Source organism: Rhizorhabdus sp. GW822-FHT03C02 (genome assembly GCF_058801765.1).
In genome coordinates this window covers 202,158-252,798 of record NZ_JBXANN010000009.1, presented here as the reverse complement: position 1 = coordinate 252,798, position 50,641 = coordinate 202,158, and the positions used below count along the sequence as shown (strand labels likewise).

Sequence of the window (50,641 nt, the reverse complement as noted above, 5' to 3'; positions counted from 1 at the left end):
TTGGTCAGCAACCTCACTCTGGCAGAGCGGCGGTCACTATCCACTCCCCATGGGATCTTGTTGCGGGGTCCATGGCTGGTGCGGCGGGCGCTATGGCGGGATGAAAAGCGGGCTGGGGATGCTGCGCCTGATCCTCAGCGGCGGCCTGCGAGGAGATAGCCATGGACCCCGCAACAAGTGCGGGGCGACGAAGGAAGGGAGACCCCTCGGCGCTCATCGCACCGGGGCCAGCGAAGGCGGATAGCCGCTTATCGACATCTTCCCGCCGCTGGCCGATACAGGAGGCCTTGCGGGGGGTGGTTGCGTGGCGATGGGCGTATCCAGATCCGATTGGCGTTTCGGACCCAAGATCCTGGTGCCGATGACCGGCATCGCGATCGCCGCGATCCTGCTGATGATCTTCGGCCTCTACTGGACGACCAGCCGCAGCAACGCGATTTCGATCGAGCGCCAGGTCCGCACCACCCAGCGCGCCTTCGACGACAGCGTCGCCCGGCTCGCGCTCGAACAGGAAACCGTCGCGGTGTGGGACGAGACCGCGACCCGGCTGAGTCAGCCAGACCCCGACATGGGCTGGATCCACGACAATGTCGGGCTGTGGCTCAACAAGGTGTTCGGCCATGACCGCACCTATATCGTCGACGACCGCGACGCGCCGATCTACGCCAGCATCGACGGACACAGGGCGCCGGCCGCCGGGTTCGAGGCGGTCCGCGCCGATCTGCGCTACATGATCGACGAGGCGCGCGGCCGCCGCCGGACCCCGAGCAACAAGTTCGATCGCCACCCGAACTGGGCGCGGCCGGGGGCCGATGTGCTGACCACCGAGCGCGCGATCCACGACACCGAACTCGCCAGCGTCGCCGGCCGGCCGGCATCGGTCAGCGTGATGCGGATCCGCGCCTCGACCCCCGAGCTCCAGCCGCCGGGGATCGAGCCGCTGATGATCTCGATCCGCTTCCTCGACGGCAGGTTCCTGCAGGAGCTGCAGGACCGCAACCTGATCGAGGGCGCGCGCTTCTCGCGCGACGGCCGCCGCGATCCGGGCGAACGGGCGCTGCCGCTCGACAGCGAGCGCCACGACCGGATCGGCTATCTGGTGTGGCAGCCCGAACAGCCGGGCAGCCGGATCATGATGGTGCTGGCGCCGATCACCACGCTGATGATCCTGGCGATGGTGACGCTGATGGGCGGGTTGCTGTGGTGGCTGCGACGATCGACCGACGAGCTGCGCGACACGCTGGTCCAGCTGCGCGCGAGCGAGGCGCAGGCCCAGCATCTGGCCTATCACGACACCCTCACCGGCCTGCCCAACCGCGCGCTGTTCAACGAGCGGCTCGACCATGCGCTCGCCGCGATCGGGGATGGGTCGGGCGGGGATCGGCAGATCGCGCTGCTGATGCTCGATCTCGACCGCTTCAAGAACGTCAACGACACGCTCGGCCATCTGATCGGCGACGGGCTGATCCGCCAGTTCGGGGCGCGGATCGCCGCACTGCTGGACGACGGCGACATCGTCGCGCGGTTGGGCGGCGACGAGTTCGCGGTGCTGCTGACCGGGATCGCCGGCCGGGCCGAGGCCGAGCTGGCCTGCGCGCGCATCCTCAAGGCGGTGCGCAGCCCGTTCCAGATCCTCGGCAGCGCGGTGTTCGCGCGCGCCAGCATCGGCTTCGTCTGCGCGCCCGAGGCGGGCCGCGACCGCATGGAGCTGATCCGCCGCGCCGACATCGCGCTCTACCGCGCCAAGGCCGAGGGGCGCGACGGCTTCCGGATGTTCCGCGCCGACATGGACGAGCATGTCCAGTTCCAGAATGCGATCGAGGAGGATCTGCGCGCGGCGCTGGGCGGCAGCGAGCAGCTCTGCGTGCTCTACCAGCCCGAGATGAACCCCGACGGCGTCACCATCGTCGGGCTCGAGGCACTGGTGCGCTGGCAGCATCCCGAGCGCGGGCCGATCCCGCCCGACCAGTTCATCCCGATCGCCGAGGATAGCGGCCAGATCTCGCTGCTCGGCGAATGGGTGCTGCTGCAGGCGTGCCGGGTGGCGCGCCGCTGGCCGCATCTGTTCGTCGCGGTCAACCTGTCGCCGGCGCAGTTCCACGGCGCGAACATCGTCGACCGGCTCGCCGCGATCGTCCGCGCGGCGGGGGTGAGCCCGTCGCAGATCGAGCTCGAGGTCACCGAGGGGGTGCTGCTCGAACAGGACGATCTGGTCCAGGCGGTGATGAGCGGGCTGCGCGCGGCGGGGTTCCGGATCGCGCTCGACGATTTCGGCACCGGCTATTCGTCGCTGAGCTATCTGCGCCGCTTCGCGGTCGACAAGATCAAGATCGACCGATCGTTCGTCGAGCAGATCGGCCATGAGGTCGACTCCGCCTCGCTGATCGAGGCGCTGGTGCGGATCGGCGAGACGATGGGACTGACGGTCACCGCCGAAGGGGTCGAGACCGAGGCGCAGCGGCGCTATCTGGTCGAGGTCGGCTGCCACCAGATGCAGGGTTTCCTGTTCTCCGAGGCGCTCGCCGAGGCCGACCTGCCGGCGCTGCTCGGCGGGCAGGGGACGGTGCACGAGACGATCGCCGCCCTGCCCCGGCCGACCGCCACCGGGCGATGACGCCGTCAGGGAATGAAGATATCCTCGATCCGCAGCCCGAACAGCGCGGCGATGGTGAAGGCCAGCGGCAGGCTGGGATCGTAGCGGCCATTTTCGATCGCATTGACCGTCTGGCGCGACACCGACAGCGCGTCGGCGAGATTGCCCTGGCTCCAGTCGCGGGCGAGGCGCAGTTCCTTGAGCCGGTTGTTCATTCCCGGGCCGTTATCGGTAGCGGCGCTGGGCGACGACCATGCCGAAGCCCCACAAGGTGCACATGATCGGCCAGACCGAGAAGGCGCGCAGATGCGGAAGCCCCGCCCCCTCGGCGAAACCCCAGCCGAAGGTGATCAGCGCCGTGCCGAGAAAGGACAGCGCGATCGCGTCATATTGGATGCGACGCTGCATCTCGTCCATCCGCCACAGCCCGCGCAGGATCGCCCAGGCGGCCGCCACCGCACCGATCATCGGGGTGAGGTTGATCGCCAGCTTGAGCAGCCCCTCGGGCCGTATCGCACGCTCGACCGCGTTCGCGCCGACCAGCAGCACCCCATAGAGGATCATCGCGCCGCCCAATTCGATCACATATTGCCTGGGTTTGAACATCACCGCCTCCTGTAAAGCTTCTTTTACAGGAGGCGGTGACAAGTGTAAAGCATGCTTTCCAACATATGGGGAGGATGGGCCGCCGCTCGCATGGGTAAACTTGCCCTACCCCGTCATCCCGGATTTAATCCGGGATCTCACTTCTTCTTCCGCCCACCAGAGGCAAAGAGATTCCGGGTCAAGCCCGGAATGACGAAGGAGGGGAAAGTCCCAAATCAGCGCCTATGGGCGCAGGACCGGGGCGGCGACGTCAGCTTTCCTCCTTACCCCAGCATCGCCGTCACCGCGCCGGCCAGCGATCCGGTCGGCCGGCCGAGCAGCCCCGACAATGTCCGGCCATCGTCGAACAGCGCGCCGCCGGCCGCGCCGACGTCCCAGCTCGCGAGCGCCGCGGCGAGGCTGTCGGGGAGCCCGGCGGCGGCGAGGGCAGCGGCATAGTCGGCTTCGGCGAGGTTGCGATAGGGGATGTCGCGGCCGGTCTGGCGCGACAGCTCGGCGGCGAGGTCGGCGAGGGTGAAGGCGGTGTCGCCGGCCAGTTCATGGGTCCGGCCGGCATGATCCTCGCCGGTCAGCGCGATCGCCGCCGCCTCGGCATAGTCGGCGCGCGGCGCCGCCGAGATCCGCCCCTCCCCCGAACTGCCGATCAGCGTACCGGCGGCGAGCGCTCCGGCGATCGGGCCGGCATAATTCTCGCTGTACCAGCCGTTGCGCAGCAGCGTCACCGCCAGCCCCGACGCCGCCAGCGCATCCTCGGTCGCGCGATGCTCGACCGCGAGGCCGAGCGGCGAGCGATCGGCATGGAGCAGGCTGGTATAGACGATCCGCCGCACCCCTGCCGCCTTCGCCGCCGCGATCACCGCTCCGTGCTGCGCGATCCGCTGGCCGACCTCGCTCGACGAGATCAGCAGCAGCGTGTCGACCCCGTCGAGCGCCGGCGCGAGCGACGCGGGCACGGCATAGTCGAACGCACGCACCGCGACACCGAGGTCCGCCGCCTTTTCGGGTGAGCGCGCCAGCGCGACGATCCGTTCGGCGGGAACCCGGCGCGCGAGCGCTGCGATGACGAGGCGGCCGAGCTGGCCGGTGGCGCCGGTGACGGCGATGATCGGGGTGGATGCGGTCATGGTGGCGATGTCCTTCGCGGTTGATGCCGACCTCAACTAAGCGTCTTGCTTATTTTTCGTAAGTACATACATATTTGTTAGTATGGAAAAAAGCTCCGAACCCGTCGCCACCCTGTCCGAAAAGCTGGCGCGCGGCGACCTGATGGCGGCGGCCTGCCCGTCGCGCGAGATATTGAAACATGTCACCAGCCGCTGGGGGGTGCTGGTGCTGATCGCGCTCGAAGCGCGCACGCTGCGGTTCGGCGAGCTGCGCCGCGCGATCGACGGGGTCAGCGAACGGATGCTGGCGCAGACGCTGCAATGGCTCGAACAGGACGGGATGGTCGACCGGCACGCTCTGGCGATCGTGCCGCCGCATGTCGACTATAGCCTGACCCCGCTCGGCCGCGAGGCCGCCGAGAAGGTGCGGCTGCTCGCCGACTGGATCGAGACGAGCATGCCGCGGATCGCGGCGGCGTGGGAGGCGCATGGGGTCGTGGCCGAAATGGCGGACTGAACCAACCGCTGAGGTTCTGACTAGTCTTCCCGTTCGTGTCGAGCGCAGTCGAGACACGTTGCGCTAGTGGCACGTGTCTCGACTGCGCTCGACACGAACGGATCAGGAGTTTCAGCCTTGGATATGTCAGGTAGCACCGAATGTCGGCACCGGCGTTGTGGCGCGCGCCCATGCGGTCCGGAACCCGTCTCTCCACCAGCCGTAGAGCGCACATGATCGCGAGCCTCTTCCTCTCCATCGGCGACCTCGCCGACCGGCGCATCCTCGGGGTCCTCGTGCAGTCGCTGCTCGTCACCCTGCTGATCTTCGTCGCGGCGGGCATCGGCATCGGCTGGCTGCTCGACGGCAGCGACCCGTGCAGCCTGGTCGGCGCGGACGCCTGCGAACTCGGCGCCTCGACGAGCGGTCTCGGCGCGGTGGCGCTGACCCTGCTGGCGATGTGGCTGCTGTTCCCAGCGATCGCGCTCGGGGTTATCGGCGCGTTCGTCGAGCGGATCAGCACGGTGATCGAGGCGCGCCATTACCCCGTCGCCGCGGCGCGGGCACGATCGGGGGGGATTGTCGAGGGGCTGCTGCTCGGGCTGCGATCGGCGGGCCGGGTGCTGCTCTACAATCTGATCGCGCTGCCGCTCTACATCCTGCTGCTGGTCACCGGGGTCGGCACCCCGATCGCCTTCATGATCGTCAACGGCATCGCCTTCGGCGCCGACCTCGGCGAGATGGTCGCGTCGCGCCATGGCGACCGCGCGAGCCGCCGCACCTGGATGCGCGGATCACGCGGCGGCCGGATGCTGATCGGCACCGCGGTGACCGCGCTGTTCCTGGTGCCGTTCGTCAACCTGCTGGCGCCGATGCTCGGCGCGGCGATGATGACGCATTTCTACCATCGCCGTCGAGACGCGATCACGGCCGGCTGACCCGCACCGTCCAGCCGCTGCCCGATCCGATATGTCGGTCGGCGGCATAATTGCCCATGTTGAGCGCCAGCGACAGGTTGAACAGGCTGTTGATATAGACCAGCGGCTGGCCCTCGGGGACGAAGCCGAACGACTGGGCATAGGGTGCGACGACCGTGTCGACCGGCTTGCCGTCGTGGAATATCTCGACCTTGAGCCTGTCGCCGGGCTTCGCGCCGAGCTGGTCGAACAGCGTCTGCGGGATGTTGGTCCAGACATTGCCATATTGGATGTCGAGCGCGGGGATGTCGCCCTTGAGCACGTCGCCCTCGCGCACCGGCTGCTGGTGGGGCAAGCGCACCAGTTTCTCGATGGGGACGGTCGGGCCGACCTGTTCGAAGTTTATCACCCCTGCCGCCAGCCGGGCGCCGGTATAGCCGAACACGTCGCGGCCGTGGAAGGTGTTGCTCTTTTCCGAACCCGGCAGCCGGTTGACATGCTCGTCGATCCTCCGCGCCTCGACGATGGTCTCGACCTCGTCGATCAGGGTGATCAGGCCGTTGTCGGGCAGGATATAGATATGGCCGGCGCGGGTCTTCACCCCGATCGACAGCCGGCTGGTGCCGACGCCGGGATCGACCACGCCGACGAACACCGTCCCCTTCGGCCAGTAAGGCGCGACCTGATAGAGGCGATAGGCGCCGGCCCAGATGTCGCCGGCCGGAATCTCATGGGTGAGGTCGGAGATCAGCAGTTTCTGCGAGACACCGTAGGCGACCCCCTTCACCTCCGACACCGCCCCGTCGCGCAGCCCGAAATCGGTCATCAGCACCAGCGGCACCGGCTCGGCCACCGGCCGCGGCGGCTGTGCCGACACGCTGGTAGCCGGCGTGGCCGCCAGTGCCAGCAGCGCGGCGAGCATCAGGGTGGTGACCGGCTTGTTCGTCATCGGCGCGCGCTTTCTTCGAGGGAATATCGCCCGGTTCTAGCCGGCTCCGGCGCGATTGAAAGCCGGATTGGCTACGCCCTGCGATCCTGCCTATCATCGCCGCATAACGAGAGAGGATGATCATGAGCGAAGATCCGGCCGCCGGCCTCATCATAGCGTCGCGCACCATCGGCGCCCCGACCACGGTCAGCCCCGAGGCACAGGCGATCCTCGCCCGGCCGAGCCCGTTCGGCAGCAGCGGCGGCGAGCCCGATCCGGGCGACAAGGCCGGCTGGGAAGACCATATCGCCGAGCGCAACGCGATGCTCACCGCGATGATGGCATCGCGGCTCTCCCCCGACACCGCGCCCATCGTCTCCGAACATCGGCTCTCGCACGCCACCCTCTACGAGATCGCGCCGCGCCAGCCGGTGCCGGCGGACAAGGCGCTGCTCTATATCCATGGCGGCGGCTTCACGATGGGGCACGGGATCGCCGCGGCCTATGCCGGGTTCGGGCTCGCCGGGCTGACCGGGCTCCGGACCTGGTCGATCGACTATCGCATGCCGCCGCACGCCCCCTTCCCCGCCGGGCTCGACGACGCGGTCGAGGCGTACCGCTTCCTGCTCGACCGGCACGCCGCGCAGGACATCGTCGTCTATGGCCCGTCGGCCGGGGCCGGGCTCGCCGCGTCCTGCCTGCTCAAGGCGCGCGACCAGGGGCTGGCGATGCCCGCCGCCTGCGTGCTGCATTCGCCCGAGGCCGACCTGACCGAATCCGGCGACAGTTTCGAGACCAATATGGGGGTCGATCCGGTGCTGACCGGGCGGCTGACCAAGTCGATCGCGCTCTATGCCGGTGGCAATGACCTGAAGCACCCCTATCTCTCGCCCTTGTTCGGCGACTTCGCCAAGGGCTTCCCGCCGACCCTGCTGACCTCGGGCACGCGCGACCTGTTCCTGTCGAACACCGTGCTGATGCACCGCGCGCTCAAGCGCGCCGGGGTGCCGGCCGAACTGAGCATCTGGGAGGCGATGGGGCATGGCGGCTTCTACGGCGCCGCGCCCGAGGACCATGAACTGCTCGCCGAACAGGCGCAGTTCCTGCGGCGGCATCTCGGGCTGGCTTGAGCGGCCTGCCGGTCAGCGCGAGCGCGCCACGATCGTCACCGGCCCGATCAGCCCCGACGGCCTGAGCGGCGCCTTCGCCATATAGGTCGGCAGATAGACCTGGGCGACCTTGGCGGCGCCCGGCTGCTTGTCGCCGATCAGCCGGTTGACCCACAGATTGGCGACCCGCACCTCGACGCGGTTGCGCCCGCGCCGCGCCAGCGCGCCGATGTCGATCCGGTAGGGCGCCTTCCACGCGATCCCGGCGACCCGGCCATTGACCCGGACCTCGGCGACGTCGCCGACCTTGCCGAGATCGAGCCACAGCGAGGCCCCCTTCGCCGGCGCCTTCGCCAGGGTGAAGTCGCTCGCATAGCTGGCGAGACCTGAGAAATAGCGGATGCCGGGATCGGCCTGGTCGGTCAGCGAGGCGAGTTTTTCGAGCCGGGTGCCGGCGGGCGCGCCGCGGCCGGGCTGGAAGGCGACATCCCACGGTCCGGCGAGGGTGGTCAGCACGGTCTCGACCGGCCGGGCGATCGTCCGCGCCGGCGCGGTCGCCGGGGTGCGGAACAGCACGAACAGCGACTCCCCTGCCCGCAGGTCGAGCGGAACGATCGTGGCATCGCCGTCGATCCGGTAGGACGCGGGTTCGGCGGTGCCGCTGTCGGCGTACCAGAACTCGGCGGCCTTGCCGCTGACCGCGAAGCGCGCCTCGACCGCTTCGGCCCGCCCGCTGCGGTTCGCCACATAATAGAGATCGCCGTCGCCGGTGCGGCGGTGGACGAACGCGATGTCGCGGCCGTCGGCGCGCGGCGTGTCGAAATCGGGGGCGATGCCGCGCGCGGCCAGCGCGGCCTCGATGCCCTTGCCGGGGACGATCCTGCCGGCGCCCCAGAGCCGCTTGACCAACGCATCATATTCGGCGCGGTCGTCGGCGAGGCCCGGCGATCCGGTCGGGGCATCGCCGACGATCAGCGCACCGCCATCGGCCAGCGCCGCGACCTTGCGCAGCGTCGCCAGCGTCATCAGCCGGCTGGTGCCGCCGAGATAGAGCGCGCGATAGCGGGCGCCGCCGGGGCTGACGAGATCGCCCTTCTCGCCGGTCAGCGCGCCGAGCATCGCCGCGCTGACGAAGTCATAGGCGTAACGGGTCGGCACCTCGGCGGGATAGCCGGCATCGGCCTGGACCCCGATCGGCGCCTCCTCGCCATAGAAGAAAGCGACGTCGGCGACGTTGCGCCCCTGTTCGAGCATCAGGCTGTTGCGCGCGATATAGTCGATCCACGGCTTGGCCATCTCGGCCCAGGTCTCGTGCCGGTTGAGATATTGGCCGAACGCCGACAGGGTCAGCCCGGGCTGCTTGTCCTCGAGCGGCTGGTGGACGACGCTGTGCAGGAACGGCCGGTTGATGCCGTTGGCGAATTCGGCGTCGATCATCGGCTGGAGATCGCCCGGGGCATGCGCCCAGGGGTTGAGCACCGAGGTCAGCGATTCCGCCGCGACATAGGGCCGGCCATAAAAATGCGCGACCGAGGCCGCGCCGCGCATGTCGGCGACCAGCGCCGATCCGGGTTTCCGGCCGAACGCCCACATCGCCGCCATCGGCACATCGGCATGGCTGCGCATGTCGAGATCGTCGCCGAGGGTCGAGATGAAGCGATTGCCCTCGAGCGACTCGCCATAGACGGTCAGCCCCTGCGCGCGCGCCGCCTTCGCCACCGTCGCATAATGTTCGCTGGTGGTGAGATCGGCGAGGGTGCGGCGATAATCGTAGAGGAAGGCGTCCGACCGGCTGCGCGATCCGACGATCGTGCCGGTGAGCGCGGGCAGCCAGGGCAGCGGGTCATAGCCGCGCAAGCGGCGGAACTGCTCGCGCAGCGCCGGGGTCCAGTTCGACGGGCCGACCTCGGTGCTGTCGGTGACCAGGGTGGTCAGCCCGCGCCGCCCGAACAGATCGGCGCCGACCGTGTCGCGGTACATCGTGAAATAATGGTCGAGATAGCGGCCGACCGCCGCCGCATCATATTTGTCGACCTCGAGCCCGGTCGATTCCGCGGTCGCCGGCGCATTGGCCTTGCCGGTCAGCGAATAGCCGAGCCGCAGCACCCGCCAGCGCCCCGCCGGCGGGGTCCAGTCGAGATGGCCGGCGGCGTCCATCCGGCCGGTCAGATCGACGACATCGCCCGGCGCGACCCCGGCGGCATCGTCTCCGACACTCGCATCGAGCGCATAATAGTCGTTGGCGAGGATGAACCCGGCCTTCTGTTCGAACGCATTGACCCGCGCCTCGCCCGACAGGCGCAGCGCGACCAGCCGCGGCTCGGCGGTGCTGGCGCCGCCGATGCTGCCCATCGCGCTGAGATCGGCGCCCGGGGTCACCGCATAGGAGGAGGTGTCGGGGCGCGGGCCGCGGGCGAAGACGATGCGGAAATGGCGGGCGGTGACGGGGGCGAAGCTCGCCGTGGTCGGCAGCATCGTCAGCTTGATGTCGGCGACCTTGCGCCACGTCTGGCCATCGTCGCTCGCCTCGATCCGCGGCGCCAGCGGCCCGGCGAAGGAGCGCTGCGGCAGGTCGGCGATGTGGAGGGCGAGCGACCGGACCGTCTGCGGCCGGCCATAATCGAATGTCATCGTCCCGGCCTTGCCCGTCGGCAGCGCGATGCCGCCATGCGCCTGGCCCTCGGCGCGGCCGTCGAACAGCGCCGCGGCATCGATCGCGGCGCCGTTGACCGTCACCGCGGCCGGCGGCGCGAGCGGTACGGCATTGGGCTGGCGCCAGGCGAGCAGGACGGTGTCGCGGTAGAGATCGGGGCCCTGGAAGCCATGTTCGGGCGGCCGCGCGATCGCCTGATAGGGGCCGGCGACCGCGGGCGGCAGCGGCAAAATGCCGGTGAAGCGCCGGCCGCCCGCGACGACGGTCTCGCTCCACACCAGCTTCTTCATCCCGTCCTCGGGCTTCACCCAGGGGCCACCGGTCTCGCTCCAGCCCGGCGAGGCGGCGATGCCATATTCGAGGCCGAGCGCATCGGCACGCCCGACCGCGAAGCGGAAGGCATGTTTCCATTCGGGCGACATATAGACGATGCGCCGGTCGACGACCTGCGGGGTGGCGAGCGCGGCGTCGAAATTCTGGACCCCGGCGACCCCGATCCGCTTGAGCCAGGCGAGGTCGCGGGCGATCCCGTCCTCGCTGATGTTGCCGTCGACCCAATGCCACCAAACCCGCGGCCGCGCCGCCTGCGGCGGATCGCGAAAGGCGGCGGCGAGCGGATCGCCGGCCTGCGGATCGGCCCCCGGCCGCCCCTGCGCCGCGGCCGCCACCGCGACCAGCGCGCCCCCCATCGCCAACGCCGTCCGCCATGCCCTCACGCGACCATCCTCCCATTATCTGTTCACTTGTTGCACTATATGGAATTTGAACCGGTTCGCAAGGGTGGGACTGGGGGCGATATGCGCCTCACTGACGCGTCGCCCCGCACCTGTTGCGGGGTCCATGGCTGGTGCGTCAGCCACTATCCTCGGACGGAGGCGAGCCGGTCATGTTGCGTTTCGATCCTCGGCGATGGCCTGCGCGGCAATAGCCATGGATCTCGGCACAAGGCCGGGGCGACGAAAGGGAAGGAAGCTCCACCCCGTTTGACAAGCGTCCCACCATCCCCGAAACCCGGGCGATGACACCGGGTGACCACAGGCCCAATCCCCAGGCGGCGACCGTCGGGCTGCTGATCGGCCTTGCCGGCTTCGCGGTGCTCTCGTGCGGCGATGCGATCACCAAATCCACGGTCGACGAATGGCCGGCGAGCGCGATCGCGACGATGCGCTTCCTGTTCGGGGCGATCGGGCTCGGGGTCGTGCTGCGATGGCGCGAGGGGCCGGGCGCGCTCGCGATCGCCCAGCCCGGGTTGCAGGCGCTGCGCGGGCTGACGCTGGCGATCGCCAGCTTCGCGATCTTCATGGCGTTCCACGCGATGCCGCTCGCCAACGCCACCTCGATCCAGTTCGCCAACCCGGCGATCACCGCGATCCTGTCGGCGCTGCTGCTGGGCGACCGTGCGCCGCGATCGACCTGGATCGCCTCAGGGGTCGCCTTTGCCGGGGTGCTGGTGATCCTGCGCCCCGATGCCGGCGACATGGGCTGGGCGGCGGGCTGGCCACTGCTGTCGGCGTTCGGCATGGCCAGCCTGATGCTGCTCAACCGGCGTGCGGCGGCGACCGGATCGCCGCTCAAGGCGCAATATGCGGTCGCGCTGTTCGCCACCCCGATCGCCGCCGGCTTCGCGATCGCCGGCCATCTGAGCCGCTGGCCGCCGATGCATGTCGCGGTCCCCGATTGGACGGTGATCGCGCGCTGCGCGCTGATCGCCGCGATCGCGACCAGCGGCCATATGCTGATCTATCTGGCGACGCTGCGCGCGAGCGCGGCGACGGTCGCGCCGACCATGTATGTCCAGTTGCTGGTCGCGCTGCTGCTCGGCGCGCTGATCTTCGGCGACCGCCCCGATCCGGTCGCGCTGAGCGGCGCGGCGCTGATCGTCGCCAGCGGCCTCGGCCTGTTCGCGAGCCAGCGGCGTCGCACCGGCCCGACGCGGGTCGAACTATCGGCCGATCCGGAGATCCCGGCCTGACGCCAGCGGGCTCAAATGACCGTCGCCCCGGCGGAGGCCGGGGCCGCGCAAGACTCCTGCCATGAGCCTCGAGTAACGAGATAGCTCTTCATCGATTCTCCCGCTTCACCCTTTGCACCTCTGCCTTGCGCGGCCCCGGCCTCCGCCGGGGCGACGATGCGCGATACGCCCATCCCCTCATGCCGGCTCCTTCACCAGCTCGGCGATCTCGAAATCATAGCGCACCCAGCCGCGCATGACCGCGGCCTCGGCGGTCGCGGTGCGTTTCTTCTTCGCCTCGGCGAGCGACTGCTCATGGCCCCAGAAGACCTCGGTCTTGCCGTTGGCGAGCACCGCGACGATCCGCCAATAATGGGTGAAGGGGGTCGCGGTCGGGCCGATCGTCTTGACGTAGCCGTCGGCCATCGTCGCGGTCAGCCGATATTTCTTCCTCGCCATGCGATCGTCACGCCTGGTCTTCGCGAGCCGGACCATCGGCGAGCGGCCGGTCGCCGCGGGCGCGCAGATCCTTGAGCAGCACCTGTACCGCCCAGCCGCAGGCGCGCGCGATCCGAGCGCCGTCGAGCCCCCAATGGTCGCGCATCTCGAGCCAGGGGGTGGTGTGGAGCACCTGGACCATCGCGGTCGCGAGCAGCCGGTCGTCTTCGGGCAGATCCTTGACCGCATCGGCGAGCGCCGCGCCATAGGCATCGACGCGGCGCTGGCGCTGCGACAGCCGCACCTGCCGCCCCTGCGGGGTCGAGCGCAGCAGCGTCGCCAGATCGGCGACCTCGTCGAAACCCTGGTAGATCGCCGGCATCGTCGCCAGCAGATCGGCCTCGCTCGCCGGGAAGCTCACCTTCGGCCCCGCCATCTCGGTGACCCGGGCCCAGACCGCCTGCATCAGCGCCTCGCGATCGGGGAAGTAACGATAGACGGTGCGCCGGCCGATCCCGGCGCGCTCGGCGACCCGGTCATGGTTGATGTCGTCGCCGGCGGCGAGCAGCGCGAGCAGCGCGTCGACGATGCGGTTACGGACATCGTCCTTGCGGGTTTCCCGGGTCGGGGTCTCGGCGTTCATGATCGGCTGGTAGAAAGTGGCACAAACTATGTCAAATCTATATTGACACTTTTTGTGCCACATATCATTTCGGCGGCGAATGAGGAGAATCACCCGATGCTGTTCCACGTCTCGATCGCCGCCGACGATCCCCGCCATGTCGCCGGGGTGATGGCCGAGTTCATCGGCGGCGCCGCCCTGCCCTTTCCGCCGGTGTCCGACGATGGCTGGATCGCGCTGTCCGACGACGAATATCGCACCGCGATCGAGGTCTATCCGGCGGGCACGCTGCTGCGCGAGGCCCCGGGCGACGCCGACGCCTATGGCGCGCTGGGCGGCCGCGACCGGTTCAGCCCCACCCATGCCGCGGTCGGCACCACGCTCGGCTACAAGGCGGTGCTGGCGATCGCCGCGCGCGAAGGCTGGGCCGCCAAATATCGCAAGCGCGGCGGCATGTTCGGGGTGATCGAGCTGTGGATCGAGGGCCGGCAGATGATCGAGATCCTCACCCCCGAGATGCAGGCCGAATATCGCGCGACGACGACGATCGACCATTGGCGGCGGATGCTCGCGGCGGGGCCGGTCGGGGAATCCGTCACGGAGACATGAAAGCCACTGCGATTCTTTTCGCCATTCGACGTAGCAGTATTATCTAAAATAAAACTCCGCGCCGATTGCTAAACGACGTAAATAATTTCTAATATAATTTAAAACATATTTGAACTTAATCTTGCATCGAGGGTTAGGTGAGCAAGACGTTTCCCGTCAGGAACGAATTGAGCCGGAAATCGATGGACAGCAGGCGACTATATCGCCGCGATAATGTCCGCTTCTCGACCGGCGCGAACCGAACGCAGTGGCATTTCGACATGCGGCCTGCCCCTCGAACCTATCGGACATGCACATGCAACGGTCCCCGTCACGCGCCATCGGCAGCCTGCTGGCTGCGCCGATCCTCGCCCTCATGCTCCTCGGCAATGCTGCGGCGCCCAATGACCTGCCCGCCCGCACGCTTTCGGTCCAGAATGCCGAGCGCGCGAAGCTGGGGGTCGCCGGTCTCAAATGGGACGCGGCACTGGCCCGCGACGCCGCGGGCTGGGCCGAGCATCTGGCGGTGCTCGGCCATCTCGAACATTCGGTCGACGACGCCGCCGACACCGATCCCGAAGGCGAAAATCTGTGGGCGGGGACCGCGGGCCAATATTCGGTCGAGGCGATGTCGCAATATTGGGCCGACGAACGCCGCTTCTACAAGCATGGCGTCTTTCCCGACAGCAGCACCACCGGCAATCTCGAAGATGTCGGCCATTATACCCAGATGGTCTGGCGTTCGAGCACCAGGATCGGCTGTGCGCTGGTCAGCGGCAAGACCGACGACTTCTTCGTCTGCCGCTATGGCGAAGGCGGCAACGTCATGGGCGAGAAGCCGTACTGAATCCGTATTTTTTCAAGTAGCGTAACCGAGTCAGGACATAGCATGCACATTTTATGCGTCGACGACGAAGCTTTGGTCCGCATGGTCACCAGCGACATGCTGCGCGATCTCGGCCATCGGGTCAGCGAGGCCGCCAGCGGCACCCAGGCGCTCGACCGCCTTGGCCAGATGGACGACGCGATCGACCTGCTGATCACCGATATCGGCATGCCCGGGCTCGACGGCCTGCGCCTCGCCGAGATCGCACGGGTGACGCGCCCCGATCTGCGCGTCATCTATTTCTCGGGCTATGCGCTGGTCGAACCGCATGCCGATGCCAACAGCCTGCGCTTGGACAAGCCCTGCTCGCTCGGCGCGCTCGACGCGGCGGTCGCCAAGATGATGCACTGATGCGGGGGCATATCCGAACTGATCGAACCGTGGGTCGAGGGATGTCGAATGATCGAGATTGCTAACCGAGGTCAGGGCAACCGGATTTAAACTTCCGTCATGCTGAACTTGTTTCAGCATCCACCGTGCGACAAGGGGCCGTTCCCGAGTGGAGGAGTGGATGCTGAAACAAGTTCAGCATGACGAAAGTGGTGATTTCGGTCGCCCCATATCAATGTCGCGCGACGGAAACTTCATCAATATTGCCCATACCGTCCGCGCACCGACGCCAGCAGCTTCGCGCTGTCATAGCCGATCCCGTCCTTGAAGACGATCTCGACATTCTGAATGTCGGCGATCGTCTTCGACGGGTCGCCTTTGATCACCACCAGGTCGGCCTGCTTGCCCGGCGCGATCGATCCGATGCGGTCGGCGAGGCCGAGATAGGTCGCGCCGTTGAGGGTGGCGATGCGGATCGCCTGTTCAGGCGCGAAGCCCGCCTCGACCAGCAGTTCGATGCCGTGGAGATCGCCGAAGCCCGGGATCACCTGGCCGCCACCGGTCGGATCGGGGCCGGCGATCAGCAGCCCACCGGCGGCGACGAAGGCGCGCTCCATCGCCAGTTCGTTCGCCCACATCTTCGCCATCGTCGCGATCCGTTCGGGCTTGCGGGCGAGGTTGAGGGTGCGCAGGTAGAAATAATCGGTGCGCGCCTCGGGGCTCATCACCTCGAGGATGCGCGGCGGCAGCGTGCGGTAGCCGGGCGATGCGCCCTCGAACACCGGCAGGGTCGAGGTCACCGCGACCTTGCGGCGCACCAGCAGGTCGATCAGCGCCTTGGCTTGCGGGCTCGCCGGGTCCATCGCCAGCAGGGTCGGCTCGCCGCCGCTCTTCGGGCAGCGATCGGCGGCCTTGCCGGGATCGAGCTGGGTGTTGACCCAGAAACCATGTTCGAGATCGTCGATCCCGGCCTCGGCGGCCTCGGGATAGGTCACCGAGCAGAGATGGCCGGTGATCTTCAATCCGCGTTTATGCGCGGCGTCGGCGGCGGCCTTCAGCTCGGCGCGGCTGATGTTCATATAGGCCTTGAACGAGGTCACCCCCTGGTCGGCCCAGAAGTCGACCGTCCGCCGCGCATCCTCGGGTCCGTCGAGCTGGTGCATCTGGATGAAGATGCTGTCCTTGCCCTCGAGATAGGGGCCGGTCACGTCGATATGCGGACCGACCAGTTCGCCGGCGTCGATCACCCGCTTCACATTGAGGTCGGTATAGGGCTCGACGCTGCCGGTGGTGCGCATCGTCGTCACGCCATTGGCGAGATAGAGCCGCGGCGACGAGAAGGTCATCTGCGGGACCAGCGGGGTCGGGTCCTCGAAATGGCCGCTGGCATCGGCATTGGGCCGCTGGATGTAATACATATGGTCGTGCATGCCGACGATGCCCGGCATCACCGTCTGCCCGCTGAGGTCGACGACGGTGACCCCGGCCGGTAGCGGATCCCCGCCCGCCTGGACCGCGACGATCCTGGCGCCGTCGAGGATGATCGTGCGATCGGCCTGCGCCGGCGCGCCGGTGCCGTCGATCAGCCGGACATGGGCGAGCGCGATCCGGCCCGCGGGCACCCGCACGAACGGCCGGACCGCGGGCCCGGGCGCCACCGGCGGCGCGAGGATCGGCGCGGCGCCGGCCGTGCCGCCAGCAAGCGCCAGCAGCGACGCCGCCATGATGTTCCACAACCGCCGCATGCCGCTTCCTCCCCTGTGACCTGGCGAGGATCGGGCCTGCACGCGGTCAAGGCAATGGGGATATTCGTCTCGCGTCCGACCAGCTTGACTCACAACTCTACATATGTTGCTTTAAGCTATGACCGGTAGCCGACGACCATCGAAACAGATGCTCATGCTCCTCGAAGCCCTGTCCGCGCAGGCGCAAATCTGGCGTCACGGCTATGAGCTGATGAAGCAGACCGGGCTGCTGTCGGGCACGCTCTACCCGCTGCTGATGCGGATGACCGACCAGGGTCTGGTCGAGGCCGAGTGGCGCGAACCCGTGCAGCCCGGCCGCCCCGCGCGTCATGCCTATCGGCTGACCGCCGATGGCCTCGCGCTCGCGCGGGCAGTGACCGATCATGGCCCCCTGCCCGCCGCCAGGATCTCGCCGGCATGACCGCCGCCGTCGCCCGGGCGGTGATGGCGCTGGCGGTCTGCTCGCTGGGCGAGCATCGTCGCGAATGGGCGCTGGCGATGCAGGCCGAATATGCGGCGGCGGCCAAGGATGGCCGGCCGATGGCGTTCGCGATCGGTTGCCTGGTCGGGGCGTGGCGCGACATGCCGGCCGATCCGCGGGGGCGGTTCGGGTTGGCGAACCATGCGCTTGCGATCCTGCTGATCGTGCCGGTGGCGGCGCTGCTGATCGCGGCCGCGATCGGCCTCCCCGCGCCCGACCCGGCGCAGGGCCTGCGGGCGGGGGGAGCGGTGCATAATCCGCTCGTCACCGACGCCAACCGCTCGGCGATGCCGTCGCTGACCGGCCTGTTGCTGCTGCTCGGCATCGGCCATCTGCGCATGGCCTGGGCGATGCTCGAGCGCGACTGGGCGCGGATCGCCACGACCGGCGCGGCGAACGCCGCGGCGACCGCGACCTTGATCATTGTCACGACGGTGCTGTTCCTCGACGACAGCCGCGCGATCCTGCAGGCGGCGGCGCTGGCGATCGAGTTGGCGGCGGTCGCGGGACTGGCATGGTGGCATCGCCGGTTGTCGTCGCAGTTCTCCCCCTTCTGATGGTTCGGCCCCCCTTCCCAAGGCGCCGCAACGGCAAGGAGCGATCATGGATCGAATACGGCGTCCTTCCCGTCCGGTGATCGGCGCCAGCGCGCTGACCGCGCTCATCCTGCTGTCGGGATGCGAAGCCCCGCATCGTCCGCCGCCGCCGCTGCTCAGGTTCGAGGGGCTGCCGGTGCGCGGCAGCCTCGACGACGCGCTGAAGGCCGGCTTCACCCGCTGCCTCGGCGAGACGGACTCGATGCGGTGTCGGCGGCAGGGGGTGATGCTCGCCGGCCAGGGCCCGTACAGCGCCGCGGTCGACCTGGTGGGCAGCGACGGCGGCGGCGGCTTCGACCGGCTGACGCTGTGGAACGACAACGACCAATATGCGGTCCAGACCGCCGGCGACGCGCTGGCGAAACAGGGCTGGAAATATTGCTTCACCGGCAGCGGCACCAAGGGCGACCAGGCGATCTACACCCTCGACGGCGCGCCGGTCAGGATCGCGATCGACCTGAGCTATTGGGGGAAAAGGCGGCTGCGCATCTTCCCCGAGACCCACCCCGACAAGCCGCATTGCTGATCTGCGCCGGTGCCAAGTTCGCGGCCTAACCCAATTTCGTCATTCCGGCGGAGGCCGGAATCTCGTGAGGATCTGGCGCGCCCGTGCCTCCCGAGATCCCGGGCGATGCCTGTCCTCGGACGGGGCGGAGCCCCGACCCGGGGGCCGGGATGACGGGCGAGGTCGGCGCCCAGGGGCCATTTGCACCCGCATATTTTATGCGTGGCCGATCGCTGCCGCCGATGCAAAACAGGCGCCATGACGATCCGCCTGATCTGCCTCGATGCCGACGACACGCTCTGGCACAATATGCGCCATTTCAACGCGACCGAGGATGCGCTGCTCGAGATGCTGCGCCCGTTCGCCGATGCCGGGGTGGCGCGGGCGACGCTCGAAGCCTGCGAGGCGCGCAACCTGCCGCTCTACGGCTATGGCGCCAAGGGCTTCACCTTGTCGATGATCGAGACCGCGGTCGAACTGTGCGGCGACGCGCTGACCGCGCCGACCGTCGCCGGGCTGCTCGCAGCGGGACGATCACTGCTCGCGCATCCGGTCGAGCTGTTCGACGGGATCGAGGCCGCGCTCGACGCGCTCGCCGATCGCGGCCGGCTGATCCTCGTCACCAAGGGCGACCTGCTCCACCAGGAGGCGAAGCTGGCGGCATCGGGGCTCGGCGACCGCTTCGCGGGGGTCGAGATCGTCAGCGACAAGACCGCCGCCACCTTCCACCGGCTGTTCGACCGATATGGCGTCCGGGCCAACGAGGCGATCATGGCCGGCGATTCGATGCGATCGGACATATTGCCCGCGCTCGCGGCCGGCGCCTGGGCGGCCTATATCCCGCAGGACGGCGCCTGGAGCCACGAACAGGCCGGCGCGCCCGACGGCAGCGACCGCTACGCCCGGCTGGCCAGCCTGTCCGAACTGCCGGGGCTGATCGATCGGATCAACGGCGGGTGAACGCCCTGTCGTGATGCGCTCGGCGAGGATGGTCGTATCGATCAGGCGTCCAGCGCATATTCCTGCACCAGTATCTTTGCCGGCACATGCCACGCGGTCGAGATCTTGCGGATCATGCGGAGTGTCAGCGGCCGCTTGCGGCCGAGGATTTCGGTCGCACGCGACTGGCCGACGAGGGTCGCGAAATCGGCGCGGCTATAGCCGTTCATCTCCATCGCCGCTTTGATCGCGGTCACCGGATCGAGCGGCTCGATCGGCCAGCGCTGCTGCTCATAGGCCTCGACGAGCGTGACCAGGACATCGAGCCGATCGCCGGCCTCGGTCCCTTCCTCGCTGCCCCAAAGCGCCTCGATCTGGCGAAGCGCCGCTTCATGATCCTCATCGGTCTTGATCGGACGAATGTGCATATGACCAGCTTCCTGCATGGCTAGAACAGGCTCACGGTCAAAGCGTCGATCCTGTCATATTCGGCATGAGTGCCGAGAAACTTGATGAAGGCGATCGATCGATTCCAGTCGAAAGCCACCACCATTCGATAATCGCCGCCTGCCACCTCGAACCTTACCCGCTCGCCGTTGAGCGATTTCGCCTTCGAAAAATCGGATACGGCATGAAGGGGATTCTGCCACGACGCCGCCTGAGCGACCTCGTGCCAGTGTCGCAACGACGGCTCCGTTTCCGGATGCCTGTTCCAGAAGTCGACCAGTCTGTTCCTGGCGATGATCCTCATCACGCCTCGATAGCATTTCCCATTATGGGAAACAAGATACACCCCTGCGCGGCGAGTTCATCCCGGCGATATTCCGGAAGGGTTCAATCCGATAAGCCAGGCCTCGTGCTGAGCATGAACGGGCGGCGCGATCGGCAGCTTCACGCGCTCTTCGCCAGCGGCGGCGCGAGATTCTCGGCGAAATAGGCCTCATATTTGTTCGGGACGTCGCGATAGGCGTCGGCGTCGGCGGGCGCCGGCTTGCGGCGGTCGATATTGGGCCAGATCTCGGCATATTCGGCGTTGAGCGCGAGCCATTTTTCGAGCCCCAGCTGGGTATCCGACCGGATCGCGTCGGCCGGGCATTCGGGCTCGCATATCCCGCAATCGATGCAGGCGGTCGGATCGATCACCAGCATATTCTCGCCCTCGTAGAAGCAATCGACCGGGCAGGCCGCCACGCAGTCGGTATATTTGCAGCGGATGCAGGCATCGGTGACGACATAGGTCATGGGGCACGTCCTTCGCTTCGATCGCGACGGGCCTAGGATCGACGATAAAATCTGTAAAACGGGATTAATGGACGATATATATCCATTTTATGGATATAAGGTTCAGCCTCCGCCAGATCGAACTGTTCGTTGCCATCGCCCGCGAGGGCAGCGTCTCGGCGGCCGCCGCCGCGCTCGGCATGTCGCAATCGGCGGCGAGCACCGCGCTCGGCGAACTCGAGGGCCGTTATCGCTGCGCGCTGTTCGACCGGATCGGCAAGAGGCTGCGGCTGAGCGAGACCGGCCACAGGCTGCTGCCGGCGGCGGTGGCGACGATCGACCAGGCGCTGGCGGCCGACGCGCTGCTGCGCGGGCATGCCGGCCCGGGGCCGATCCGGATCGGCGCGACCCAGACCGTCGGCGCCTATCTCGCACCGCGGCTGATCGCCGGCTGGCGCCAGCGCCATCCCGACAGCCCGATCGCGCTGACGATCGGCAACACCGCCGAGATCGGCGCGATGGTCGAGCATTTCGCGATCGACCTCGGGCTGGTCGAGGGCGAGCATCGCGCGGCCGATCTGGTCGGCGAGGACTGGATCGAGGACGAACTCGCTGTGATCTGCGCCACCGGGCATCCGCTGGCGGGCCGGGCCGGCGTGACGATCGACGATCTGCTCGCCGAGACCTGGGTGGTGCGCGAGCCGGGATCGGGGACCCGCCAGACGCTCGACCGGGTGATGGCGCGGCACGGCCATCGCTGGGGGATCGCGATCGAACTCCAGCAACCGCAGGCGATCGTCGAGCTGGTCGCGGCCGGCGCGCTGATCGGCTGCGTGTCGCGCCTCGCCGCCGAACCGGCGATCGCGCTCGGCCGGATCGCGGCGATCGATATGCCCGCGATCGATCTCAAGCGCCGGCTGACGATCCTGCGCCACCGCGCGAAACGCCCGACCGTGGCGATGGCGGCGATGCTCGAACTGTGCGTCGGCATGGTGCGCTGAACCGCATCCGATACGCCCCCGAAACGGGCCGATTACCCGCCGTTAACCATTTTGGCGGATGATCCCACCCATAGATATCGGGAGTGGTTTCGATGAGTTTCAGCACGATCGACCCTGGCAGCATCCGCTGGACGCGCGAGGGCATGCGGTTCGCGATCCCGATCGATGGCCAGCGCTTCGATTTCCTCGTCACCGCCGGCGCGCTGGCGACGATGGGCTATCGCGACGCGGCCACGATCAACCATGCCTCGGCCTGGATCATCTTCATGGAATATGAGGCGACGATCGCCGCGGTCGCCTGGCGCTATCTCGACGAGGACGGCCCGAGCCCGATCTGGCTCGGCGTCGCCGAGATGATCCTCTAGATTTCCGCCCCGCTCATCCCCAGCCGCCGCGCGACATGGGCGAGCTTGTCGGGGTTGCGGGTCATGTAGATCGCGGCGATCCGGCCGTCGCCATCGATCGACAACACCGTCGTCTGCAGCAGTCGGCCATGTTCGAGGCTGGCATAGCCCGGCTGGCCGTCGATCCGCATCGGCGCGACCATGCGGAACGCCGCCGCGCCATATTTGTGGGTGAGCCCCGCGAACAGCCGCAGCACCCGGTCGAGGCCGACGATCGGCCTGGGGAAGGCGAACACCTTGCCGCCGCCGTCCGAGCGGATCACGACATCGTCGGCGAGCATCGTCCGCAACGCGGCGAGATCGCCGCTGCGCGACGCCTCGAAAAAGGCCAGAGCGATGCGGTCGCCCTCGACACGGTCGACGATGAAGCGGCTGCGGCTGTCGCGGACATGGCGACGCGCGCGGACCGCGAGTTGGCGAACCGCGGCGGGTTCGCGGTCGAGCGTGCCCGCGACCTCGTCGAGCGGCACCCCGAAAATATCGTGGAGCAGGAACGCCGCGCGCTCGAGCGGGGACAGCCGTTCGAGCGCGAGCATCAGCGTCATGCCGAGGTCGTCGGCCTCGGCGCTGCCGTCGTCCTGCTCGTAGCTGCCCGCCGCCTCGATCAGCGGCTCGGGCAGCCACGAGCCATAATAGCTTTCGCGCCGTACCCGCGCCGATTTCATATGGTCGAGGCACAGCCGGGTGACGATCCGCGACAGATAGGCCGCGGGCGCCGCCACCGCCGCGCGATCGACCGCGTGCCAGCGCAGCCAGGCGCTCTGGACGATGTCGTCGGCCTCGCCGAACGACCCGAGCATGCGATAGGCGAGACGCGCCAGCCGCGGCCGCTGCGCCTCGAAGATCGTCGTCGGATCGTCGGCAACCGCCATCATCCCTCCTCTTGCCGCCGCCCGAAGATCGCCCCCAGCGCCAGCCCCAGAACGAGGATCGCAGGAAGCGTGACCGCGGGGAAGTCCCGCGCGATCGCATCGGTCCCGCAAATGCCGACCGCGACCTCCCAGAGATGGAACAGCGCATGTCCCGCCAGCCAGATCGCCGCCCCGCCCCAGGCGAGCGGGCGGACCGCGGGCCGCGCCGCGCCCGTCAGCATCGCCGCCGCCAGCAGCACGAAGATCAGCCCGATGTCGCGCAGGAAATGCTGGTTGAACGGGCCGGTGCCGGTCACCCCCGGCACCGCGAAATACCAGTTGCCAGGCGAGACCAGCATGAACAGCCCGTTGGCGGCGAAGCCGAGGCCGAGCAGTATGGCGAGGACGGTGCTGCCGCGCTCGACGCCCCGCGCACTCATGCCGCCACCGGCGCGGCCTGGCGCGCGAGCCAGTCGGCAAAGCGGGTCGGCATGATCCGCGCCCCCGCCGCCGGGGTGAGCGAGGCGTCGTCGAGGACGGTGCCGAAATAGAGCGCCTGGCGGTCGGCGACCACCGGACGGGTGTCGCCGGTCGCGCGCATCCAGTCGGTGACCAGTTCGGCCATCGCCCGCTGCTCGGGGCCGGCGACCTCGACGATCGCGCCCGTCGGCGCGGCCAGCGCGGCATCGGCGACCGCCTGCGCGACATCGTCGGAGGCGATCGGCTGGTAGAGCGCGGTCGACAGCCGGACGCCGTCGCCATCGGTGCCCGCCGCGGCGATCGCCCCGGTGAATTCGAAGAACTGGGTCGCCCGCACGATCGTCCACGGCACCGGCGAGGCGGCGATCATGTCTTCCTGGACCAGCTTGGCGCGGAAATAACCGCTCGTCTGGAGCCGTTCGGTGCCGACCACCGACAGCGCGACATGGTGCTTCACGCCCGCTGCGACCTCGGCGGCGAGCAGGTTGCGGCCCGACGCGGTGAAGAAATCCATCACCGCCTGGTCCTCGAACGACGGCGAATTGGCGACATCGACGACCACCTCGGCGCCTTCGAGCGCCGCGGCGAGCCCTTTGCCGGTGACCGTGTCGATACCCGCGGAAGGCGACGCGGCGACCACCGCATGCCCGCCCGCGCGCAACAGCGCGACCGTCTTGCGGCCGATGAGCCCGCTCCCGCCGATGACCACGATCTTCATATGCTTCACTCCCATTGTCCGCCGCGGCGGATGCTGTCGTCGGGAGGAAGACGAGACGGGGTGAACCGGTGTGACATGGGAGATGGCGATTTCTTGAGCCCTCTCGCATTCTTCATGAGAGAGGGCTTAAAGGGGACGGCTTTTTCAACATGAGAAGCCAGGCGGCAACGGAGGCGCAGCCTCCGCAAGCGCGAACGCGCGCCCGAGCTTATTGCGAGGAAGCCAAGGGCAGCGGATGCTGCCCGCCCGGCGTTTGAGGGCTTATAACAATTCCGTCATCCACCCCTGCCAGCGGCGCGTCGCGGTGCGCACGTCGCCTGCGGGCATGTCGCGGACGGTCTGGCGATAGGCGCCGGGGGGATCGCCGGTGGCCTCGGCGAACAGGCGGCTCATATGGCTTTCGCTGGCGAAGCCGAAGCGGTCGGCGAGTTCGGCGAGGCTATCGGCCGATCCGCGTTCGAGCGCGGCGCGCAGCGCATCGATGCGGCGGGCCTGGATCAGGTGGCCGACCCCGCCCTGCCCCTCGAACAGCCGGTAGAGCGCCGAGCGCGAGATGCCGGTCTGGGCACAGATCGTCGCCGCCGACAGCGCACGGTCGGCGAGATGTGCCTCGATATGCTGCTCGATCATCTGGCGGCGGAGGAAATCCTCGCGCCGCGCCGCCGCACCGCGCCGGGTACGCGCGGCCATCGCCCCGCCGAGCAGATCGACCAGCACCCGCGCATAGGTCGGCATCGCGTCGGCGGCGAGATCGGGCGCGCGCCTGGCGAGCGAGGCCAGATAGTCGACCAGCACCAGGGTCGCCGGCGGCCGCAGAACCAGCCCGTGCAGCGTCGCCGGATCGGCGGCGGTGGCGATCAGGTGGCGAGCGACGCTGACCGTGATGAAATGGGCGTCGCGCGATTCGGTGCGGGTCGCGCGGCTGGTGTCGAGCAGCACGACGTCGCAGGCGCGCGCCTTGTCGAAGCCGCTCTCCGCACTGCCCGCCAGTTCGCCCGACAGCACCGCATAGAGCACGAAATGGTCGAAGCCGTCCTGCGCGACGCGGTCGCCCCGGGCATGGACCACCCCCGACAGCCGCCGTTCGAACAGCAGCATGCTGTCCATCCGCCAGCCCTTCACGTCGGCGCGGAACGGCCCCTCGCCGCGCGAGACGTCGGATCCCGCCGCATAGAGCCGGGCATAGGCCGCGAACGCCTCGCCCGGGTCGCGCCCGCGACTGGAGAAAGCGAGATGGTCGTCGGCGTTGGATCCCTGGTCGGGGCTGGTCATGCGCGGTTCCCTGCCATAGCCGCCAGCCGCCGCCAAGGCGTCGCGGCGATCCCGGCCCCCGCGCAGGCGGCGGCCCCCGATATGGCGACGACGATCGCCAGGCCGAGCGCCAGCGCGCCCGCACCGTCACCCGCGTCTTTGGCCAGCGCATCGCTGATCAGCCCGGTGGACAACGGCCCGACGGCATAGCCGACCATCGCCGTGCTCGCGAGGAACAGCGCGTTGGCGGCGCCACGATCGGCTGCGGGCACCATCGGCTGCAACCCGATCAGCCCCGCCGACGCCGCGAAACCGCCACCGATCGTCAGCATCAGCAGCGCCGCGACCGCGGCCAGCAATGTGCCGGCCGCCGCCAGCGTCAGCGCCCCGACAAGCGCCAGCGCCACCCCGCCGATCATCAGCCGCGCCGGCCCGTGCGCGGCGAAATCGGCGCGCGCGGCGATGCGGCCCGCCGACAGATGGCCGATCGGGGCGCCTGCCAGCACGATCGCGCCCGCGAGCATCGCCGCGCCGGCCGGCGCCAGCCCGAACCCGCGGTGGAGGATCGACACCGCCCACGCCCCGCCCGACTGGACGATCACCAGCACCGCCGCGGTCGCGGTGAAATGGCCGGCAAAGGCGCGCGGGTTCCGGGCGAAGCGGGCGAGCGCCCCGCTTAATCCGGGCCGCGCGAAGGCGGCGGCGACCGGCAGGTCGCGTCGGCCGGCGGCGAACAACAGCGTAGCGAGCAGCAGATTGGGCAGGATGAAGGCGAGGCTCACCAGCCGCCAGGGGGCGATGCCGATCTCCGCCGCGAGCGCGTCGGCGAGCAGCAGCAGGGCGCCGCCGATCAGCAGCCCGCCGCTGCGCCCCGACGAGGACCCGGTCGAGAAGACCGAGGTCGCGACCGGCGCCGGCGGACGGCGCGATCCCGCCAGCAGGCCGAGCGCGGCGGGCGCGAACGCCGCCTGGGCGATCCCGAACGCGACCCGCGCGACCAGCAGCCCGGTGAAGCTCGTCGCCAGCGCCCCCGCGATCGCCGCCGCCGACCAGGCGAGGATCGACCAGGCCATGATCCGATAGGGCGAGGCGCGGCCGATCAGCTGCGCCGCGACCAGGGTCGCGATCGCATAGGGGATGATCATCGCCGCGCCGATCAGCAGCCCGATCCGGGCATCGTCGAGCGCGAAGCCCGCCTTGAGCGCGGGGGCGAAGGCCGACGGCAATGCGCGGTCGGCAAACAGACAGAAATGGGCGGCGCCGACGATGAGGATGGTCGGCCAACCCGGCCCCGCGGGCCGATCTTCACGCGTCATTGCACCTCAGTCATAGGCGACCCCGAAAATGCTCGCGCATCCGGGATCGATGGGCTCATCCGCCGCACGGGACATAGCGGATCCCGGCGCGCCACGCTCACCGGCATCCGATATGTCCCATCCCGGGATGGGAGGGCGATAAGGTAAACAATGTTAACGTCTTTCCCGGACATGCTTAATGAAAAATCAATCCTTTGCGCCCTTTTCTGTCCCGGCAAAGGACAAGGGGGATCGTCCATGACCATCGAAGTTCCAGCGTCCCAAAATCTGGGATGCACAGACATTTCGGGGGCTTTCACCGCAGCTTAGACGATCGATTGCGGAGCTCCCTCGCTCCGCGGTCCATAAATCCGGCGTTCGGGGCGAAACGTCCGGTGGAGAGTGATGCTTACCCCGCCACCCGCGCGCGTCGCCGCGCCGGGTGGCGCGCCCAACGAACCAATACCGGGCTTCTTTCAGACAGGGAATTTTCCAGCATGCCAGCCGTTCATGGTCGTCGCGTCCGCGGCGCGAGCTTTCGCACGTCCTCTTTCCGGGCCGCCCTGCTGCTCGGCAGCGCGCTGGCCGCGCCCCACATCGCATCGGCCGAAAATATCGCCTATAACGGCACCGGCGACTATAGCCTGACCCGCACCGACACGGTCGCGGGCGGGCCCAAGACGATCGACATCGTCACCAACGGCGCGATCAACCTGAATCTGGCCGGCGTCACCGTCGCCAATTCGAGCATCAACGGCACCGGGGTCGGCGCCAACACCACCAGCGGCACCGGCAACATCTCGATCACCGACGGTTCGATCACCGCCAGCGGCACCAACTCGACCTATGGCATCGACGCCCGCACCACGAGCGGCAATGTCGACATCGTCAGCGGCACGGTCGTATCGAACACCAACCCCAGCAGCCGCGGCATCTATGTCGCGACCACCACCGGCAATGTCGCGATCACCGCGGATTCGACCAGCGGCAATCAGCGCGGGATCTTCACCACCTATGGCAGCGGCACCAACACGACCGTCATCCGCAGCAATTTCGCCACCGCCAACGGGCTCAACCAGCCCAATGCGATCGTCGGCCAGGGCGGCAATGTCACGATCGTCAGCGGCACCGCGACCCTGACCGGCAACGGCAATCAGGGATCGGCGATCTTCGCCCAGGGCGGCATCGGCGTCACCATCCAGTCGCAGACCGTGTCGACCCAGGGCAATGGCCAGACCGGCATCACCCTGCAGGATTCGCGCGGCAACGGATCGATTACCAGCGGCACCGTCACCACCGCGGCGGGCTATGGCATCTACAGCAGCGTCGCGGGCACCGGAACGATCACCAGCGGCACGATCACCACCGGCGGCACCGGCAACGCCTATGGCATCTTCAGCCAGAACGACCCGACCGGCACGAGCGTGATCGACAGCGGCTCGATCAGCACCACCGGCACGGCAGCCCATGGAATCTATATCGATGGCGGCAACGGCACGACGATCCGGAGCAGCTCGATCGGCACGACCGGCCTGGGCGCCGCCGGCATCTACGTCTCTCCGGTCGTCGACGGCAACGGCGCGACCATGATTACCAGCGGCGCGATCACCACGAGCGGCAATTCGGCATCCGGCATCGTCGTCCTGCCCGGAACGGGGGCGGTGACGATCGCCAGCGACACGATCACCGCGACCGGCAGCGGATCGGGCGGGATCGACGTCGAATCGCAGGACGTGACCAGCGCGATCGCGATCACCAGCAACATCATCCGCAGCAACGGCACCGCGATCATCGTTCAGGGCGGCGACGCGGCCACCGCCGTCCGCGTGGCAAGTTCCACCATTACCGGTTCGGGCAACGGCATCGTGGTCGGCGCGGCAGGTCCCGTCACGTTGGCCAGCGGTACGATCGCGCTGACCAGTACCGCTTCGAACAACGCCAACAGCCTCAGTGGCGTCGGCCTCACGGTCGTTTCCTACGCCGGCGACTCGTCGATCACCAGCAATAGCCTGGTCTATACCGGCACCGGCAACACGCTGGGCATCAGCGCCCAGCATACCGGCACCACCACGGGCGCGGGCGCCGGCTCGCTGACGATCAGGAGCGGCGACGTCTCGGTGATCGGCAATGGCGGCTATGCGGTATTGGGATCGACCCAGACGGCGGCGCTGAACATCACCACCACCGGCACCACCATCACCACCGGCACCACCCGCGCCGTCGGCGGCAGCACCGATCCCAACAATCAGCGCTATGCCGACGGCATCGACGCGATCAGCGCCACCGGCGCGATCAGCGTCACCAACAGCGGCGCGATCTCGACCGCCGGCGCCAACGCCCGCGGCATCGATGCCGAGGCCGGCCGTGCGATCCTGACCCAACAGACCCCGGGCACCACCGCCAGCACCGCGGCGATCGCGATCGCCAACAGCGGCAGCGTCGTCACCACCGGCGGCGCCGCCAACGGCATCAACGTCCTCGCCGACCAGAATGCGGTGACGGTCAACAACAGCGGCAGCGTCAAGACCAGTGGCGCGTCCTCGACCGGCATCAACGTCTCGGGTTCGACCGGCACGCTCCGGGTCGACAGCGCCGCGCTGGAGACCAGCGGCGTCACCGCCAACGGCATTTTCGTCAAGGGCACCACCGGCGACGTCACCGTCACCAGCGGCACGACGAAGACCAGCGGCGCGGGGGCGCTCGGCGTGTTCGCGCAGACCACCACCGGCAATATCGTCATCAACGCCGGCACCACCACCACGACCGCGACCGCGGTGTCGGGCAACGACACCTCGGACGCGGTGTTCGGCTATGCGTCGGGCGCCGGATCGGTCACCGTCACCAGCGCCAATGCCTCGACCAAGGCCGACTTCTCCAGCGCGGTCGGCGCGGTCGGCGGCGGCACGATCAAGATCACCAGCGGCACCGCATCGACCGCGGGCACCCAGATCTCGACGGTCTATGGCTATAACCGCAGCACCGGATCGACGACGATCGATTCGACCGACGCCAGCGCGACCGGCCTCTATTCCTACGCGGTCGACGGCCAGTCGGCGGGCGGCGACGTGACGATCCGCAGCGGCACCGCGACCGCGGCGAGCGGCCGGGGCGTCAACGCGATCGCCGGCGGCATCGCCAACGTCACCACCACCGGTATCACCAGCGCCGGCGGCGACGGCCAGGCCGGCGTGTTCGCGCAGGGCGGCACCGGCGTCGTGCTCAACATCGCCTCGGCCAGCTCGACCGGCGCCAACCAGACCGATCGCCGTTCGGACGCGGTCTATGCGCTGGCGACCAATGGCGCGGTCACCGCGACGATCGGATCGGCCCGGGCAACCGGCACCGGCGCCGACGGCGTCCATATCGTCGCCAACGGCACCGGCGGTGCCGCGACCCTGACGGTCACCGGCACGGTGTCGGCGGCGAGCGGCAACGGCGTGTTCATCGATCCACCCGGCGCGGTCAGCCTGACGGTCGCGCGCGGCGCCAGCGTCAGCGGCAGCGTCGCCGGCGTCAATGTCAGCGCGGGCAACACCAGCATCGTCAACGCCGGCACGATCGCCAGCACCACGGGGCCGGCGATCCTGGCATCGGGCGCCACGTCGATCGACAATAGCGGCACGATCACCGCCGGCACCGGCGCGGTCGCGGTCCAGCTCGGCGCGGCCAACGACAGCGTCACCCTGCGCACCGGATCGCTGGTCAGCGGCACGATCGCCGGCGGCGGCGGCGTCGACCAGGCGATCCTCAACGGCACCGTCGCCACCGCATCGGCCAGCCAGACGATCGCGGCGTTCAGCGGCTTCGACAGCCTGCTGGTCGCGGGCGGCTACTGGACCGGCGGCAGCGTTGCCAGCAGCTTCAACCGCGCGACGATCGCCAGCGGCGCCACGCTCGAGCTCGCCAGCGGCACCGCCGGCATCTCCGGCCTCGTCACCCCGACGATCGTCGACAACGGCGCGCTGGTGGTCCGCAGCACCGGCACCGCGACCTCGACATTCGGCGCGACGACGATCGGCGGGTCGGGCAGCGTGTTGTTCACCGGCACCGGCACCGCGGCGCTCAACGGCGCCAATGCGATCACCGCCACCGGCGGCATCGCCGTCGACAATGGCGCCAGCGTGATCCTGACCGGAACCCAAAGCGGGACGGTGACGACGCTGGCCGGCGGCACCTTCCAGATCGGCAACGGCACCACCGCCGGCATCTTCACCGGCAATCTGGTCGACAACGGCACGCTGATCGTCAACCATTCGGACGATTACACCTTCGCCGGCGTGCTGTCGGGCGCCGGCAACCTGATCAAGCAGGGCGCCGGCAAGCTGATCTTCGGCACCAACTATGATTTCACCGGCACGACGACGATCCAGGCCGGTTCGATCAAGCTGGCGACCGCGGTCAACCCGAACAGCGAGATCGACCTGCGCGGCACCGGGCAACTCGATTTCTCGGGCACCCAGCAAGCGATCGCCGAGCTGGCCGGCGCGAGCGGATCGAGCATCAACATCGCCGGCGGATCGCTGGCGGTAAACCAGGCGACCAGCACCGCCTTCGCCGGCAACCTGACCGGTGCAGGCAGCCTGACCAAGACCGGATCGGGCAAGCTCAACCTGACCGGGGTCAACAGCTATACCGGACCGACCGCGGTCTCGGGCGGCATCCTGGCGGTCAACGGCAGCATCGTCTCGGCGGTCACCGTCACCTCGGGCGGCCGTCTCGGCGGCACCGGCACCGTCGCCAACGTCACGATCGCATCGGGCGGACGCTATGCCCCGGGCAACTCGATCGGCACCCAGACCGCCAACGGCAACGTCGTGTTCGCGGCGGGATCGATCTACGAGGTCGAGGCCAATGCCGATGGCCGCGCCGATCGCGTCAATGCGACCGGCACGGTGACGATCGCCCCGACCGCGACGGTCGCGGTGCTGGCCGAGGCAGGCACCTATAACCGCCTGACCAGCTACACGATCCTGACCGGTACCGGCGGCGTCTCGGGCACCTTCGGCGGCGTCACCTCGAACCTCGCCTTCCTGACCCCGTCGCTCGGCTATTCGGCCAATGCGGTGACGCTCAACCTGCTGCGCAACGACATCAGCTTCGCGTCGCTGGCGCGCACCCCGAACCAGCTCGCGGTCGCCAACGCCGCCAATGCGCTGGGGATCGGCAACGCGGTCTACACCGCACTGGTCGGGCTGGGCACCACCGCGGTGCCCGACGCCTATAGCCAGCTCACCGGCGAGGTGTTCGCCTCGGTCCCGTCGATCCTGATCGACCAGGGCAAGCGGGTGCGCGGCGCGGTGCTCGACCGTGCCGGCGTCACCGGCGACGGCATGGGGGTCTGGGGCCAGGCGATGGCCGCGGGCGTCGAGAGCGACGCGACCGGCAATGTCGCGGGCACCGGGACCGAACGGCGCGGGGTAGTGTCGGGCTTCGACTATGGCCGCGACGGCTGGCGCCTGGGCGTCTATGCCGGCTATGTCGACAACGACACCGGCATCATTCACCGCGGTAACCATGCCGACGCCGACACCAAGCTGGTCGGCGCCTATGGCAGCTGGTCGACCGGCCGGATCGTCGCCAAGATCGGCGGCGACTATAGCTGGCACAATGTCGACACCACCCGCAACATCGCGGTCGGCGGCCTCAACGGCACCAACCGTGCGGGCTATGACGCGACCAGCCAGCAGGTTTACGGCGAACTCTCGTACAGGCTGATCGACGGCCCGGTCTATGCGGCGCCGTTCGTCGGCGGCGCCTATGTCCGGCTGCACAGCGACGCGCTGACCGAAAGCGGCACCGCCGCGGCGCTCAGCGTCGCATCGCGCACCCGCGAGGTCGAATATCTGACCGGCGGCTGGCATGTCGGCGGATCGGCGGCGATCTCGCCGACCGCGACCCTGCTGCCGCACCTGACCGCCACCTACCAATATGGCGTCGGCGACCTGCGCGGCGGCAGCATCGCCCGCTTCGGCGCCACCGGCCAGGCCTTCGGCATCTCGGGCGCCCGCCTCGCGGCGAGCAGCTTCGGGCTCGACGGCGGGGTCGACGTCCAGTTCGGATCGGCGTTCAAGCTCGGCGCCGGCGGCTTCATGTCGACTTCGAAGGACTGGTCGGACTTCGGCGCGACCGTCTCGGCGAGCTTCGCTTTCTGAGGCGATCGCCACGCGCGAAGATCGAGGGGGTGGAGGCTTCGGCGTCCGCCCCCTTTTTCTTTGGGATCGCCTCCCTGCGCAGGTTCGAAACGACAAGCTATCGTCATCCCGGGCTTGACCCGGGATCTCTCTGCCTTGGCCGCCCGAAGAAGAAATGAGATCCCGGATCAGGTCCGGGATGACGAATGTCGTGACCATGCCCGCGTGCCCCACGCTTGACTCCCCTCCCCCGACAATTTTAGGCACTCGCTTAATGCGCCGCCACGGGAGAGACAGATGGACGTCGAACAGCGGCTCGCCGCGCTCGAAGCGCGGCTGCGCAAGGCCGAGGACCAGCTCGAGATCATCGCCCTGCTCAACAGCTATGGCCCGCTGGTCGACAGCGGATCGAGCGAGGCGGCGGCGGCATTATGGATCGACGGCGGCGGCTATAATTTCTCCGGCGGCCTGAGCGGCGGCACCCGCCTCGCCGCCCCCGACGAACTGGTCGCGATGTACGAGAGCGCGGGGCACAAGGGGCTGGTCGCGACCGGGGTGTCGCATTTCACCGGCATGCCGCGGATCGCCGTCGACGGCGACCGGGCCGAGGCGGTCGGCTATTCGTTCGTGGTGCTGAAGGAAGGCGACCGCTGGTATCTGTGGCGCGCGGCGATCAACCAGTGGACGCTGGCGCGCACCCCCGACGGCTGGCGGATCGCCGAGCGAGTCAACCGCACCCTCGACGGTTCGCCGGAATCGCACGCGACGATGCGCGAGGTGCTGGCGCGCGCGGTGCCGGGCGAGACCCCCGACTGCCTGCTCGCCACCGCCGTCGCCGCCTCGCGCGAATGACGGACCGGCCGCCCCGGCCCGCGCGCCCGCCAGGCACCGACAACCACACCCGCGCGGCGATCCTCGACGCCGCCGAGGCGATCATGCGCGACGAGGGCTATGCGGCGGTCAGCTCGCGCAAGGTCGCCAGCCGCGCCGATCTCAAGTCGCAGCTCGTCCATTATTATTTCGCGACGATGGACGATCTGTTCCTCGCGCTGTTCCGCCGGGTCGAGGAACGGCATTTCGCCCGGCTCGCGACCGCGGTGACCGCGAAGGCGCCGCTGCGCGCGCTATGGGCGCTGTGCATCGATGCCAACGGCCCGCGGCTGACCCGCGAGTTCGTCGCGATGGCGACCCACCGCGACGCGCTGCGCCACGAGATCGCCCGGTCGGCCGAACGCACCCGCGGCATCTTCGTCGCGGCGCTGTCGCGCGCGGTCGAGGATCGCGGCCTGCCTACCGAGGCCTGGCCGCCGGTGGTGCTGGCGATGCTGATGGACGGCGCAGCCCGGCTGATCCTGTCCGACCGGATGCTCGGCACCGACATGGGGCATGATGCGACGCTGGCGTTCGTCGAACGGCAGCTCGCCCTGATCGATCGCGCGCCGGCATGACCCCGACGGCGCCCCTGGCCGACGCGCCCCTGCCCGACTCCCCCCTGCCCGACTCCCCCCTGCCCGACATCCTCGCCGACGATCTGGCGGTGCTGTTCTGCGGGATCAATCCCGGGCTGATGGCGGCCACCAGCGGCCACCATTTCGCCGGACGCGGCAACCGCTTCTGGCGGACGCTCCACCGCGCCGGCTTCACCCCGCACGAGATCCGGCCCGAGGACGACCGCTCGATCCTCGCCTGGCACTGCGGGCTGACGACCCTCGCCCCCCGCGCCACCGCCCGCGCCGACCAGCTCGCCGCCCACGAATTCACCGCCGCCGCCGACGCGTTCGAAGCCAAGGTCGCGCGCCACGCCCCGCGCATCGTCGCCTTTCTCGGCAAGGCCGCCTGCCAGGCGCTCGCCGGCGGACGCACGATCGACTGGGGACCACAGCCCTTCGCCATCGCGGGCCGGCCGGTCTGGGCGCTGCCCAATCCGAGCGGGCGGAACCGGGCGTTCACGCTGGAGGGGTTGGTGGTGGCGTATCGCGCGCTGCGCGAGGCGGTGGTGAGGTAGCTCTGGTCACGAGCGGCGGGTAGAGGATACGGTAGCGTTGGTGACGTTGCTGCCATTCGTGTGGACGGAGCAAATGACCGCTGCTGTTGATAGCGGACGTAGATATCAATCGCGCTCGCAGTCGCAGCGCGAGATGCGTATTCATGATATTTGGCAGCCATGTTTTGGCCGGCAGGCTTGGAAATGTATCGATTCAGGCAACGCAGGCGACGCCGAGGGCGTCGCCATTGTCATAAGAGAACGCAAACACCGAGCCTACAACTCGGACACCGCCTGGAGAAATTTTCGTTTCGCATGGCACGATTACGACCCGCTCTCCTATTCCCAAAAAGGAGAATGAATCGGACGCGCCGAAATCTACGAATGGCTGTGCCGATGTCAGGTCGCCGGGCATGAAGTTTTGCGGCCCGCAGGCAAGCATGACGCGCTTCGCGACAGGCGAAGGCTGCAGTTCCACATCACCGAGTTCATAGCCGGCTATCGAAAGCTGCCAGCGCGCGCTGTCCTGTCGATCGGCATCAATCCAAGTGATTGGACTACTACTGGTATAGGCCATGGCCTCGCGGTGCCACGGACTGTCGGAGAAGCCCTTGACGCTTGTCACCGGAATTGCGCTGAGTCCCTTTCCGGCGCTTTGCTTGAGGAAAGCAAGCTGGTTCGCAACAAGCAGGTGATCGTGCCACTCGTGGCTTGCGAGAATCGCGCAAAAGGAAAGTTCGACCGCCGAGCGCTTGAGCGCCACGAGAAAATCGCGGCGAAGATCGCCGCCAAGACCGGCGCCGGGCTCGTCTAACAACACTAGCCGAGGGTGGATCGACAGGATACGCGCTAGGGAGACCCGCTGCTTCTCTCCGCCACTCAATTTTTCCAGCGGCCGATTTTCCGCGAGCACTCGCTCAAGCCCCAAAGCCTTGATCGCGGCGCTGAGGCGCTCCTCATCAAAACGCTCCCGCGTGGCCCGCAAACGGGAAAACAAGCGTAGATTCCGCTTAAGGTCGAGATGCTCAAGAAGCACTCCTCCTTGCGGCAGATAGGCAATCTCACCGCGTGCCGCGCCCAGAACCCGGATCGTGCCGGCGGAGGGTACGGCAATTTTGGCGATAAGCCGCAAAAGGGTGCTCTTTCCGCTCCCGCTTTCTCCCATCAACCCAAGGATTTCGCCGGGACCGAGCGAGAATTTTCCGTCGAGGTGAGAGAATATGCGGGTGCCTCCGGGGTGGAATCGACTATCAAATGCGACTTCCAAGTCGTCAAATTCAATTGTCAGCACGGAGACCTCGATGATTAGGCCGCTTGTACGGCAACGCTGGGCGATATTGTCTGGGATGCCGGATGCGCGGCGCTATTCGAGATCCGCCCGGCCAGCAGGCCGATCGCGAGCACTGCGATGCTTATAGTCGGAATCATCAGTTCGAGCGCCCGGGCGAAATCGAGCGAACGCCCGGTCAGCTTGGTGACGATCTCGACATTGAGCGATTGGAAGATGCTCGACATGGCCACATTGGCGTCATCGCCATTCCAGATCAGCACGAATACAAAAAGGAGAACAACTAATAGGTCCTTCCAAAACCGCCCAAGAAACGACGTCAGCGAAGTTTCGATGGCGCCGACTGAGCTGGCTCGCAGGAAATCAAGTTCGTTGCACGGCACTCGCAGCAGCAGGAGCATCAGGAAGGGCAGAATGATAACGGCATCGTAGACGAGATGGGCGCAGAACCAGGCAAGCCAGCGAACGATCTGAGCTTGATGCTCGGTGTGGATGACGAACGAAAGCATGATGTAGTAAAGCAGCATGCCCGGCACAAGCCGCACGGCGAGCAAAGTCAACACAAAGATCCAGCGGTTCACGGCCTCTCGGGCATCCCAAAGCGGCGCTACGGAGAGGCGCAGGCAGCACATAAGCAGCATATAGATGGTGGTAGCGGCCACTGCGCCCAAGAATACAGGGATCGTGGCAGCGAGCACGATGCCATCGCTCATCGTGACTGAATGAGCATAGGAAGCCAGCAGCACCAAGAGGGCGAGCACCGCTGCTCCCCTTGCAAAGCCACCGCCAAAATCATGATTACCGGGTCTTTTCGGGACACCGGTTGTGACGCTCAACAGCGCGAGTAGCGCATGCCCTCCCCATCTAAGCAGAAGGAGCGTCAGTCCAAGCGTAGTCGCCGCAACCGCGATTACCAGCGTCGATGTCGAAATAATGGTCTCCAAGGCATAATTTGGTACGTTGCTGTACTGCCGATAGAGGAGGCGCAGAGCGTGTGGCACGAGCGCCGAGCCGGTGCCCTCCGATGCGCGAAAGTAGAGCAAGCCCTTGTCATGCTCGCTAATCGCTGCACAGAAGATGACCGCTGCGACGAACAGGAAGAAGGGCCGCAGGGCGGGCCAGTAAACGAGCGCACAGGCCTCGCGTGCGGACATTGCAGTGGCAGCCAGCACATTTTCCTTGGCGGCCCGGGTCGACGATAGCGACTGATATACGACGAACGCGAGCAACGGCCCGTATTGCAGCGCGGAGACCCCGACTAGGGCCGCGAGGACGATCGCAGGATCGCGTGTCTCGATCGGGAGCATGCGCACCGCCGGCAGGAAGAGGACCGACCATGCCGCACCGCCCAGACAGAATGGGATCATCGACCACACCGCCAGTTGTATGGGTGCCCGTGTGCGAAACATCAGCCAGCCCAAGATCAGTCCGATCGTGCTCGCGGCAAATGCCACGCCCATCGCAACGACGATGCTGCGTAACAGCGGCCTCACAATTGTCGGGTCGATTGACCCGCTGTCGAACCTAAAAAATGCCGGGAGGATGAACGCCAGTGCCGTCGCCAGGGGTGCAGAACATAGAAAGTAAGCCCAAATCCTGCGGACCATCACTTCCCGGCGCTTTGAAAGAGCTTGGCGCGAGTTGAGGCCAATTCGCTCTCGGTCGCACGTAAGGCACCCGCCACGTCGGGCTCTGCCTCCGCACGGAACAACTGCTGCAGAGTCTTGGAGATAGCAGCCATAATCAGGTCCGCGTCGAGCCCCGCCTCGAGCATGTAAACGCCTTGCTGCAACGACTTGCCGACGGCATCGAGATAAGGGATCTCGCGGACGAGGTCCTTGTCGTAGTAGACCTCGCGGCGGGGCGGACACAGGCCCATGCGCGCCATCTCCTTCTGCGCGGGCAATTCGAACAGCCGCTTGATGATCGACTCCGCATCGTCCTTCGCTCGGCTTTGCCGGTTGAGATAATAGCTGCCGCCAGCCAGCATCGATTTGCCGCCGGGAATGACGTGGAAGGTGTAGGCATCCGACCAGGACATGCTGGAGCGCACGAGGGAATAGGCGACGTCGCTCCACATCAGGGCCATGGCGAATCGACCTGACTTGATCAGTTCGACCTGCCCCGCCGCGTCGGTCGCGAAAAAGTCCTGTGCGGGCTGGCCGAATTGTGAATAGGGCTTCAACCGCAGATATCGTTCGGTCGCGGCCACGGTTTCCGGCTTAGAGAGGAGCAGAGGGGTGTTGCCGTCCGACATCCAGCCGAACTGCTTGCGCATCACGCCACCGCCGCTGCCAAAGGCAAGATTCGCCCATTCGTAATAGTTCCAGAGTTCCGCGCCCTGGAGCGCGATGCCCCGCGTAGACCCCGAAGTGAGGTGCTTGGCGACGGCTTCTACTTCTTCCCAAGTGGCTGGCGGCAATAGTTCTCGGCCCGTGGCCGCCTTATACTTTGCCTTAACAGCGGCGTCCTCGAATAGCGCCCGGTTGCAACACAACATCATGGTGTTGGCCGAGAACGGCACGCCGAAGGCGCTGGGTGTGGTTGCGCCAGCATTCTGGTACCAGCCCACTTCCTTCCAGGCCATTTCGAAAAGATGGCTGGGCAGCTGCGCCACCCACTGCTTGTCAGTGAACTCGTTGAGCGGCACGATGCTGTCATTCCCGACATAGTTCGCAAGGGCCGCGTTATATTGGAGAACGACGTCGTAGCTGCCGGTGCCAGATGCGAAATCCGTATTGGCCTTCGCGATCATTTCCTCATAGGCGTCTAAGACGAAACCGATATCGCTCTCTCCTACCATCCGCGACGCCACGGCTTGGATCGCCTCAACGCCTGGAACTTTTTCTCCCAGAAACATGATCTTGCGGTGAGGAAATAATATCCCGCAGCCGCCGAGCAGCGGTACAAGTGCAAGTGACAAGGCCCCACGGCGCGATAGCTGCATTACTGCTCCCCCTGCAGTTGTCGTCCAGCCAAGCAATAGCCAAGACTACGCGAGCATGTTCATTGCCGCAAGCATTTGATGCCGTTTACGATCTCAAATGGACGCCTCTCTGGCGGCAAGCGCAATGATCCGCTCCAATCCAATCGCGACGCCCGAACATAGCTCGATGTCCTGCACCGTGATCTCGGGGAGCGGGGCATGTCCAACCAGCGGTCGCTGCGCATTCTCGGCTTTGAAGCGGGCGACGAAGTCCTCGCCCGACTCAATTTCCTGGTAGCCGTTGGCGATCTCCACACCTTCGAGTAGCACTTCAAAACGCTCGACATGACCCGCCGGGGCGAGCCGCGCAAAGCAAGGGTCGAGGAGCGGATAATCTACAATGCACAAGATGCAATCCTGCGCCAGTTTCTGCACCGCGCAACCAAGGAGCGCATCGAACTGCACGCCCGCCACCTGGGGCGCCGACCGATTGCCGCCGATCGCTTGCGAATGGATCGTGTCGATATCCGCCAAAGTGAGCGAGTGCAGCGCGGCTCCATATCTCGCCTCGAAAACTTCGGCGCATGATACACGCCGTACCGGCCGCGGGACGATCTCCGAGACAAGGGCGCAGACAGCACTAGCCATTTCGAGATAGCTCATGTTCGGAACGTACCATTCTGCTAGCAAGAATTCGCGGCTGTGAGTCGCGTCAGCCTCCTCGTCACGATAGGCTTTGCAGATCTGGAAGATTTCACCGCTTTGGGCAGCGATGAGTTCGCGCATCGCCAGTTCAGGCGACGGCTGGAGAAAAAGGTCACATGGGAAATCAGACGCAGCCGCGACGGTCCTGAAGACACGTGTCGTCGGATGTGCGACTGTCGCGCCAAGCAGGGTCGGCGTATGCACCTCAACGGCGCCCCGTGAATGGAAATAGGATCGAATTGCGGAAAGGATTTTTGCCTTGAATATCAATTCGCCGCGAAAGGTCACAGCCGATCTCCCTGCATCTTTGTCGCTTTCCGATTGGAGGGTCGAGCACCGCGCTGCGCGGATTTCGATGGATGACCTGCTATTACGATTGGAACTCGACCGAGAGCAATTGCCTTTTGTGGTCGATGATACTTCCGAATTCGGCCTATTGGTCCCGCCACACTATCTTTCCTTGATCCGTAAGGGTGATCCGTTCGACCCCCTCCTACTACAGGTTATCTCTCAGCTTGATGAACGGATTCGGCCTGCCTGGGAGAGCGTCGACCCCCTCGAGGAGGAAGCGTATATTCGCTCGCACGGCGTGTTGCAAAAATATCCAGGCCGACTGCTTCTCGTCTTTTCACCGACCTGCACTATCCATTGCCGTTATTGCTTCAGGCGCCACTATGACTATGGTCAGGTCGCATTCTCGGGAGCCGACCTCGAGCACTTGGAAGAGATCCTCGCCGATGATCCGTCGATCCACGAAGTAATCGTTAGCGGCGGTGATCCTTTCACCGTGGCCGATGCAAAGTTGGCAAGCTTGATGCAGTCGCTGGACAAGGGCCGGTTTTTGAAAAGCATCCGGTTCCACACACGAACCCTTTCAACCCTCCCGCGCCGCGTGACGCCAACGTTGCTGGAGATATTGGCGCGTGCCAGCAAGCCGGTGGTGATCGTCGTCCACACCAATCACCCCAATGAGATCGACGAGCAGGTCGCGGCAGGGTTCGCGCAGTTGCGAAGCGTTGGAGTCACACTGTTCAATCAGTCGGTCTTGCTGCGCGGTGTCAATGACAGCGCCGCCGTGCTGAACGAGCATTCGTGGCGCCTGCTGCAAGTGGGCGTGCAGCCCTATTATGTCCATATGCTCGACCCCGTCGCGGGCGCTGGTCATTTCCAGCTATCCGATGAGGAGGCGAGGTCGCTGCAGAGCGCGATGCGTAACTCGATGCCGGGCTATCTCGTGCCGCGCTTTGTGCGCGAGGTGCCCGGCGAACTCAGCAAGATGCCGCTATAGGGTTTTGGACCGGAACCAGAATACGATCTCGAGCAAGAGCGTACCGACCTGCTGCATAATGAGCTGTGCCGCGGTCACGCCCAAAGAGGCACCGATCCAGAAATTGGCGTTATTCAGCTGACTGTGGATCTGACTGGCTTTGAAGAACGCCGGACTGGCTTGCGAACTTTCCACCGGGCCGATCAACGATATCAGTACCTCGGTGTAATCTTGATGCGCAGCATTCATCGACATGTTCTGCGTGATGAGGAGGACGACGGAACCGACTACGATTGGCAAGTCGCAGACCAGCGCCTTCAGAAGCCAGAAGCCCTTTTGATGCTCCGGACTGACATCGCCTCTCGGGGCAGGCTCCTTGTTTAGCAGGACGAAGGCGCGCGCACTGCCCAGCAGCGCCAATGCGGAGAATGCCAAGGTCAGGTACCCGATCAGGTCTAGCCGGGCCATGTAATTTTGAATGAGATCAGCGCGACTGTCGGGGAGATCGCGGTAAAATTGCGCGACCGTCAACCCGGCCAAGAACAGGCCCATCCCCCCCATGAACCGGAAGTTTTGCAGATACTGCAAGAAAGACACCATTGCCGCGAAAACGGCAGCGAGCGCCACGGGTACAACGATAACGCTGTACCGGCTCGGCGAGCTGATTACGAGCGGGATCGTATGATTGTTGGCGGAGAAGAGAAGCACCAAGCAGATCAGGAGGACGTTGATAGCGACCGACAGACCAATTCCGCGAAGGCAAGCGGAAAGTTCCGACGAAATGAGCGGCGTGGATCCGTTGCCCCTGATCAACTTTCGCACCTACAATCCTCCCCAGCGCAGCGTACAGTTTTGTTCAGACTTTACAGCAAATCGATATTTTCCGCAGAGGCATGGCTTCACCTGCATCAAATCTGACAATTTCATATACAGTGAAAGGCCCGTAGATGGGCAATTGGAAACAGTGATGGTGATCGGAGATTCGAAATAAAGGACCCGCCACGCAGCTCATGTACAAACGATAGCAACGTGCGAGTGGTAGGGCGCGCTCGAAATCCAGACTTGGGCGCAAAAGCCGGCGGGATGATCTCTTGGTTGGTCACGTGGCAGCTTTTGCTAGGGGCTGTCGTTCGCTGGCCGATCAGCGAGTGGCTCGCTTTGGTCGATTTCGGCCAACGAGCCCGATCAATTACCGCCTAGCCAGAAAGCAATGCAGTAGCTCGTCACGGCAGACACAGAGGACCGCACTCCTCCGATCGCCGCCTTCTCCTACGCGCCCGCCGTATCGAACACCGGCGCAAAGCCGCCAAAAATCGCGGTCGGGCCGTTCCAGGTCGGCGTGTTGCCGGCCATGCGCGGATCGCTCATCAGCGCGCCCCAGGCGGCGTCGCGGGTCGCCTTGTCGGGCCATTCGATCCAGCCGAACACCACCGTCTCGCCTTCCGCCAGGTCGACGGCGCGGCGGAAGTCGGTGACCTTGCCTTCGGGCACGTCGGTGCCCCAGCCGTCGACGATGCGCAGCGCGCCCTGTTCCTTGAACAGCGCGCCATGGCCTTCGGCGAAGGCCGCGAACGCCTCGCGCTTGTCGCTCGGCACCGCGGCGACCATGCCGTCGACGAAGCCGAACGCGCCGCTCTCGCCGCTGTCATAGACGACCTCGAACCCGCCGAAGACCATCCGCTTGCCGTCGAACGGCAGCCCGCCTTCGGGCATCTTCATCCGCTCGTCGGTCATGATCGCCGTATGCGCCTTATCGAACGCCGCCTTGTCGTCGTAGAAGATCCACGAGAACACGACATTCTCGCCCTCTTCGAGCGCGACCGCGCGCTTCATGTCGGTGCGCTTGCCGTCGGGCACGTCCACCGCCCAGGTCTCGACGATCCGGCGCGCGCCATGGTCCTGGAAGATCGGCCCGGCGTCGGTCGCCATCTTGGTATAGCCCGCCTTGTCGTGCGACGGGATCAGAAATCCTTGAACATAGGCCATGCCGACATCTCCTCCTGTGCGTTCGCGGCTTCGTAGAGCGCCGTGCAGCAACAGCGCTCATGAAGACCGGCAAGCCGCACCGGCCGGTCCATTTACCCTCCACTCAGGATAACCCGTGCCGAAGCGGGACGCGACCCCGAAGATGCCGTGGCGGTCCAACGCCCTGCACAGTTGCGCTTCCCGTGCGGACAAGCTAGATACTGAACTATATGGTTCAGTATGCGAATCCTCCCCTCGATCTCTCCTTCGCGGCGCTGTCCGATGCGACCCGCCGCGGGATCATCGATCAGCTCGGGCGGGGGGACGCGTCGATCACCAGTCTCGCGGACCGGTTCCAGATGACGCTGACCGGCATGAAGAAGCATGTCCAGGTGCTCGAGCGGGCGGGGCTCGTCGTCACCCGGAAGGTCGGGCGGGTGCGGCGCTGCATGCTCGGGAAGCGCGGCCTCGCGGCGGAAGCCGCGTGGATCGAGGCGCACCGCAGGCTGTTCGAAGCCCGCTTCGACGCCCTCGACGACATCATCCGCGAAATGCAACAGGAGGAAAGCGATGACCGAGCAAGTTGACGGAGCAGCGGCGCGGAATCCCACCATGGTCGAGCGCCGGGGGGATCGCGAACTTGTCGTGACGCGGACATTCGATGCGCCGCCGAGCCTGGTCTACCGGGCGTGGAGCCAGCCCGACCTGTTCCGACGCTGGTGGATGCCGAAATCGGTAGCCGGCGTTTCGCTCGTGGCGTGCGACATGGACGTCCGCACTGGCGGCAAATATCGGCTGGAGTTCAGCGCCGGCGGGGAGACCATGGCCTTCCACGGCAAATATCTCGAGGTGGTGCCGAACGAGCGCATCGTCTGGACCAACGACGAGGGCGAAGAAGGCGCGATCACGACGGTGACCTTCGAGGAGCAGGGCGGCAAGACGCTGCTGCATTTCCACGAAGCCTATCCGTCCAGCGACGCGCTCGAGGAAGCGCTGCAGGGCTCGGCGGCCGGATTGCCCGAGCAGTTCGAGCAGCTCGACGAGGTGCTTTCGAACGCGGGCGAGTAGCGGGTTGGGGCTCTTGGGATCAGCCCGTAGGCGCCGACTTAGGGCCCCTCCTTCTCCGTCATTCCGGGCTTGACCCGGAATCTCTTTACCTCTCGCGAGCGAAAGAAGAAGTGAGATCCCGGATCAAGTCCGGGATGACGAACTATGTTATCAATCCCTACCCCACATCCCCCAGCAGCGGATACAGCACCCGCCGTTCCTCCTCGATCCGCGCCTTCATCGAGGCGCGCATCGCGAGCGAGGCGCGGCAATAGCCGGGCCAGTCGTCGACGATCCGTTCGATCGTCCAGTGGATGACATGGTCCGCGGAGACCTGGCGCAGCTCGACCCCGATCGCGCGCAGCTGCTGGAGGTCGGCGAGCAGGCGGTTGTCGCTCGTCCGGGTCAGCAGCCGCGCGATATGGTCCTCGATGATGTCGGTGCGGTGCCGGCTCGCCTGGCTCAGCCGCCAGCGCACGCCCGTCAGCCGGGTCCGCTCGGGCTCGGGCAATCCGGTCAGCGCCTCGAGCTCGTCGATCCAGTCGAGAATCTGCCGATGGACGTCCTTGAGTTCGGTCAAAAGCATCGCGACTCCACATAACGGCCCGACCGTGCATCGGATGACAAGGCGCGACTCTCATAGGCCGCCATTGCGGCCATTTCGCGCCATAAGCGGCCAGACCCTCATCATCGCAGATGAGACCGACGCCAGCCCGGATAAATGCGGTATATTCCCGGTAGGCCCCATTTCGGGACACCAATTCAGGCAAGCGAAAATCCCGAGCATGGGCTCGGGGTGCTATCGCGGTCAGCCGACCTTGCGCGGCGTCCTGCGCTTCGCGGCCGGGGCGGGCTCGGCCTTCCGCTCGGCGGGCCGCATATCGGCGAGCAGCCGTTCGAGATCGGCGGGGTCGAACGGCTTGACCAGCACCTGGACGTCGCGCGGCCGCGACGAGATCGCCTCGGCCTCGGCATAGCCGGTGATGATCGCGCCGCGCAGCCCCGGCACGATCTCGCGCGCCTGGCGGATCAGCTCGGCGCCCGACAGGCCGGGCATCGCATAGTCGCTGAGCAGCAGGTCATAGTCGCCGGTCCGGGCCCGCAGCGCCTCGAGCGCGCAGCCCGGATCGGCGAAGTCGACCACCTGATGGCCGAAATCGACGAGCAGCGCCGCGGTGGTGGTCCGCACCCCGGGATGATCGTCGACCAGCATGATCCGGAGCGCCGCCGCGGTGCCCGACGACAGCGGCCGGCCGTTCGCGCGCGGCGCGACGACCTCGCCGGCACTCGCCCGCGGCAGCCACAGCTCGACCGTCGTCCCGCGTCCCAGCTCGCTGCGGATCGCCAGCCGCCCGCCCGACTGCTTGGCGAAGCCATAGACCATCGACAGGCCGAGACCCGTGCCCTTGCCGACCTCCTTGGTGGTGAAGAAGGGTTCGAGGATCTGGTCGAGCAGTTCGGGAGCGATGCCGGTGCCCTGGTCCTCGACCGCGATCACCACATAGTCGCCGGCACCGAGCCCCGCCTCCTCGGGTTCGGCGAGAGTGCGGTTGGCGGCGCGGACGGTGACGGTGCCGCCGCCCGGCATCGCGTCGCGCCCGTTGATGATCAGGTTCATCAGCGCCAGTTCGAGCTGTGCGGCATCGGCGAAGGCCGGCCAGATCGCCGGATCGGCCTGCCAGTCGAGGCTGACCAGCCCGCCCAGCGTATGGCTGAGCAGCCCGCGCACCCCCTCGCCCAGCCGGTCGAAGCCGACGGTCGTCGGTTCGAGCGACTGGCGGCGCGAAAAGGCGAGCAGCCGGCTGACCAGCTGCGCGCCCTGCTCGGCGGCACGCCGCGTCATCGCCAATATGTCGGCCTGGTCGGGGGTGACCGGCAGCCGACGCTCGATCAGGCCGATCCCGCCGAGCACCGCGGCGAGCAGATTGTTGAAGTCATGCGCGATGCCGCCGGTGAGCTGGCCGATCGCGTCCATCTTGCGGGCGTGGGTCAGCTCGCTTTCGAGCCGCTTGCGGTCGGTGATGTCGAGAAAGGATCCGGCATAGCGCGACGGCTGGTCGTCGGTGCCGACCACCAGCACCGCCTGATCGTGGAAATGGCGATATTCGCCGTCGCCGCAGCGCCAGCGATATTCGATCGACATTCGCCCCGACTGGGCGCGTGCGGCGAACGCCGCCATCGCCCGGGCGCGGTCGTCGGGATGGAGCCGGTTTTCCCAGAAATTCGGATCGGCGCGGACATCGTCGAGCCGGTAGCCGACCAGCGTCTCGAGATCGCCGACGATGAACTGCGGCGCGCGCGAACCGTCGTCGGGTTCGACATAGAGGATGATCGGCAGCGATCGGATGATCGCCGCCTGGCGCTGCTCGGCGAGGCGCAATTGCTGCTCGGCGCGCAGTTTTTCGGCATTGGCCTTGAGCGCGGCATCGAGCAGCGCCTGTTCCTGGCGCGCCTTGCGCTCGATCTCGCGCCGGGTCGCGAACAGGTCGACGAACACCGCGACCTTCGATTTCAGGACGATCGGGTCGACCGGCTTGAACACATAATCGACCGCGCCCATCGCATAGCCCTTGAGCAGATGCTCGCTCTCCTTGTTGACCGCGGAGAGGAAGACGATCGGGATGCGGCGCGTCTGCTCGCGGCTGCGGATCAGCTGGGCGGTCTCGTAGCCGTCGATCCCGGGCATGAACACGTCGAGCAGGATCACCGCGAACTCGCCCTTGAGCAGATGGCGCAGCGCCTCCTCGCCCGAAGCGGCGAGCACCACTTCGGCGGTCTCCTCGAGCACGGTCTTGATCGCCAGCAGGTTGCGCTGGTCGTCGTCGACCACGAGGATGCGGACGGCATCGGCGTCGGGCGCGGGATCGGGCATCGGCTGCGACAGGGACGGCGTTATGGCCACCATCACTCCGCGGCCGGTTCGGCAAAGCTGGCGGTTGCCGCGTTGCGTGACCGGCCGATCCACACCCGGAGCAGAGCGAGCATCAGTTCGACGTCGACCGGCTTGGCGATATAGTCCGACGCACCGGCATCGAGGCATTTCTGCCGGTCGCCCTTCATCGCCTTGGCGGTCACCGCGACCAAAGGCACGTCGGCGATGCGCGGATTGCCGCGGATATGTTGCATCGTCTCATAACCGTCCATCTCGGGCATCATGATGTCGATCAGCGCGATGTCGATGCCGGGGGTCTGGTCGAGGATGTCGATGCCGTCGCGGCCGCGTTCGGCATGAAGCACTTCGACGCCATAGGTTTCGAGCACGCTGGTCAGCGAGTAGATGTTGCGGATGTCGTCGTCGACGATGAGGATCTTCGAACCGGCGAGGATGTCGTGCGCCGCCGCGGCGACGCTGTCGGTCCCCGGCGCGGCGCCGGTCGCGGCGCCCGCCCCCTGCCGCGCCCGCGTCGCATAGGCGACCCTGGGCGCAAGTTCGTCCCAGCCCGATATCACCGCGATGTCGCGGCCGGCGCCATGGCCGGTCGCCTCGGCGATCAGGCTGGTCTCCTCGCCGGGACCGGCGAGGATCATGATCGGCGGACAGGGCGTGCCCGGCGCGATCCGCGCCAGCTCGCGCGCGGCCCGCGCACCGTCGGGGAAGGCCAGCAGCAGCGCGTCAAACGCCGCGAGGTCGCCCTTGAAGCGGGCGAGGCTGGGGCTATGCGCGATCTGCGCGTCATGGCTGCCCAGCGCCTGCGCGGCGGTCCTGCTGGCGGCGGCATCGCCGATCACCAGGATGTGCGGCGGCACCGCCTGCACCTGCGCGCGCAGCCGGCGGAACACCGCGATCAGCTCGTCATGCCCAGCGGGCTTGGCGGTCACCCCGAACGCCCCCATCGACAGCACCAGCGCCGCCTGGTCGGCGCCCGAGATCACGTGGATCGGCAGATGCGCGGTGTCGGGATCATGTTTGAGGAGGTCGAGCAGCACGAAGCCGTCAATGTCCGACAGGCCGAGATCGAGGGTGATCGCGCTCGGCTGCAGCTTGCGCGCCATCGCCAGCGTGCCCGCCCCCGCGGTCGACACCACCCCCTTCAGCCCGGATTCGCGCGCCAGGTCGAGCAGGATCGAGGCGAAGGTGGGATCGTCCTCGACGATCAGCACGAACGGATCGTCGCCCAGCCATTCGCGGTCGTCGCTGATCTCCAGATTGGCGGGCAGCGCCGAGGCGATCGTCGCCCCGCTATTTTCGAAGCGCGGCTGGCTGGCGCCGGTCGGCGCCGGCAGTTCGACCAGCGCCACCGCCTCGAACGGGATGAACAGGGTGAAAGTCGATCCCTCGCCGGGGCGCGACCGCACCTGCAGCTCGCCGCCGAGCAGCCGGGCGATCTCGCGGCTGATCGAGAGGCCGAGGCCGGTGCCGCCATATTTGCGGCTGGTGGTGCCATCGGCCTGCTGGAACGCCTCGAAGATCAGCTTCTGCTTGTCCTCGGGAATGCCGATGCCGCTGTCGGTGACCGCGATCTCGATCGCGCGGTCGGCGTTGCGCAGCACCGGATGGTTGGTGCTCCAGCCGCCGGTGGCGCCGCGCACCTGCAGGGTGACCCCGCCATGCGCGGTGAACTTGAACGCGTTCGACAGCAGGTTGAGCACGACCTGCTGGAGGCGCTTCTCGTCGGTGCGGATCGACGCGGGCAGCGCGGTGTCGAACTCGACCTTGAAATCGAGCCCCTTGTCGGCGGCGAGCTGGCGGAAGGTCCGCTCCATATGCTGCCTGAGCGCGCTCATCGGCATGTCGCCGAGTTCGATCGACACCGTGCCGGACTCGATCTTCGACAGATCGAGAATATCGTTGATCAGGCTCAGCAGGTCCGATCCCGCCGAATGGATGGTGCGCGCGAATTCGGTCTGCTTCTCGTTGAGATTGCCCTGCGGATTGTCCGACAGCAGCTTCGACAGCAGCAGCAGCGAATTGAGCGGCGTGCGCAGCTCGTGGCTCATATTGGCGAGGAATTCGGACTTGTATTTGGAGGTGAGCGCCAACTGCTCGGCCTTTTCCTCGACCGCGCGCCGGGCCATGTCGATCTCGAAATTCTTGGCCTCGACCTGCTTCTTCTCATTCTCGAGCAGCTGCGCCTTCTCCTGCAGCTCCTCATTGGTGTTGTGGAGCTCTTCCTGCTTGGTGGTGAGTTCGGTCTGGCGCGCCTGCAGCTCCTGGGTCAGCTCCTGCGACTGCTTGAGCAGGCCCTCGGTGCGCATCGTCGCCGCGATCGTGTTGAGCACGATGCCGACCGACTCCATCAGCTGGTCGAGGAAGCTCTGATGGGTCTCGTTGAACTCGTTGAACGAGGCGAGCTCGATCACCGCGCGGATCTCGCCCTCGAACAAAGCCGGCATCACCATGATGTTGGCGGGCGCGGCATGGCCGAGGCCCGATCCGATCCGGATGAACTCGCCGGGGACATTTTCGAGCAGCATCGCCCGGCCATCGGCGGCGCATTGCCCGACCAGCCCCTCGCGCAGATGGAAGCGCGACTTGAGCTCGGCGCGGTTCTCGGCGCCATAGCTCGCGACCAGATCGAGCACGGTCTCGTTGTCATCGCGCCCGGTGACGTAGAAGACGCCGTACTGCGCGTTCACCAGCGGTGCGAGTTCGGACATGATCAGGTTCGACACCGTCGCCAGATCGCGTTCGCCCTGGAGCATGCGCGAGAAGCGCGCGAGATTGGTCTTCAGCCAATCCTGTTCGGCATTTTTGAGCGTCTGATCCTTCAGGTTGCGGATCATCTCGTTGATATTGTCCTTGAGCGCGGCCATCTCGCCCGACGCCTCGACCGCGACCGACCGGGTGAGATCGCCCTTGGTCACCGCGGTGGCGACGTCGGCGATCGATCGCACCTGGTTGGTGAGGTTGGCGGCGAGCTGGTTGACGTTGTCGGTCAGGTCGCGCCACAGGCCGGCGGCGCCGGGCACGCGCGCCTGGCCGCCGAGCTTGCCCTCGATGCCGACCTCGCGCGCCATGTTGGTGACCTGGTCGCCGAAGGTCGACAGCGTGTCGATCATGAAGTTGATCGTCTCGGCGAGCGCGGCGATCTCGCCCTTCGCATCGACCGTCAGCTTGCGCTTGAGGTTGCCCTGCGCGACCGCGGTCACCACGTCGGCGATGCCGCGCACCTGGTTGGTGAGGTTGGTCGCCATCAGGTTGACGTTGTCGGTCAGATCCTTCCAGGTGCCGCCGACCCCGGGGACCTGCGCCTGGCCGCCCAATTTGCCCTCGGTGCCGACCTCGCGCGCGACGCGGGTCACTTCGGAAGCGAAGCCGTTGAGCTGGTCGACCATCGTGTTGATCGTGTTCTTCAGCTCGAGGATCTCGCCCTTCACGTCGACCGTGATCTTCTTCGACAGATCGCCCTTCGCCACCGCGGTGGTGACGTCGGCGATGTTGCGGACCTGGCCGGTGAGATTGTCGGCCATCAGGTTGACGTTGTCGGTCAGATCCTTCCAGGTGCCGGCGACCCCGCGGACATGCGCCTGGCCGCCCAGCTTGCCCTCGGTGCCGACCTCGCGCGCGACGCGGGTGACCTCCGAGGCGAAGCTGTTGAGCTGATCGACCATCGTGTTGATCGTGTTCTTCAGCTCGAGGATCTCGCCCTTCACGTCGACCGTGATCTTCTTCGACAGATC

General features: G+C 66.9%; 46 protein-coding genes. 21 read left to right on the top strand and 25 right to left on the bottom strand.

Annotated features, from left to right (window positions below; all coding sequences use genetic code 11):
- The first annotated feature begins 361 nt into the window (after positions 1–361).
- Positions 362–2,614: a putative bifunctional diguanylate cyclase/phosphodiesterase gene (locus tag AC1RM6_RS21520; protein WP_493104975.1), complete on the top strand. Its 2,253-nt coding sequence runs from the start codon at positions 362–364 to the stop codon at positions 2,612–2,614.
- A 5-nt stretch (positions 2,615–2,619) separates the two neighbouring features.
- Here AC1RM6_RS21520 and AC1RM6_RS21515 read toward each other — a convergent pair whose 3' ends face one another.
- From AC1RM6_RS21515 to AC1RM6_RS21505, 3 genes are all read right to left on the bottom strand, one after another.
- The gene (locus AC1RM6_RS21515; RefSeq protein ID WP_493104974.1) at positions 2,620–2,808 is read right to left on the bottom strand and encodes a helix-turn-helix transcriptional regulator; all 189 of its coding nucleotides are present in this window, start codon (positions 2,806–2,808) and stop codon (positions 2,620–2,622) included.
- A gap of 10 nt (positions 2,809–2,818) precedes the next feature.
- A complete protein-coding gene (locus AC1RM6_RS21510) occupies positions 2,819–3,199 on the bottom strand; it encodes a hypothetical protein (RefSeq protein WP_493104972.1) in 381 nt (126 codons plus the stop codon).
- 263 nt (positions 3,200–3,462) lie between these two features.
- Positions 3,463–4,323 carry an NAD(P)H-binding protein gene (locus tag AC1RM6_RS21505; RefSeq protein ID WP_493104971.1) on the bottom strand — a complete coding sequence of 287 codons (861 nt, stop codon included), beginning with the start codon at positions 4,321–4,323 and terminating at the stop codon, positions 3,463–3,465.
- Between the two features lie 82 nt (positions 4,324–4,405).
- Here AC1RM6_RS21505 and AC1RM6_RS21500 point away from each other — a divergent pair, with 82 nt between their 5' ends.
- Together AC1RM6_RS21500 and AC1RM6_RS21495 are read left to right on the top strand one after the other, a co-directional pair.
- Complete coding sequence (locus tag AC1RM6_RS21500) at positions 4,406–4,819, top strand: winged helix-turn-helix transcriptional regulator (RefSeq protein WP_493104969.1); 414 nt, start codon at positions 4,406–4,408, stop codon at positions 4,817–4,819.
- A gap of 212 nt (positions 4,820–5,031) precedes the next feature.
- Positions 5,032–5,736 (top strand): EI24 domain-containing protein, encoded by a 705-nt coding sequence (locus AC1RM6_RS21495; protein WP_493104967.1) that lies wholly within the window; start codon positions 5,032–5,034, stop codon positions 5,734–5,736.
- Here AC1RM6_RS21495 and AC1RM6_RS21490 read toward each other — a convergent pair.
- Complete coding sequence (locus AC1RM6_RS21490; protein WP_493104965.1) at positions 5,723–6,664, bottom strand: SAM hydrolase/SAM-dependent halogenase family protein; 942 nt, start codon at positions 6,662–6,664, stop codon at positions 5,723–5,725. The two genes, AC1RM6_RS21495 and AC1RM6_RS21490, sit on opposite strands and share 14 nt — an antisense overlap.
- Positions 6,665–6,786: 122 nt before the next feature.
- On the opposite strand from AC1RM6_RS21490, the gene AC1RM6_RS21485 reads away from it, so the two are divergent.
- Positions 6,787–7,773 carry an alpha/beta hydrolase gene (locus AC1RM6_RS21485; protein ID WP_493104963.1) on the top strand — a complete coding sequence of 329 codons (987 nt, stop codon included), beginning with the start codon at positions 6,787–6,789 and terminating at the stop codon, positions 7,771–7,773.
- A 12-nt stretch (positions 7,774–7,785) separates the two neighbouring features.
- Here the strand turns inward: AC1RM6_RS21485 and AC1RM6_RS21480 are convergent, their stop codons facing one another.
- Positions 7,786–11,121: a glycosyl hydrolase gene (locus AC1RM6_RS21480; RefSeq protein ID WP_493104961.1), complete on the bottom strand. Its 3,336-nt coding sequence runs from the start codon at positions 11,119–11,121 to the stop codon at positions 7,786–7,788.
- A 302-nt stretch (positions 11,122–11,423) separates the two neighbouring features.
- On the opposite strand from AC1RM6_RS21480, the gene AC1RM6_RS21475 reads away from it, so the two are divergent.
- Complete coding sequence (locus tag AC1RM6_RS21475) at positions 11,424–12,377, top strand: DMT family transporter (protein ID WP_493104959.1); 954 nt, start codon at positions 11,424–11,426, stop codon at positions 12,375–12,377.
- A gap of 177 nt (positions 12,378–12,554) precedes the next feature.
- Here AC1RM6_RS21475 and AC1RM6_RS21470 read toward each other — a convergent pair whose 3' ends face one another.
- Together AC1RM6_RS21470 and AC1RM6_RS21465 are read right to left on the bottom strand one after the other, a co-directional pair.
- Positions 12,555–12,815, bottom strand: coding sequence for a hypothetical protein (locus tag AC1RM6_RS21470; RefSeq protein WP_493104957.1), 261 nt, complete (start codon positions 12,813–12,815; stop codon positions 12,555–12,557).
- A 7-nt stretch (positions 12,816–12,822) separates the two neighbouring features.
- Positions 12,823–13,437, bottom strand: coding sequence for a TetR/AcrR family transcriptional regulator (locus tag AC1RM6_RS21465; RefSeq protein ID WP_493104956.1), 615 nt, complete (start codon positions 13,435–13,437; stop codon positions 12,823–12,825).
- A 96-nt stretch (positions 13,438–13,533) separates the two neighbouring features.
- Here AC1RM6_RS21465 and AC1RM6_RS21460 point away from each other — a divergent pair, with 96 nt between their 5' ends.
- From AC1RM6_RS21460 to AC1RM6_RS21450, 3 genes are all read left to right on the top strand, one after another.
- Complete coding sequence (locus AC1RM6_RS21460) at positions 13,534–14,025, top strand: hypothetical protein (protein ID WP_493104954.1); 492 nt, start codon at positions 13,534–13,536, stop codon at positions 14,023–14,025.
- Between the two features lie 295 nt (positions 14,026–14,320).
- Positions 14,321–14,851 carry a CAP domain-containing protein gene (locus AC1RM6_RS21455; RefSeq protein WP_493104953.1) on the top strand — a complete coding sequence of 177 codons (531 nt, stop codon included), beginning with the start codon at positions 14,321–14,323 and terminating at the stop codon, positions 14,849–14,851.
- A 42-nt stretch (positions 14,852–14,893) separates the two neighbouring features.
- Positions 14,894–15,241 (top strand): response regulator, encoded by a 348-nt coding sequence (locus AC1RM6_RS21450; RefSeq protein WP_493104951.1) that lies wholly within the window; start codon positions 14,894–14,896, stop codon positions 15,239–15,241.
- Between the two features lie 236 nt (positions 15,242–15,477).
- Here AC1RM6_RS21450 and AC1RM6_RS21445 read toward each other — a convergent pair whose 3' ends face one another.
- Positions 15,478–16,965 (bottom strand): amidohydrolase family protein, encoded by a 1,488-nt coding sequence (locus AC1RM6_RS21445; RefSeq protein ID WP_493104949.1) that lies wholly within the window; start codon positions 16,963–16,965, stop codon positions 15,478–15,480.
- 154 nt (positions 16,966–17,119) lie between these two features.
- Here AC1RM6_RS21445 and AC1RM6_RS21440 point away from each other — a divergent pair, with 154 nt between their 5' ends.
- From AC1RM6_RS21440 to AC1RM6_RS21425, 4 genes are all read left to right on the top strand, one after another.
- Complete coding sequence (locus tag AC1RM6_RS21440; RefSeq protein WP_493104947.1) at positions 17,120–17,386, top strand: PadR family transcriptional regulator; 267 nt, start codon at positions 17,120–17,122, stop codon at positions 17,384–17,386.
- Complete coding sequence (locus AC1RM6_RS21435) at positions 17,383–18,003, top strand: hypothetical protein (protein WP_493104945.1); 621 nt, start codon at positions 17,383–17,385, stop codon at positions 18,001–18,003. Before AC1RM6_RS21440 ends, AC1RM6_RS21435 begins: the two co-directional genes overlap by 4 nt.
- Before the next feature lie 46 nt (positions 18,004–18,049).
- Positions 18,050–18,568 carry a hypothetical protein gene (locus tag AC1RM6_RS21430; RefSeq protein WP_493104943.1) on the top strand — a complete coding sequence of 173 codons (519 nt, stop codon included), beginning with the start codon at positions 18,050–18,052 and terminating at the stop codon, positions 18,566–18,568.
- A gap of 237 nt (positions 18,569–18,805) precedes the next feature.
- Positions 18,806–19,507, top strand: a complete 702-nt coding sequence (locus tag AC1RM6_RS21425; protein WP_493104942.1) for an HAD family hydrolase — start codon at positions 18,806–18,808, stop codon at positions 19,505–19,507.
- 41 nt (positions 19,508–19,548) lie between these two features.
- Here AC1RM6_RS21425 and AC1RM6_RS21420 read toward each other — a convergent pair whose 3' ends face one another.
- The 3 genes from AC1RM6_RS21420 to fdxA form a co-directional block, all read right to left on the bottom strand.
- Positions 19,549–19,914 (bottom strand): helix-turn-helix domain-containing protein, encoded by a 366-nt coding sequence (locus tag AC1RM6_RS21420; RefSeq protein ID WP_493104941.1) that lies wholly within the window; start codon positions 19,912–19,914, stop codon positions 19,549–19,551.
- Positions 19,915–19,934: 20 nt separating this feature from the next.
- A complete protein-coding gene (locus tag AC1RM6_RS21415) occupies positions 19,935–20,237 on the bottom strand; it encodes a type II toxin-antitoxin system HigB family toxin (protein ID WP_493104939.1) in 303 nt (100 codons plus the stop codon).
- A gap of 140 nt (positions 20,238–20,377) precedes the next feature.
- Positions 20,378–20,728: a ferredoxin FdxA gene (gene fdxA, locus AC1RM6_RS21410; RefSeq protein ID WP_493104937.1), complete on the bottom strand. Its 351-nt coding sequence runs from the start codon at positions 20,726–20,728 to the stop codon at positions 20,378–20,380.
- An 89-nt stretch (positions 20,729–20,817) separates the two neighbouring features.
- Here fdxA and AC1RM6_RS21405 point away from each other — a divergent pair, with 89 nt between their 5' ends.
- On the top strand, positions 20,818–21,708 hold the full coding sequence (locus AC1RM6_RS21405; RefSeq protein ID WP_493104935.1) for a LysR substrate-binding domain-containing protein: 891 nt from the start codon (positions 20,818–20,820) through the stop codon (positions 21,706–21,708).
- A 92-nt stretch (positions 21,709–21,800) separates the two neighbouring features.
- Positions 21,801–22,073, top strand: a complete 273-nt coding sequence (locus tag AC1RM6_RS21400; RefSeq protein ID WP_493104934.1) for a hypothetical protein — start codon at positions 21,801–21,803, stop codon at positions 22,071–22,073.
- On the opposite strand, the gene AC1RM6_RS21395 is transcribed toward AC1RM6_RS21400, so the two are convergent.
- The 5 genes from AC1RM6_RS21395 to AC1RM6_RS21375 form a co-directional block, all read right to left on the bottom strand.
- The gene (locus AC1RM6_RS21395; RefSeq protein ID WP_493104932.1) at positions 22,070–22,984 is read right to left on the bottom strand and encodes a sigma-70 family RNA polymerase sigma factor; all 915 of its coding nucleotides are present in this window, start codon (positions 22,982–22,984) and stop codon (positions 22,070–22,072) included. The genes AC1RM6_RS21400 and AC1RM6_RS21395 overlap by 4 nt on opposite strands.
- Positions 22,984–23,403: a hypothetical protein gene (locus AC1RM6_RS21390; RefSeq protein WP_493104930.1), complete on the bottom strand. Its 420-nt coding sequence runs from the start codon at positions 23,401–23,403 to the stop codon at positions 22,984–22,986. The genes AC1RM6_RS21395 and AC1RM6_RS21390 overlap by 1 nt, the downstream gene beginning before the upstream one ends.
- Positions 23,400–24,161, bottom strand: coding sequence for an SDR family oxidoreductase (locus tag AC1RM6_RS21385; RefSeq protein WP_493104929.1), 762 nt, complete (start codon positions 24,159–24,161; stop codon positions 23,400–23,402). The genes AC1RM6_RS21390 and AC1RM6_RS21385 overlap by 4 nt, the downstream gene beginning before the upstream one ends.
- Before the next feature lie 261 nt (positions 24,162–24,422).
- A complete protein-coding gene (locus AC1RM6_RS21380; RefSeq protein ID WP_493104928.1) occupies positions 24,423–25,433 on the bottom strand; it encodes an AraC family transcriptional regulator in 1,011 nt (336 codons plus the stop codon).
- Complete coding sequence (locus tag AC1RM6_RS21375; RefSeq protein WP_493104926.1) at positions 25,430–26,728, bottom strand: MFS transporter; 1,299 nt, start codon at positions 26,726–26,728, stop codon at positions 25,430–25,432. Before AC1RM6_RS21375 ends, AC1RM6_RS21380 begins: the two co-directional genes overlap by 4 nt.
- Before the next feature lie 476 nt (positions 26,729–27,204).
- Between AC1RM6_RS21375 and AC1RM6_RS21370 the strand changes: the two genes are divergently transcribed.
- The 4 genes from AC1RM6_RS21370 to mug all read left to right on the top strand — a co-directional run bounded on the left by AC1RM6_RS21370 (position 27,205) and on the right by mug (position 34,843).
- Entirely contained in the window at positions 27,205–32,859 is a 5,655-nt protein-coding gene (locus AC1RM6_RS21370; RefSeq protein ID WP_493104924.1) for an autotransporter-associated beta strand repeat-containing protein, read from the top strand.
- A 276-nt stretch (positions 32,860–33,135) separates the two neighbouring features.
- A complete protein-coding gene (locus AC1RM6_RS21365; RefSeq protein ID WP_493104922.1) occupies positions 33,136–33,690 on the top strand; it encodes a nuclear transport factor 2 family protein in 555 nt (184 codons plus the stop codon).
- Positions 33,687–34,286: a TetR/AcrR family transcriptional regulator gene (locus AC1RM6_RS21360; protein ID WP_493104920.1), complete on the top strand. Its 600-nt coding sequence runs from the start codon at positions 33,687–33,689 to the stop codon at positions 34,284–34,286. The genes AC1RM6_RS21365 and AC1RM6_RS21360 overlap by 4 nt, the downstream gene beginning before the upstream one ends.
- Positions 34,283–34,843 carry a G/U mismatch-specific DNA glycosylase gene (gene mug / locus AC1RM6_RS21355; RefSeq protein ID WP_493104918.1) on the top strand — a complete coding sequence of 187 codons (561 nt, stop codon included), beginning with the start codon at positions 34,283–34,285 and terminating at the stop codon, positions 34,841–34,843. Before AC1RM6_RS21360 ends, mug begins: the two co-directional genes overlap by 4 nt.
- A gap of 193 nt (positions 34,844–35,036) precedes the next feature.
- Here mug and AC1RM6_RS21350 read toward each other — a convergent pair whose 3' ends face one another.
- The 4 genes from AC1RM6_RS21350 to AC1RM6_RS21335 all read right to left on the bottom strand — a co-directional run bounded on the left by AC1RM6_RS21350 (position 35,037) and on the right by AC1RM6_RS21335 (position 40,029).
- Entirely contained in the window at positions 35,037–36,113 is a 1,077-nt protein-coding gene (locus AC1RM6_RS21350; RefSeq protein ID WP_493104916.1) for an ATP-binding cassette domain-containing protein, read from the bottom strand.
- Positions 36,114–36,127: 14 nt separating this feature from the next.
- Positions 36,128–37,717 carry a hypothetical protein gene (locus tag AC1RM6_RS21345; protein WP_493104915.1) on the bottom strand — a complete coding sequence of 530 codons (1,590 nt, stop codon included), beginning with the start codon at positions 37,715–37,717 and terminating at the stop codon, positions 36,128–36,130.
- A complete protein-coding gene (locus AC1RM6_RS21340; protein ID WP_493104913.1) occupies positions 37,717–39,057 on the bottom strand; it encodes an ABC transporter substrate-binding protein in 1,341 nt (446 codons plus the stop codon). Before AC1RM6_RS21340 ends, AC1RM6_RS21345 begins: the two co-directional genes overlap by 1 nt.
- A 93-nt stretch (positions 39,058–39,150) precedes the next feature.
- Positions 39,151–40,029: an amino acid--tRNA ligase-related protein gene (locus tag AC1RM6_RS21335; RefSeq protein WP_493104912.1), complete on the bottom strand. Its 879-nt coding sequence runs from the start codon at positions 40,027–40,029 to the stop codon at positions 39,151–39,153.
- On the opposite strand from AC1RM6_RS21335, the gene AC1RM6_RS21330 reads away from it, so the two are divergent.
- A complete protein-coding gene (locus AC1RM6_RS21330; RefSeq protein ID WP_493104910.1) occupies positions 40,001–41,029 on the top strand; it encodes a KamA family radical SAM protein in 1,029 nt (342 codons plus the stop codon). The two genes, AC1RM6_RS21335 and AC1RM6_RS21330, sit on opposite strands and share 29 nt — an antisense overlap.
- Here AC1RM6_RS21330 and AC1RM6_RS21325 read toward each other — a convergent pair.
- Together AC1RM6_RS21325 and AC1RM6_RS21320 are read right to left on the bottom strand one after the other, a co-directional pair.
- The gene (locus AC1RM6_RS21325; protein ID WP_493104908.1) at positions 41,024–41,830 is read right to left on the bottom strand and encodes a hypothetical protein; all 807 of its coding nucleotides are present in this window, start codon (positions 41,828–41,830) and stop codon (positions 41,024–41,026) included. The genes AC1RM6_RS21330 and AC1RM6_RS21325 overlap by 6 nt on opposite strands.
- A 447-nt stretch (positions 41,831–42,277) precedes the next feature.
- On the bottom strand, positions 42,278–42,994 hold the full coding sequence (locus tag AC1RM6_RS21320) for a DUF1428 domain-containing protein (RefSeq protein WP_493104906.1): 717 nt from the start codon (positions 42,992–42,994) through the stop codon (positions 42,278–42,280).
- A gap of 209 nt (positions 42,995–43,203) precedes the next feature.
- On the opposite strand from AC1RM6_RS21320, the gene AC1RM6_RS21315 reads away from it, so the two are divergent.
- Complete coding sequence (locus AC1RM6_RS21315) at positions 43,204–43,560, top strand: ArsR/SmtB family transcription factor (protein ID WP_493104904.1); 357 nt, start codon at positions 43,204–43,206, stop codon at positions 43,558–43,560.
- Positions 43,544–44,041 carry an SRPBCC family protein gene (locus AC1RM6_RS21310; RefSeq protein ID WP_493104902.1) on the top strand — a complete coding sequence of 166 codons (498 nt, stop codon included), beginning with the start codon at positions 43,544–43,546 and terminating at the stop codon, positions 44,039–44,041. The genes AC1RM6_RS21315 and AC1RM6_RS21310 overlap by 17 nt, the downstream gene beginning before the upstream one ends.
- 157 nt (positions 44,042–44,198) lie before the next feature.
- On the opposite strand, the gene AC1RM6_RS21305 is transcribed toward AC1RM6_RS21310, so the two are convergent.
- From AC1RM6_RS21305 to AC1RM6_RS21295, 3 genes are all read right to left on the bottom strand, one after another.
- Positions 44,199–44,606: a hypothetical protein gene (locus AC1RM6_RS21305; RefSeq protein ID WP_493104901.1), complete on the bottom strand. Its 408-nt coding sequence runs from the start codon at positions 44,604–44,606 to the stop codon at positions 44,199–44,201.
- A 222-nt stretch (positions 44,607–44,828) separates the two neighbouring features.
- Positions 44,829–46,922 (bottom strand): response regulator, encoded by a 2,094-nt coding sequence (locus AC1RM6_RS21300; RefSeq protein WP_493104899.1) that lies wholly within the window; start codon positions 46,920–46,922, stop codon positions 44,829–44,831.
- 2 nt (positions 46,923–46,924) lie between these two features.
- Positions 46,925–50,641: response regulator (locus tag AC1RM6_RS21295; protein WP_493104897.1), on the bottom strand; the 3,717-nt coding region annotated here is incomplete at its 5' end.

Coding starts and splice junctions, on each gene's coding strand:
- AC1RM6_RS21460 (WP_493104954.1), top strand. CDS start 13,534: ATGCTGTTCCACGTCTCGATCGCCGCCGACGATCCCCGCCATGTCGCC.
- AC1RM6_RS21405 (WP_493104935.1), top strand. CDS start 20,818: ATGGATATAAGGTTCAGCCTCCGCCAGATCGAACTGTTCGTTGCCATC.
- AC1RM6_RS21375 (WP_493104926.1), bottom strand. CDS start 26,728: ATGACGCGTGAAGATCGGCCCGCGGGGCCGGGTTGGCCGACCATCCTC.
- AC1RM6_RS21365 (WP_493104922.1), top strand. CDS start 33,136: ATGGACGTCGAACAGCGGCTCGCCGCGCTCGAAGCGCGGCTGCGCAAG.
- AC1RM6_RS21470 (WP_493104957.1), bottom strand. CDS start 12,815: ATGGCGAGGAAGAAATATCGGCTGACCGCGACGATGGCCGACGGCTAC.
- AC1RM6_RS21425 (WP_493104942.1), top strand. CDS start 18,806: ATGACGATCCGCCTGATCTGCCTCGATGCCGACGACACGCTCTGGCAC.
- AC1RM6_RS21360 (WP_493104920.1), top strand. CDS start 33,687: ATGACGGACCGGCCGCCCCGGCCCGCGCGCCCGCCAGGCACCGACAAC.
- AC1RM6_RS21500 (WP_493104969.1), top strand. CDS start 4,406: ATGGAAAAAAGCTCCGAACCCGTCGCCACCCTGTCCGAAAAGCTGGCG.
- AC1RM6_RS21440 (WP_493104947.1), top strand. CDS start 17,120: ATGCTCCTCGAAGCCCTGTCCGCGCAGGCGCAAATCTGGCGTCACGGC.
- AC1RM6_RS21340 (WP_493104913.1), bottom strand. CDS start 39,057: ATGCAGCTATCGCGCCGTGGGGCCTTGTCACTTGCACTTGTACCGCTG.
- AC1RM6_RS21435 (WP_493104945.1), top strand. CDS start 17,383: ATGACCGCCGCCGTCGCCCGGGCGGTGATGGCGCTGGCGGTCTGCTCG.
- AC1RM6_RS21490 (WP_493104965.1), bottom strand. CDS start 6,664: ATGACGAACAAGCCGGTCACCACCCTGATGCTCGCCGCGCTGCTGGCA.
- AC1RM6_RS21415 (WP_493104939.1), bottom strand. CDS start 20,237: ATGAGGATCATCGCCAGGAACAGACTGGTCGACTTCTGGAACAGGCAT.
- AC1RM6_RS21320 (WP_493104906.1), bottom strand. CDS start 42,994: ATGGCCTATGTTCAAGGATTTCTGATCCCGTCGCACGACAAGGCGGGC.
- AC1RM6_RS21445 (WP_493104949.1), bottom strand. CDS start 16,965: ATGCGGCGGTTGTGGAACATCATGGCGGCGTCGCTGCTGGCGCTTGCT.
- AC1RM6_RS21475 (WP_493104959.1), top strand. CDS start 11,424: ATGACACCGGGTGACCACAGGCCCAATCCCCAGGCGGCGACCGTCGGG.
- AC1RM6_RS21315 (WP_493104904.1), top strand. CDS start 43,204: ATGGTTCAGTATGCGAATCCTCCCCTCGATCTCTCCTTCGCGGCGCTG.
- AC1RM6_RS21510 (WP_493104972.1), bottom strand. CDS start 3,199: ATGTTCAAACCCAGGCAATATGTGATCGAATTGGGCGGCGCGATGATC.
- AC1RM6_RS21520 (WP_493104975.1), top strand. CDS start 362: ATGACCGGCATCGCGATCGCCGCGATCCTGCTGATGATCTTCGGCCTC.
- AC1RM6_RS21400 (WP_493104934.1), top strand. CDS start 21,801: ATGAGTTTCAGCACGATCGACCCTGGCAGCATCCGCTGGACGCGCGAG.
- AC1RM6_RS21305 (WP_493104901.1), bottom strand. CDS start 44,606: ATGCTTTTGACCGAACTCAAGGACGTCCATCGGCAGATTCTCGACTGG.
- AC1RM6_RS21395 (WP_493104932.1), bottom strand. CDS start 22,984: ATGGCGGTTGCCGACGATCCGACGACGATCTTCGAGGCGCAGCGGCCG.
- AC1RM6_RS21390 (WP_493104930.1), bottom strand. CDS start 23,403: ATGAGTGCGCGGGGCGTCGAGCGCGGCAGCACCGTCCTCGCCATACTG.
- AC1RM6_RS21515 (WP_493104974.1), bottom strand. CDS start 2,808: ATGAACAACCGGCTCAAGGAACTGCGCCTCGCCCGCGACTGGAGCCAG.
- AC1RM6_RS21310 (WP_493104902.1), top strand. CDS start 43,544: ATGACCGAGCAAGTTGACGGAGCAGCGGCGCGGAATCCCACCATGGTC.
- AC1RM6_RS21345 (WP_493104915.1), bottom strand. CDS start 37,717: ATGGTCCGCAGGATTTGGGCTTACTTTCTATGTTCTGCACCCCTGGCG.
- AC1RM6_RS21485 (WP_493104963.1), top strand. CDS start 6,787: ATGAGCGAAGATCCGGCCGCCGGCCTCATCATAGCGTCGCGCACCATC.
- AC1RM6_RS21385 (WP_493104929.1), bottom strand. CDS start 24,161: ATGAAGATCGTGGTCATCGGCGGGAGCGGGCTCATCGGCCGCAAGACG.
- AC1RM6_RS21380 (WP_493104928.1), bottom strand. CDS start 25,433: ATGACCAGCCCCGACCAGGGATCCAACGCCGACGACCATCTCGCTTTC.
- mug (WP_493104918.1), top strand. CDS start 34,283: ATGACCCCGACGGCGCCCCTGGCCGACGCGCCCCTGCCCGACTCCCCC.
- AC1RM6_RS21455 (WP_493104953.1), top strand. CDS start 14,321: ATGCAACGGTCCCCGTCACGCGCCATCGGCAGCCTGCTGGCTGCGCCG.
- AC1RM6_RS21370 (WP_493104924.1), top strand. CDS start 27,205: ATGCCAGCCGTTCATGGTCGTCGCGTCCGCGGCGCGAGCTTTCGCACG.
- AC1RM6_RS21430 (WP_493104943.1), top strand. CDS start 18,050: ATGGATCGAATACGGCGTCCTTCCCGTCCGGTGATCGGCGCCAGCGCG.
- AC1RM6_RS21465 (WP_493104956.1), bottom strand. CDS start 13,437: ATGAACGCCGAGACCCCGACCCGGGAAACCCGCAAGGACGATGTCCGT.
- AC1RM6_RS21505 (WP_493104971.1), bottom strand. CDS start 4,323: ATGACCGCATCCACCCCGATCATCGCCGTCACCGGCGCCACCGGCCAG.
- AC1RM6_RS21495 (WP_493104967.1), top strand. CDS start 5,032: ATGATCGCGAGCCTCTTCCTCTCCATCGGCGACCTCGCCGACCGGCGC.
- AC1RM6_RS21420 (WP_493104941.1), bottom strand. CDS start 19,914: ATGCACATTCGTCCGATCAAGACCGATGAGGATCATGAAGCGGCGCTT.
- AC1RM6_RS21450 (WP_493104951.1), top strand. CDS start 14,894: ATGCACATTTTATGCGTCGACGACGAAGCTTTGGTCCGCATGGTCACC.
- fdxA (WP_493104937.1), bottom strand. CDS start 20,728: ATGACCTATGTCGTCACCGATGCCTGCATCCGCTGCAAATATACCGAC.